The 57671-nt window shown below is 44.6% G+C and carries 58 protein-coding genes (2 of these 58 cut by a window edge); 20 read left to right on the forward strand and 38 right to left on the reverse strand.

The window, feature by feature from the left end:
- On the forward strand, positions 1-488 hold the final stretch of the coding sequence (gene ilvC, locus KO501_RS09145) for a ketol-acid reductoisomerase (protein WP_216029347.1). It extends 994 nt beyond the left edge of the window; the window shows 488 of its 1482 coding nt (coding positions 995-1482); the start codon falls outside the window, past its left edge; it ends in the stop codon at positions 486-488.
- A 162-nt stretch (positions 489-650) separates the two neighbouring features.
- Here ilvC and KO501_RS09150 read toward each other — a convergent pair whose 3' ends face one another.
- The gene (locus KO501_RS09150) at positions 651-1880 is read right to left on the reverse strand and encodes a multidrug effflux MFS transporter (RefSeq protein WP_216029348.1); all 1230 of its coding nucleotides are present in this window, start codon (positions 1878-1880) and stop codon (positions 651-653) included.
- Between the two features lie 264 nt (positions 1881-2144).
- On the opposite strand from KO501_RS09150, the gene KO501_RS09155 reads away from it, so the two are divergent.
- Positions 2145-3902, forward strand: a complete 1758-nt coding sequence (locus KO501_RS09155) for an autotransporter assembly complex family protein (protein ID WP_216029349.1) — start codon at positions 2145-2147, stop codon at positions 3900-3902.
- Positions 3899-7618, forward strand: a complete 3720-nt coding sequence (locus tag KO501_RS09160) for a translocation/assembly module TamB domain-containing protein (protein WP_216029350.1) — start codon at positions 3899-3901, stop codon at positions 7616-7618. The genes KO501_RS09155 and KO501_RS09160 overlap by 4 nt, the downstream gene beginning before the upstream one ends.
- Positions 7619-7660: 42 nt before the next feature.
- On the opposite strand, the gene KO501_RS09165 is transcribed toward KO501_RS09160, so the two are convergent.
- The 4 genes from KO501_RS09165 to proB form a co-directional block, all read right to left on the reverse strand.
- On the reverse strand, positions 7661-9547 hold the full coding sequence (locus tag KO501_RS09165) for a hypothetical protein (RefSeq protein WP_216029351.1): 1887 nt from the start codon (positions 9545-9547) through the stop codon (positions 7661-7663).
- A 117-nt stretch (positions 9548-9664) separates the two neighbouring features.
- Complete coding sequence (locus tag KO501_RS09170) at positions 9665-10594, reverse strand: D-2-hydroxyacid dehydrogenase (protein ID WP_216029352.1); 930 nt, start codon at positions 10592-10594, stop codon at positions 9665-9667.
- Positions 10594-11031, reverse strand: a complete 438-nt coding sequence (locus KO501_RS09175) for a thioesterase family protein (RefSeq protein ID WP_216029353.1) — start codon at positions 11029-11031, stop codon at positions 10594-10596. Before KO501_RS09175 ends, KO501_RS09170 begins: the two co-directional genes overlap by 1 nt.
- 113 nt (positions 11032-11144) lie before the next feature.
- The gene (gene proB, locus KO501_RS09180) at positions 11145-12257 is read right to left on the reverse strand and encodes a glutamate 5-kinase (RefSeq protein ID WP_216029354.1); all 1113 of its coding nucleotides are present in this window, start codon (positions 12255-12257) and stop codon (positions 11145-11147) included.
- Between the two features lie 201 nt (positions 12258-12458).
- On the opposite strand from proB, the gene KO501_RS09185 reads away from it, so the two are divergent.
- The 3 genes from KO501_RS09185 (at position 12459) to KO501_RS09195 (ending at position 15780) form a co-directional block, all read left to right on the forward strand.
- On the forward strand, positions 12459-14915 hold the full coding sequence (locus KO501_RS09185) for a M1 family aminopeptidase (protein WP_216029355.1): 2457 nt from the start codon (positions 12459-12461) through the stop codon (positions 14913-14915).
- A complete protein-coding gene (locus KO501_RS09190) occupies positions 14905-15423 on the forward strand; it encodes a DUF6702 family protein (protein ID WP_216029356.1) in 519 nt (172 codons plus the stop codon). The genes KO501_RS09185 and KO501_RS09190 overlap by 11 nt, the downstream gene beginning before the upstream one ends.
- Before the next feature lie 78 nt (positions 15424-15501).
- Positions 15502-15780: a hypothetical protein gene (locus KO501_RS09195; RefSeq protein WP_216029357.1), complete on the forward strand. Its 279-nt coding sequence runs from the start codon at positions 15502-15504 to the stop codon at positions 15778-15780.
- Between the two features lie 15 nt (positions 15781-15795).
- Here the strand turns inward: KO501_RS09195 and KO501_RS09200 are convergent, their stop codons facing one another.
- Positions 15796-16104 (reverse strand): DUF6482 family protein, encoded by a 309-nt coding sequence (locus KO501_RS09200; RefSeq protein WP_216029358.1) that lies wholly within the window; start codon positions 16102-16104, stop codon positions 15796-15798.
- 279 nt (positions 16105-16383) lie between these two features.
- Here KO501_RS09200 and KO501_RS09205 point away from each other — a divergent pair, with 279 nt between their 5' ends.
- The 4 genes from KO501_RS09205 (at position 16384) to KO501_RS09220 (ending at position 19045) form a co-directional block, all read left to right on the forward strand.
- Positions 16384-17232 carry a DUF3014 domain-containing protein gene (locus KO501_RS09205; protein ID WP_216029359.1) on the forward strand — a complete coding sequence of 283 codons (849 nt, stop codon included), beginning with the start codon at positions 16384-16386 and terminating at the stop codon, positions 17230-17232.
- Positions 17222-17797 (forward strand): DUF1285 domain-containing protein, encoded by a 576-nt coding sequence (locus KO501_RS09210; RefSeq protein WP_216029360.1) that lies wholly within the window; start codon positions 17222-17224, stop codon positions 17795-17797. The genes KO501_RS09205 and KO501_RS09210 overlap by 11 nt, the downstream gene beginning before the upstream one ends.
- A 115-nt stretch (positions 17798-17912) precedes the next feature.
- Positions 17913-18497, forward strand: coding sequence for a VTT domain-containing protein (locus tag KO501_RS09215; protein ID WP_216029361.1), 585 nt, complete (start codon positions 17913-17915; stop codon positions 18495-18497).
- An 89-nt stretch (positions 18498-18586) separates the two neighbouring features.
- Positions 18587-19045, forward strand: a complete 459-nt coding sequence (locus tag KO501_RS09220; RefSeq protein WP_216029362.1) for a hypothetical protein — start codon at positions 18587-18589, stop codon at positions 19043-19045.
- Positions 19046-19070: 25 nt separating this feature from the next.
- Here the strand turns inward: KO501_RS09220 and tusA are convergent, their stop codons facing one another.
- The 4 genes from tusA to KO501_RS09240 all read right to left on the reverse strand — a co-directional run bounded on the left by tusA (position 19071) and on the right by KO501_RS09240 (position 22762).
- Positions 19071-19307, reverse strand: coding sequence for a sulfurtransferase TusA (gene tusA / locus KO501_RS09225; protein WP_216029363.1), 237 nt, complete (start codon positions 19305-19307; stop codon positions 19071-19073).
- A gap of 19 nt (positions 19308-19326) precedes the next feature.
- Entirely contained in the window at positions 19327-19968 is a 642-nt protein-coding gene (pyrE, locus tag KO501_RS09230; RefSeq protein ID WP_216029364.1) for an orotate phosphoribosyltransferase, read from the reverse strand.
- Positions 19969-19977: 9 nt separating this feature from the next.
- Positions 19978-20691, reverse strand: a complete 714-nt coding sequence (gene rph, locus KO501_RS09235; RefSeq protein WP_216029365.1) for a ribonuclease PH — start codon at positions 20689-20691, stop codon at positions 19978-19980.
- Positions 20692-20821: 130 nt separating this feature from the next.
- Positions 20822-22762: an alpha/beta fold hydrolase gene (locus KO501_RS09240; protein WP_216029366.1), complete on the reverse strand. Its 1941-nt coding sequence runs from the start codon at positions 22760-22762 to the stop codon at positions 20822-20824.
- A 265-nt stretch (positions 22763-23027) separates the two neighbouring features.
- Here KO501_RS09240 and KO501_RS09245 point away from each other — a divergent pair, with 265 nt between their 5' ends.
- The 3 genes from KO501_RS09245 (at position 23028) to KO501_RS09255 (ending at position 26239) form a co-directional block, all read left to right on the forward strand.
- Complete coding sequence (locus tag KO501_RS09245) at positions 23028-23891, forward strand: YicC/YloC family endoribonuclease (RefSeq protein ID WP_216029367.1); 864 nt, start codon at positions 23028-23030, stop codon at positions 23889-23891.
- Positions 23892-24058: 167 nt separating this feature from the next.
- The gene (locus KO501_RS09250; RefSeq protein ID WP_216029368.1) at positions 24059-25015 is read left to right on the forward strand and encodes a hypothetical protein; all 957 of its coding nucleotides are present in this window, start codon (positions 24059-24061) and stop codon (positions 25013-25015) included.
- 81 nt (positions 25016-25096) lie between these two features.
- Positions 25097-26239: an ADP-ribosylglycohydrolase family protein gene (locus KO501_RS09255; protein WP_216029369.1), complete on the forward strand. Its 1143-nt coding sequence runs from the start codon at positions 25097-25099 to the stop codon at positions 26237-26239.
- A 31-nt stretch (positions 26240-26270) separates the two neighbouring features.
- Here KO501_RS09255 and KO501_RS09260 read toward each other — a convergent pair whose 3' ends face one another.
- Complete coding sequence (locus tag KO501_RS09260) at positions 26271-27197, reverse strand: LysR substrate-binding domain-containing protein (protein ID WP_216029370.1); 927 nt, start codon at positions 27195-27197, stop codon at positions 26271-26273.
- 100 nt (positions 27198-27297) lie between these two features.
- Here KO501_RS09260 and KO501_RS09265 point away from each other — a divergent pair, with 100 nt between their 5' ends.
- Positions 27298-28437 carry an MFS transporter gene (locus tag KO501_RS09265; RefSeq protein WP_216029371.1) on the forward strand — a complete coding sequence of 380 codons (1140 nt, stop codon included), beginning with the start codon at positions 27298-27300 and terminating at the stop codon, positions 28435-28437.
- A 44-nt stretch (positions 28438-28481) separates the two neighbouring features.
- Positions 28482-28955, forward strand: a complete 474-nt coding sequence (locus KO501_RS09270) for a nuclear transport factor 2 family protein (RefSeq protein ID WP_216029372.1) — start codon at positions 28482-28484, stop codon at positions 28953-28955.
- 4 nt (positions 28956-28959) lie between these two features.
- Here the strand turns inward: KO501_RS09270 and KO501_RS09275 are convergent, their stop codons facing one another.
- The 3 genes from KO501_RS09275 to KO501_RS09285 form a co-directional block, all read right to left on the reverse strand.
- Positions 28960-29610 carry an OmpA family protein gene (locus KO501_RS09275; RefSeq protein ID WP_216029373.1) on the reverse strand — a complete coding sequence of 217 codons (651 nt, stop codon included), beginning with the start codon at positions 29608-29610 and terminating at the stop codon, positions 28960-28962.
- A gap of 198 nt (positions 29611-29808) precedes the next feature.
- Positions 29809-31011, reverse strand: coding sequence for an HD-GYP domain-containing protein (locus KO501_RS09280; RefSeq protein WP_216029374.1), 1203 nt, complete (start codon positions 31009-31011; stop codon positions 29809-29811).
- A gap of 114 nt (positions 31012-31125) precedes the next feature.
- A complete protein-coding gene (locus tag KO501_RS09285; protein ID WP_354667818.1) occupies positions 31126-31434 on the reverse strand; it encodes an MGMT family protein in 309 nt (102 codons plus the stop codon).
- A 65-nt stretch (positions 31435-31499) separates the two neighbouring features.
- Between KO501_RS09285 and KO501_RS09290 the strand changes: the two genes are divergently transcribed.
- Entirely contained in the window at positions 31500-32072 is a 573-nt protein-coding gene (locus KO501_RS09290) for a tRNA-uridine aminocarboxypropyltransferase (protein WP_216029376.1), read from the forward strand.
- A 43-nt stretch (positions 32073-32115) separates the two neighbouring features.
- On the opposite strand, the gene KO501_RS09295 is transcribed toward KO501_RS09290, so the two are convergent.
- The 24 genes from KO501_RS09295 to rpmH form a co-directional block, all read right to left on the reverse strand.
- Positions 32116-33078, reverse strand: a complete 963-nt coding sequence (locus tag KO501_RS09295) for a hypothetical protein (protein ID WP_216029377.1) — start codon at positions 33076-33078, stop codon at positions 32116-32118.
- A gap of 161 nt (positions 33079-33239) precedes the next feature.
- Complete coding sequence (locus tag KO501_RS09300; protein WP_252728275.1) at positions 33240-33629, reverse strand: VOC family protein; 390 nt, start codon at positions 33627-33629, stop codon at positions 33240-33242.
- Between the two features lie 92 nt (positions 33630-33721).
- Entirely contained in the window at positions 33722-34138 is a 417-nt protein-coding gene (locus tag KO501_RS09305; protein WP_216029378.1) for a F0F1 ATP synthase subunit epsilon, read from the reverse strand.
- Between the two features lie 65 nt (positions 34139-34203).
- Positions 34204-35586 carry a F0F1 ATP synthase subunit beta gene (gene atpD / locus KO501_RS09310; protein ID WP_216029379.1) on the reverse strand — a complete coding sequence of 461 codons (1383 nt, stop codon included), beginning with the start codon at positions 35584-35586 and terminating at the stop codon, positions 34204-34206.
- A gap of 32 nt (positions 35587-35618) precedes the next feature.
- Complete coding sequence (atpG, locus tag KO501_RS09315; RefSeq protein ID WP_216029380.1) at positions 35619-36479, reverse strand: F0F1 ATP synthase subunit gamma; 861 nt, start codon at positions 36477-36479, stop codon at positions 35619-35621.
- A 66-nt stretch (positions 36480-36545) separates the two neighbouring features.
- Positions 36546-38087, reverse strand: coding sequence for a F0F1 ATP synthase subunit alpha (gene atpA / locus KO501_RS09320; protein WP_216029381.1), 1542 nt, complete (start codon positions 38085-38087; stop codon positions 36546-36548).
- A 13-nt stretch (positions 38088-38100) separates the two neighbouring features.
- Positions 38101-38634 (reverse strand): F0F1 ATP synthase subunit delta, encoded by a 534-nt coding sequence (gene atpH, locus KO501_RS09325; protein WP_216029382.1) that lies wholly within the window; start codon positions 38632-38634, stop codon positions 38101-38103.
- Positions 38635-38647: 13 nt separating this feature from the next.
- Positions 38648-39118, reverse strand: coding sequence for a F0F1 ATP synthase subunit B (gene atpF / locus KO501_RS09330; protein WP_216029383.1), 471 nt, complete (start codon positions 39116-39118; stop codon positions 38648-38650).
- A gap of 48 nt (positions 39119-39166) precedes the next feature.
- Entirely contained in the window at positions 39167-39388 is a 222-nt protein-coding gene (gene atpE / locus KO501_RS09335) for a F0F1 ATP synthase subunit C (protein WP_216029384.1), read from the reverse strand.
- Between the two features lie 103 nt (positions 39389-39491).
- A complete protein-coding gene (gene atpB / locus KO501_RS09340; protein WP_216029385.1) occupies positions 39492-40352 on the reverse strand; it encodes a F0F1 ATP synthase subunit A in 861 nt (286 codons plus the stop codon).
- A gap of 94 nt (positions 40353-40446) precedes the next feature.
- On the reverse strand, positions 40447-40827 hold the full coding sequence (locus KO501_RS09345) for an ATP synthase subunit I (protein WP_216029386.1): 381 nt from the start codon (positions 40825-40827) through the stop codon (positions 40447-40449).
- Between the two features lie 196 nt (positions 40828-41023).
- Positions 41024-41905, reverse strand: coding sequence for a ParB/RepB/Spo0J family partition protein (locus tag KO501_RS09350; protein WP_216029387.1), 882 nt, complete (start codon positions 41903-41905; stop codon positions 41024-41026).
- Between the two features lie 56 nt (positions 41906-41961).
- On the reverse strand, positions 41962-42753 hold the full coding sequence (locus tag KO501_RS09355) for a ParA family protein (protein ID WP_216029388.1): 792 nt from the start codon (positions 42751-42753) through the stop codon (positions 41962-41964).
- Between the two features lie 10 nt (positions 42754-42763).
- Entirely contained in the window at positions 42764-43405 is a 642-nt protein-coding gene (gene rsmG, locus KO501_RS09360) for a 16S rRNA (guanine(527)-N(7))-methyltransferase RsmG (protein WP_354667819.1), read from the reverse strand.
- Entirely contained in the window at positions 43402-45303 is a 1902-nt protein-coding gene (gene mnmG, locus KO501_RS09365) for a tRNA uridine-5-carboxymethylaminomethyl(34) synthesis enzyme MnmG (protein ID WP_216029389.1), read from the reverse strand. The genes rsmG and mnmG overlap by 4 nt, the downstream gene beginning before the upstream one ends.
- Positions 45304-45980: 677 nt before the next feature.
- Positions 45981-46796, reverse strand: a complete 816-nt coding sequence (locus KO501_RS09370) for an ATP-binding protein (protein ID WP_216029390.1) — start codon at positions 46794-46796, stop codon at positions 45981-45983.
- A 5-nt stretch (positions 46797-46801) separates the two neighbouring features.
- Positions 46802-47464 carry a DnaT-like ssDNA-binding domain-containing protein gene (locus KO501_RS09375; RefSeq protein WP_252728276.1) on the reverse strand — a complete coding sequence of 221 codons (663 nt, stop codon included), beginning with the start codon at positions 47462-47464 and terminating at the stop codon, positions 46802-46804.
- Between the two features lie 4 nt (positions 47465-47468).
- Positions 47469-47903 carry a flavodoxin domain-containing protein gene (locus KO501_RS09380; protein ID WP_216029391.1) on the reverse strand — a complete coding sequence of 145 codons (435 nt, stop codon included), beginning with the start codon at positions 47901-47903 and terminating at the stop codon, positions 47469-47471.
- 1 nt (position 47904) lies between these two features.
- Positions 47905-49293 carry a tRNA uridine-5-carboxymethylaminomethyl(34) synthesis GTPase MnmE gene (gene mnmE / locus KO501_RS09385; protein WP_216029392.1) on the reverse strand — a complete coding sequence of 463 codons (1389 nt, stop codon included), beginning with the start codon at positions 49291-49293 and terminating at the stop codon, positions 47905-47907.
- A 1-nt stretch (position 49294) separates the two neighbouring features.
- Positions 49295-49777 (reverse strand): YajQ family cyclic di-GMP-binding protein, encoded by a 483-nt coding sequence (locus tag KO501_RS09390; protein ID WP_216029393.1) that lies wholly within the window; start codon positions 49775-49777, stop codon positions 49295-49297.
- A 60-nt stretch (positions 49778-49837) separates the two neighbouring features.
- Positions 49838-51517 (reverse strand): membrane protein insertase YidC, encoded by a 1680-nt coding sequence (yidC, locus tag KO501_RS09395; RefSeq protein ID WP_216029394.1) that lies wholly within the window; start codon positions 51515-51517, stop codon positions 49838-49840.
- A 10-nt stretch (positions 51518-51527) separates the two neighbouring features.
- Entirely contained in the window at positions 51528-51776 is a 249-nt protein-coding gene (gene yidD / locus KO501_RS09400; RefSeq protein WP_216029450.1) for a membrane protein insertion efficiency factor YidD, read from the reverse strand.
- Entirely contained in the window at positions 51764-52120 is a 357-nt protein-coding gene (gene rnpA / locus KO501_RS09405) for a ribonuclease P protein component (protein ID WP_216029395.1), read from the reverse strand. Before rnpA ends, yidD begins: the two co-directional genes overlap by 13 nt.
- Before the next feature lie 16 nt (positions 52121-52136).
- On the reverse strand, positions 52137-52271 hold the full coding sequence (gene rpmH / locus KO501_RS09410; RefSeq protein ID WP_216029396.1) for a 50S ribosomal protein L34: 135 nt from the start codon (positions 52269-52271) through the stop codon (positions 52137-52139).
- A gap of 619 nt (positions 52272-52890) precedes the next feature.
- Here rpmH and dnaA point away from each other — a divergent pair.
- The 4 genes from dnaA to gyrB all read left to right on the forward strand — a co-directional run.
- Positions 52891-54456: a chromosomal replication initiator protein DnaA gene (gene dnaA, locus KO501_RS09415; protein ID WP_216029397.1), complete on the forward strand. Its 1566-nt coding sequence runs from the start codon at positions 52891-52893 to the stop codon at positions 54454-54456.
- A 31-nt stretch (positions 54457-54487) separates the two neighbouring features.
- Complete coding sequence (gene dnaN, locus KO501_RS09420) at positions 54488-55591, forward strand: DNA polymerase III subunit beta (protein ID WP_216029398.1); 1104 nt, start codon at positions 54488-54490, stop codon at positions 55589-55591.
- A 92-nt stretch (positions 55592-55683) separates the two neighbouring features.
- On the forward strand, positions 55684-56772 hold the full coding sequence (recF, locus tag KO501_RS09425; RefSeq protein WP_216029399.1) for a DNA replication/repair protein RecF: 1089 nt from the start codon (positions 55684-55686) through the stop codon (positions 56770-56772).
- Between the two features lie 10 nt (positions 56773-56782).
- Positions 56783-57671, forward strand: the 5' end (the start) of a protein-coding gene (gyrB, locus tag KO501_RS09430) for a DNA topoisomerase (ATP-hydrolyzing) subunit B (protein ID WP_216029400.1). The gene runs 1538 nt beyond the window's last position; 889 of the gene's 2427 nt are visible here — the first part of the coding sequence; the start codon lies at positions 56783-56785; the stop codon falls past the right edge of the window.

The following is a 57671-nucleotide window of genomic DNA, read 5'->3' on the forward strand; positions in this document are numbered from 1 at the left end:
AAGAGACCGGTGAATCTGGTTTTGAAAATGCCCCTCAGTATGATGGCAAAATCACTGAGCAAGAATTTTTTGATAATGGCATCTTATTAGTGGCCATGATCAAGTGCGGTGTAGAAGTTGCCTTCGACGTAATGGTTGAAGCAGGCATTTTGCCTGAGTCGGCTTACTATGAATCACTGCATGAAACACCATTGATTTCTAACACGATTGCGCGTAAGCGTCTGTATGAAATGAACGTGGTTATCTCCGATACAGCGGAGTACGGTAACTATTTGTTCGCCAATGCAGCGGTACCGCTATTGCGTGAGAAGTTCATGCCAAAACTGGATACCAGTGTTATCGGAAAAGGCCTGAAAGAAACATCCAATCAGGTTGATAACCGCCGTCTGGTAGAAGTTAATGAAGCCATCCGTAATCACGGCGTTGAAAGCGTCGGTAAAGAATTACGCGGCTACATGACGGACATGAAAGCCATCATTGGTGCGTAACAATTTCTGTCGTTAGGTGCTTAACTAAGCCCTCTTGCCCGACCATTTTGGTCGGGCTTTTTTATGCCCGCTTGTCGCCCTACCAAGGTCGATTACTCTCTTATTTATCCTGATGATAAGTGCAACCCCGTAGGTATTGCATCGTCTGCCATCGTTGTCTTTTTATCCCTTAAAGTGTACTGATCGTTCAGCAAGCTTTACGCTGACAAAGGCCAGGGTAAAAAAGGTAAAAAAGCCAATGCCAATAGGATAAAGCGTACCGTTAAGAAAGCTGTCGATAAACAACGCAATTGGCACAGAAAACATGCTAGATAATGAGCCTATAATGGCCGCGCCAAGACCCGCCATCTCACCTAAGGGCTGCATCGCCATTGCGTTCAAATTGCCAAATAATATCCCCATAAAGAAAAACCCGACAAACATAACCAATACCACCACCCATAAAGGCGGCAGGCCGTTGTAGTAGATAATTAACGATAAATACACAATGGCAAACCCCACGGCACCTATTAATGCCACGTTAACAAGCTTGCTCATGCCAAAACGCATAACCAGTTTGCCGTTTAAAAACGACGCTAAGCCAATGGAAAAAGCAAGAAAAGCAAAAATAAAAGGGAACAGGTTTCCCGTATTATAATATTCTTGGAAAATGGTTTGCGACGCACTGAGGTAACTTAAAAAGCCGCCGAAGATAAACCCCATGGCGCAGGTATACCCCATTATGCTGCCGTGGGTAAGAATGTATTTAGAGGATTTAAAAAAACGGGACCACGCGAAGTTTTCCCGTTTGATGGCGGGCAAGGTTTCCGGTTGCCGACTAACAAACCAAACGCCGGTGAGCACCGCAACAACTAAAAATAGCGTAAAAATATGCTGCCATTGAAAGAATATAAGCACCGCTTGGCCAACCATGGGAGCGATCATAGGCACAAGAATAAACACCATCATAATAAAAGACATTACACGGGCCATGGCATCGCCTACATACAGATCTCGAATGATGGCCATGGCAGCAATCCGTGGACCAGAGACCCCGAATGCTTGAACTAAGCGGCCGATTAACATGGTGCTCATATCGTCGGCGGTCATACAGATGACTGTACCTACAATAAAAACCGCCAGCCCCAGTAAAATTGTCTCTCTGCGCCCCCTTGCATCAGAATACGGACCAAAGAATAATTGACCGATTGCCATGCCAGCAAAGAAAATAGACACAATAAGGTGGGCTTCATGGGCGTCTTGTGCATTTAGCGCTTCACCTATTTGCATAAGTGCCGGTAACATGGCATCAATACTTAACGCCACAAGAGAAGTCATAAGTGCCATAAGCGCCACAAACTCAGCTAATCCTAACGTTGGCTTACTAGAGGTATTTAATTGGGGCTGATGCATGAGTACGACATTTTCCGGTTACAATACGAAGGGCGCATAGTATACCCCATTCATGTAATGGAATTAGCAAGACTTTGTGACTTTCACGGCTTAACATCACATCATAAGAGACCGTTAAAACTGATCGTTTTATCTGATGAATACGAATACCATTAGTACGGCATTAATTGTTTACGTTTTTCACTGTTCGTTATTGTTGTTTTAATGCCTGTATTACACCACGAGGTATTCCATGCCCATTGCTAACCGGAACTGCTGTATTCGATGAACTATTCTTCCGTCTTTTCTTACTATTGGTTAGCAATTTGCGCCATACTTTTTCATGCCACAGCTTGGTCTATCGAAGCCGATGTTGAGGGGGTAGAACAATCAGAAATAGAAGAAAACATTCGCCTTCACCTAAACAACTTAGATGTGGAAACCAACGCCCTTACCGATCCTTACTGGCAAGAGGAAATTAATCGTACTGTCGCCACCGCGGTGGAACCCTTTGGTTACTATAATAGCCAAGCTAAGGTAGAAATTGACGATGACACGGTGATCGTTCATGTTAATTTAGATACCCCGTTAATTGTGGCTAACGTAACCCGAGAAATCATTGGTCCTGGGCGCGCCGATGAAGCTTTTCATAAACAATTTAACAACTTTCCGTTACAACAAGGCGACGTGCTGCATCAGCCTGAATATGAAAGCTTTAAAACGTCCATGTTCAACTACGCCCTCTCTCATGGCTATTTCGATTTTAGTTGGCAAGCCACCCGCTTAGACTTAGTCAGAGAAGACCGTGAAGCCAATATTCTACTGATTGCCCAAAGCGGCCCTCAATATCAATTTGGCCAATTAAAACTGGTGGGAGAAGATAAATCTGAAGCCATTTTGGAGCGCCTTAAACCCTTTACCGAAGGGGAGCCATATTCTTCAATCACCCTCACTAACTATAATCGGCGGTTAAATCAATCGGGTTATTTCTCTCGGGTCATCGCCCGGCCGGTGGTCAGTGAGGCAGAAAACCTGAAAGTGCCCGTAGAGATCACCCTTGTACACAAACCCAAGGACAGTTTTAACGTAGGCTTAGGGGCAGCCACAGACACTGGCCCCCGATTACGTTTGCGTTGGGAGCGTCCATGGGTCAACAGCCGTGGACACTCTATTAGCTCAGAGCTGTTTATCTCGTCTCCAGAACAATCTTTGACGGTGGATTACCGTATTCCCATGCAGGATATCACCCGCGATTATCTAAGTATTGAAGCGGGTTATCAGTTTATTGAATACAGTAATTCGGATACTGAAGCAGAAACGTTCTCGGTGGCGGCACACCGCTACTGGCAAGAAAGTGATTCACCTTGGCAGCGTGACGGCTCGTTAACCTATTTAAAAGAAACCTATATTCAGGGTAGCGACGACGAGCAAACTACTCAGCTTATTATGCCCGGTTATGCGCTGCGCTATCTTGACCGGGATGACAGACTTAATGTGACCAAAGGCACGTATTTTCAGGTGTTCTCCCAGGTTGGCCAAGAAGGACTAGGATCGGATATCGACATTGTCAAAGCAGTCATCGAGGGCGGCATTATCCGCACCTATAAAAAGCACTGGCTAATGATGCGAGCCGAAGCCGGGGCCATCAAAACCAATGATTTTGATAGCGTACCGGCTTCACTGCGATTCTTTGCCGGGGGTGATCAAAGCATTCGAGGCTTTGCTTATCGGGATATCTCACCTAAAGATACGGTCACTAACCTGGAAACCGGCGAAGAAGAAAGTGATGTCTCTGTTGGCGGCAAATACCTCGCCACTGCCGGCATCGAATATGCCTATCGCGTAGCGGAAAATTGGCGCGCCGCTTTATTTATGGATGCCGGTACCGCAACCAATGATTTTGATCAGGATATTGCTTATGGTTTTGGTACGGGTTTTCATTGGCTCTCGCCCATAGGCCCTGTGCGTGTGTATGCCGCAAGAGGGATTTCAGACTATGAAAATAGTTGGCGAATACATTTCATGATAGGGCCAGCATTATGAAGTTACGCCGTATATTTGTTTGGTTGCTGGTACCTGTATTGGTTTTATTTCTGTTGTTAGGGCTACTTATCAGTCCCTTGGGTACTCCCGTATTACGGTACACCGCTGAAACCTTGGTTGATGGGTTATCCATTGAAGATATCAATGGCACCATCTTGAGTGATTTTTCTGTGAGCGGTTTGTCATGGCAAAATTCCCAGTGGCAGGTTAACGCTAAGTACATAGAAATTAACGCCGTGTTGCGCTGTTTTATTGCCGAAAAGATATGCATTGATCATCTTGAGCTAAATCACATTGAGGTAACACAAAAATTTGCCAGTGACGCCACTGAGCAAAGCGACGATTCCGTTGCCGACATCAACTTGCCCATTCCTGTTATCTTAAATGCGCTTTCCGTTACCGACTTCTCGTTGACCTTACCCGAACAAACTATTTCCATTTCTTCACTGTCGGTACAAGGCAGTGCAGATACCAAAATACATCTAGATCCGTTAACAGTAAACGGGTTAACGGTGCACCTAGCGGCGGCGGCAACCACACCCGAACCGTCTGCATCCTCCACCAGTTATGCCATGGATTATCAGGCACCCGAACTGCCGGTTATTCGCCTACCCATTCCCGTAAGCATCAACAATTTTAGCGTATCCCCCGTTACCATTATTCAAGGCGACAATGCCCCCATCGATATTGCTAGGGTTGAATGGGACAAGCTCGATTTTGTCGAGAGTCAGTTAAATTGGCGAAAGCTTCACGTGGAACACAGCCAGCTGCAGCTTGATACGACCGGGGGCATTGTGTTTGCAGAGCGCTATCCACTGGATGTGGCGGCCCAATTAGCGGTGACCCAAGGGGAGATACAGGAAGATATTTCACTAAACGCTGAGGGTGCTTTAGATGATATGACCTTTAACGTTGAAACCCAAGGCACCTACACCGTGTTGGCACAAGGACAAGGTAATGTGCTTACCGACCGCTTGCCGCTGGACTTTAAAATGACCTGGCCTGAGCAAGATATTCCACAAATTGAAGGCGGCACCCTGTGGAAGGGTGCATTGAGTTTTCAAGGAGAGATGGGGCAGTACCATCTTACCGGAGAAGCGGGAGCCAACCTGCCTGATATTGGGCCAATACCGGTCTCCGCCGATGTGGTGCTAAAACGGGAAAACATCAGTGTTAATGCCCTAACCATTGCTATTCTTGAAGGCCAAATCACCAATACAGGCACCTTGTTTTTAGATGAAACCATGAGCTGGTCAGGCCAAACCACCGTTGCCGGCATTTCTACCCAGTCTCTTTCTCAAATGGGGCCAGAGAATATCAATGGTGGGTTTACCAGCCTCATGCAACTGACCAAGGAAGGCGCAGAAATGAGCATTACCGATCTGTCAGTGACCGGGCAACGGGACGGTTCACCCATCAACGTAGACGGTGCGCTAGTCTATTCCCAGCGCAGCGATCTTCTGGTCTCAAACTTGAATGTGGCACAGCAGGAAAATCAAATTAGTATCGCCGCGCAGATTATAAATCAACGCTATTTAAATGCTGATATTCATTTAGATGTGGATGACATAGAACAGCTTTACCCCAATGTTACAGGCGCGGTCAACGGCAGGATAAGGGCCTCTGGGGAATGGACTAACCCTACTGCTAATGGGGCAATAAAGGTGAGTAACGTGCAGGTATCGCCCGCGTTAAATCCCACGTTAGCTGAACAAGGAGCCGCCAATGGCGTAATGGAAATCACCGGCTCTCTTGATAATCATCAATTACAGATAAAGATGGCCACGCCAGAAAACGCGATTCAACTGGCCTTGTCCGGAGGCTGGCAAAACGGCCAATACAACGGCCAAATCAGTGATACCGAACTCGGGCTACTGACTACCCGCTGGCAACTGATCGCCCCCTTCGGATTTACATATACCGCCGATCCCGCGGAAGTGACAGTGAACGAAAATTGCTGGCAGACAAGGGAGCAGGGCAAGCTTTGCCTTGAGCAAACCCTTTATCAGAATAACCTTGTTCAGTGGGCAGTAAATGGCCAGACATTACCCTTGGGTATTTGGGCCCACGAATTTTTGGCTAACACCATTACCGCGCCCTCTGATGCCACGTTGTCATTTACCTCAACGGGGAAAGTAGGTGCAGATGCTCCCCTTAGCGCCACCTTTGACATGACAGTATCGCCCTCAACCTGGACCCTTGGCCCGCAACAGCAACTGGCCCTCACCACTGATAATTTTTCGGTAAAAGGTGATTATACCGGTAATGATTTAGTGGCGGATCTATCACTAAGCAGTGAACAACTGGGACAAGTTTCGGCACACGTAAATGCCACTCCCACCGATGTTAACGCACCAATCAGCGGTAATCTGCAGTTAACGGATATCAGCATTGCGCCCTTTAAACCTATGTCTGCGTCTATAAGAACCTTATCAGGGGTACTTAACGGACAATTAGCTCTAAGCGGCTCTCTCGATTCCGTGCAACTAAACGGTGATATTGCCCTAGCCCAAGGCAATATTGATGTAGAGAGCATGCCGGTAAAAATAAATGACTGGGAACAGCAAATACACCTAACAGGGCAAAGTGGCGCCTTCGATGGCAGTTTTCTACTAGGAGACGGAGCAGGCACCATCAACGGTGACTTTCGCTGGCACGACGGTCTTGAGGCCAATATTCATTTAGATGGCGAGCGCTTTGAGATCCAGCAACCGGATATTCGCATGCAGGTTTCCCCTAATTTAACGGCCAATATCCAGCCAAACAAGGTCACGGTGAACGGCAGCGTGAATATACCCTGGGCGCGGATCCTAGTAGAAAACTTACCGGCAAATGCGGTTTCCCCCTCTAAAGATGTCCATCTTCGCGGTGAGCCTCCCACCGAAGATCCCTTAGACATTGTTGATGCGAACGTCATGGTGAATATCGACAAAGCAGAATCCGGTGAAGTGAAACTGGACGCTTTTGGGCTAACAGCCAATCTGTATGGCGGGATTGAAGTAAGAACGCAACCAGCCCTAGTGGGCTATGGTGATCTACAAATTCTTGATGGCCGCTACCAAGCCTACGGTCAAGATTTGATTATCGAAACTGGGGAAGTACAGTTTAACGGACCTTTAGACCAACCCATGTTATTGGTTGAAGCCATTCGTGATCCGGATCAAACCGAAGATAATGTGGTGGCCGGTGTGCGTATTGAGGGGGCGGCCGACAACCCTAATATTAATTTATTCTCTGAGCCATCCATGAATCAGAGTAACAGTCTTTCCTATCTTCTTACTGGTAGTGGGCCAGGATCCAGTTCTAGCGAGCCTGATTACAATGCCCTGTTGTTGGGCTTCGGTCTGTCGAGCACAGAAAAACTACAAGGCCAATTAGGTGATGCCTTAGGCATTGATGACTTTAGTGTTGGTACCACCTCAAGTGTTGGCAGCAGTTCCACAAAGCTTTCAATTAATGGCAAAATTAATGACCGTTTAACCGTACAATACAATCTTGATGTAGGGTTAAGTAGCAATGACTCCTCAACCAGCACATTGCGTCAGCGACAAGAGCCCCCCGACGTGTCCTTACGGTATCGATTACTACCAAAACTCTTCGTAGAAGCGGTGCAAACCACCATTGATGAACAAACCGAATTTGCCCTCGACTTTTACTATGAGTTTTTCTTAGGTGAGCCGGCGCCAAGCCGTGTAGAGGAAAACCAAGATAACTAAGTTATGGCTCTGCGGGTAAGCACTCGCAGAGCCATAGGCTGGTTAGGATTCAGCCGGTGGGGTTTCGTTATTGCGTATGTAACCTGCGGCTTCTTCATCTTCTTTCAGGGTAATTTTATCCTGCGCGGCCTCAGGAGAGTGAGCGCGGGTTTGTTGGTTTACCTGATGAATGACGCTGGCACTTTGCAAATCCGCTTCATTGGTAATTGAGGCAATGGATTCCCGTTTTTGCAAGAACGCTTTGATTTCAGCAATGATTGACGCCAACTCGTTATCATTTTTGGTTAGTCCCATAATATAACGAGGGGTTTCTAGATTGCTGGCTCCGCTTGTGGCAAAAATGGAGCTTTTAATTGTACTGGTAATGATCCAAGGAGTGATGGAGCTTCTTACCAACACATTTTCTGAACGGGTAGAGTCGTGAATCGACATGCCAGTGGAGAATTTTGACTCATTAAAGGTACCCTCTGTTTTCAGGTACATCATCATGGATTCAAATTTCAATTCACCCCAAAAAAGATGAGAAGCATTGTTCAGCATTTTTCCCGCTGCGCTCAACGCCATCCAAGCAAAAAATAGCACCAATGTATGACTTACTTGGTCAAACAAACCCATCATTTCACTTTCGCTTACGCTTCCTCCTGAGAAATTATTGGTAGCTTCTCTTAGCAGGCTGACGCCATCGGCCACGCTTAAGGCAAATAAGCTTAATAGTAAGAAACTGATGAGCACACAGATCTGCCCTAACAGGGTGGGCAGCAGCTTTTGTTTAGCGCTAATTTCGTTGTTTTGATCCTGAGCAAGACGAGGTTGAGTTTCGATGAGCAGCTCACCATCAAAACTGCCTTTACCGTCGGCTTGTTCTTTTAATTTTGGATCTAATTCACGGTATATTCGGTTAGGAATTTCTTTGTAGCGGCGGTTGGCCAGCACGATATTTTCAAGATTGATAAATATCTCGTTTGGATGCACCGACTCTTGCAAGTTTTCTCGGTATTCACTAACTTCAGTTTGGGGCGAGACGCCACGCATACGGGTTAATAAACCAGGCAAGATGCCAGCGATGACCACCGCCATGGTAAGCCCCAATATGGCTAAGTTTAACCACGCACTGAAGACATGGTACTTGTCCATCCACGCGGCCAGTTCAGCGGTAGAGACATCGACCACCGCATCTAAACCAAACCCCACCACAACAGGCACTAAAATAGACATACCAATGAGCATAGAAACCGATAACCCCGATGCTTTATGCAACTGAGTATTGCGACGGTTATGAATGGCTGAGGCGGCGCTAAACCAAAGGCGCAGTAAATACACCAGCAGAATTAGCGAAAGAATCGGCATGGCGAGTAACTGTGCTTTTTCGCCTGCTAAGCCGGTGGAGACCACAAAGGCAACGATTAGAAACGAGACGAATGCGGCGATAAAACTAATAGCCAGGCTACCTAATTCCTGTGCCAAATTGCGCAAAGGATGAGGTAAAAAGGTCAGGTTAGGGAAGAGCGAATGTAATAATCGCGCCACCCAACCCTGCGGCTCCAAAAACGTGGTGTTTTTGCGCCCCATCATCATGGCATGTAGTTGATTATCATCGTAAAGCACGGTTTTTTGCTCCGATTGAGCAATATCCTGCTCGGAGCGAGAACGATTATATGCCAATGAGGTAGGCACGGAGCGGCCAACAAAATAACGAAACAACTGAAATAAGCCAATGCCGAGATGGCGGGACCCGGCGGCTAATAACACAAACCCAAGTATGGCATAAGTGTAAGCGAACACGGGGGTTTCTTTTAGCGCACCTGCCACCATAAGCAGAGGAACAACCCCACCGGCGATTAAAATGGCACCGGTCACGGCCCGAAATTTCCCTTCAGTTTTAAACGGATTTTTTATACCTAGCGTTTGTGAACCAAAATCATACGCCATTCTTCTTTCCTTGTAACAACTTCAAACCAGACAACTCTTGGGTATTTTTAGCATCAAAAACACTCAAGAAAATATTTTATTCTTCAATTATTGATAACAAAAGCTCTCTTAGGCTTCTTAAGACTGCAAAAAATCAGATAAATGGGTTGCTGCAATGCCGAGCAAACGCTGACGAGCTTCTTTTGCCAGCCAAGCAGAATGGGGAGTGATCAGCAAATTTTTAAGGCCACTATTTAGTAACGGATGATCTTCATCCGGTGGCTCCACTGATAACCCATCAAGTCCGGCCCCGGCTATGTCACCGTTTTTCAGTGCAGCCAGCAAGGCGTGTTCGTCAATAAGTGCGCCCCGTGCGGTATTAATTAATAAGGCGGATGACTTCATCAGCTTTAGTCTCGCCCCATTAATAAGATGATGAGAGTCCTCGGTGAGCAAACAATGCAAAGAAACCACATCAGCCTGTGGTAATAAACTGTCTAAAGAAGGTCGCAGATCGTCGGGGTTGCCCGGCCTAGCTGCCACGGTTACCTTCATGCCTAATGCCACCGCCAATTCAGCAAAACGCTTGCCCAGCTCTCCGTAACCCACAATAACCAGATGCTTGCCCGCTAACTCAAAAACGGGGTGATCCAGTAGACAAAAATGGGGATTTCGCGACCATACGCCACTTTCCACATCTCGATTATATGGCACAAAAGAGGTGGCCAAATTCAACATTAACATTAGCGCGTGCTGAGCAACTGCATTGGTACCGTAACCGGCGACATTGGTTACCTTAATGTCTTTTTGTGCACAATAAGCTTTGTCTATGTTGTTGGTCCCCGTGGCCAACACGCCGATATATTTGAGCTTTTTCCCCTGGCTAAGGGCGCTTTCATCTAAAACCACTTTATTAGTAAGCACTATATCTGCATCGTGGATACGCTGGCCAACGGTGTCTTTGGTTGTATTGCCATACAAGGTTAAAGACACGGGTAAATCCGTTAGACAGGTAAGATCGAGTTCTTCCGTTTTAAAGGTATCTGCATCCAGCAAAACCGCTTTCATCAAAACTCCTCCATCTTTGAACCTAGCGCCTCTTTTACATCCGCAGGAATGGGAACCGCATTGTCGGTGGTTTTATCTACATAAACATGCACAAATTGGCCGTGGGCGACCCGTCTTTGGGATTCTCCGGCATAAACCGATAAGCCATAGGTCACCGAACTTCTGCCTATCTTGACCACCCGAACTCCCACAAAAATGGCTTCTGGATACGCAGCGGGAGAAATGTACTGACACTGGGAACTGACCACATAGGTGGTGATCTTGGACAGTTGAGCACTATTAGGACAATGGGCTTTTAAAAAGCGGCTCACTGCGGTGTCAAAAAAACTGTAAAATGTTACATTGTTAATGTACCCATTCTCATCGTTATCTTCTAAACGAGAGGTCAACGCTACCTGATAAGGATAATCGTTGAGAGAGGGGGCAAAATCCGTCATAAAGCGCTCCTACAAAAGCAAAGACGTTATCAGCATACCCCCATGAATTTATCAGATCCATTGTCGATACCGGATAATATCTTTGCTTTACAATTGTGTTGTACTAATCCCTTTTATCCGTGAGGCTTGTCTAGCAGCACCATATCGTCACGGTGGATCACCACTTCGCTGCCCGCAAAACCAAGTAAGGTGGCAATCTGCTGGCTTTTCTGCCCTTTAATTTTGTGTAAATCCTTTGCATCGTATAGCACCAAGCCCTTGGCTATGGTTTGTGTGCCACTTTTAATCTCAACCGCATCGCCGGCGCAGAACTTACCGTTCACATGGGTAATACCTGAAGGCAGCAGCGATGCGCCTTTGCACACAATGGCCCGCGTCGCCCCTGCATCTACCTGGATGCTGCCTTTAGATGCTAGCGTATGAGTCAGCCAAAGAGCGCGGGCTTTCTGACTGGATTGCTGAGCAGAAAACAAAGTACCCGGGTTGTTTCCTTTTAGTAAGCGGTCAAATACCTCACCGTTGCGGCCATTTACGATAAGGGTTTGGATACCACTTTGGGTACATTTGTCTGCAGCTTCAATTTTTGTGCGCATACCACCAGTGCCCATGGCCGTACCTGCACCGCCTGCCAAGGCATAGATGGCTGGGGAGATGGAGTCGACGTTAGGGATCAAGGTGGCCGATGGGTCCTGACGAGGATCGGCGGTAAATAAGCCATCAATATCAGAACAAATAATTAAAGTATCCGCTTGGGCAACCAACGCGGTGTATGCCCCTAAATTATCGTTATCGCCAACTTTTAGTTCTGCCACCGCTACCGTGTCGTTCTCATTTACAATGGGTAATGCTTGGTGATTTAAGAGTTCTCGCAGGGTATTTTTGATATTCACGTAGCGGGTACGGTCACGTAAATCACCGGCGGTGAGCAACACTTGTGCACATGGACAGTCGAAAAACCGTTGCCAGTTTGACATCATCTGGGTTTGCCCAATGGCCGCCATAGCCTGTTTTTCCGCAATGGAGGCGGTATGATTTACCGCAACCCGACCTCGTCCTGCCGCCACACTTCCCGAAGACACAACAATCACTTCTTTACCGGCAGCACGACTTTCGGTGATAAACCGCGCAATGGGTAGTAAATATTTGGCACTGACTTGTAGACCATCGGGGGCAATTAATGCGCTCCCAACCTTAATCACAGCGCGCTTCCAGGTAAAATCACTCATGAGGCTGACAACTTAACAAAGAGACAGTGAGAATACTGCAAACATACACAGAAAAAAAAGGCATTTTACTGTGTTTTTTTTAACAAGCGGAAATCTATATTTGCGGTGAGCGAAAAAGTATCTACGGTCAAACACTAGCGGCTTGACCAATAGCGTTATAATATAACGCTGGGGTATAAGTATTTCTATATAGGATAATAAATGAGCATTCGAAAAAACCGTCTGCTGTGGTTAGCGTCAGTACTAACTGTGTTAGTGCAGGCTCCAACTGCAAGTGCAGCGATAAAACAAACAAAGGGCGACTTCGAAGATAAATTCAGGCAACTCGATGAAGTTCTTCCTACACCTAACGTATACAGAAACGCCGCTGGCGAAGCCGGTCATCAGTACTGGCAACAACAGGTCGATTACGTCATCAACGCAAAATTAGACGAAGAAAAACGTCGTATTGATGCAGAAGAAGAAATCACCTATCACAATAATTCACCCGATACCCTGAAATACTTGTGGATTCAGTTAGATCAAAATAAATTTCGTGACGATTCCATGTCAGCCCTTACCACCACCTTTGGTGGCATTGGCAACCGTGGTCCAGCAACGCAAGCAGCCAACGGCAGTACGCCCGCTAAGTTGAGCATGGGGGCATTACGTCGCCAACAATTTGTTGATGATCATGAATTGGGTTATCAGATTAACGCTGTAGAAGACAGCCGTGGCAACGATCTTCATTACGTTGTTGTCGGCACTTTAATGCGGGTGGATTTAAACAGCCCTCTTAAACCCGGCGCAAAAACCGAATTTTCCATCAACTACGGCTTCAACATCGTAGAAGAAGATGCCGTTTCTGCCCGTTCAGGTTACGAGCACTTCCCAGATGATGAGCGTGAAGGTGGCAACGACATTTTCCTTTTAGCTCAATGGTTTCCTCGTTTAGCGGCTTATACCGATTACGAAGCCTGGACCAACAAAGAATTTATTGGTCGCGGTGAATTTACCCTCGAATTCGGTAACTATGATGTCAACCTCACTGTACCTGCTGACCATGTGGTGTCGTCTACGGGTGTTCTGCAAAACCCAAGTGACGTGCTCACCAGCACCCAACGTAAGCGCTTAAAAGAAGCCAAAACGGCGGATCGTACGGTATTTATCGTCACCGCAGAAGAAGCGCTGGAAAATGAAAAAGCCGGCACCAGCAAAACAAAAACTTGGCATTTCAAAGCCGATAACGTTAGAGATTTTGCATGGGCTTCTTCACGTAAATTTATGTGGGATGCTCGCGGTTTTGAACAAGAGGGCGACGTAGACCATGTAATGGCCATGTCTTTCTACCCCAAAGAAGGTGGCGATTTATGGAAGAAATATTCCACTGAATCCATTGTCCACACCCTTGCTGTGTATAACCGCTTTACCTTTAATTATCCGTATCCTGTAGCACAGTCAGTTAATGGCCCTGTTGGCGGCATGGAATATCCCATGATCACCTTCAATGGTCCTCGTACTGAGTTACAAGACGACGGTAGCCGCACTTATTCACTGTCTGAAAAGCGCTTTCTTATCGGCGTGGTTATTCACGAAATTGGCCACACTTACTTCCCAATGGTGGTTAACTCTGACGAACGTCAGTGGACTTGGATGGATGAAGGTTTAAACAGTTTCTTAGACGGTGTGGCAGGGCGTGAATGGGATCCAAGCATTCCATGGGGCGTTGAACCCCGTGATGTGACAGGTTACATGAAGTCATCTTCTCAGGTGCCTATTATGACCCAATCAGACTCGGTATTGCACCTTGGCCCTAACGCTTACACCAAGCCAGCAGCTGCGTTGAACATTTTACGCGAAACCATTTTAGGCCGTGAATTGTTCGATTTTGCTTTTAAAGAATATGCCCAACGCTGGATGTTTAAACGTCCTACTCCAGCCGACTTTTTCCGCACCATGGAAGAAGCCTCAGGTGTGGATCTAGACTGGTTCTGGCGTGGCTGGTTCTACACCACCGATCACGTCGACATTTCTGTTGATCGCGTGTACAAGTTACGTTTGGATACTAAAGATCCTGATATCGACTTAAACCGTCAGCGTGAAACCGAACTAGATAAGCCGGTATCACTCACGGTAGAACGTAACGAGCAAGAAGGCCGCACATTGTGGGTAGATCGCTTCGAAGACATCAGTGACTTTTATGATGAAAACGATCAATACACCGCGACGAATAAAGATCGCAACAAGTATCGTGAATTCCTAGACAAATTAGAGCCTTGGGAACGCGCCACTTTCGATCGAGCAATAAAAGAAGACAAAAATTACTATGTAATGGAGTTTTCTAACCTTGGTGGCTTGGTAATGCCTATTATTCTAGAAATGGAATATGCAGATGGCAGCAAAGAGATGATGCGCATACCAGCAGAGATTTGGCGTCGCACTCCTAAAGCCGTATCTAAATTAGTGGTAACTGATAAAGACAAAGAACTGGTTAGCGTCACTGTTGACCCTCGCTGGGAAACCGCCGACGTGGACGTAGAAAACAACTACTATCCTCGCCGCATTATTCCATCGCGCATCGAAGCTTATAAATCTAAGAAGAGCACAAGTCGTGTTTCTATGGATTTAATGCAAGATGCTAAGACAGAACTGAAAACCGAGGACGAAGATGACAATTAAGTCACTTCGCACAGCTCAGTGGGGCCTGCTGGCCCTGCTATTATTCAGCACCGCGACCTCAGCCCATCAAATTAAGGCTGCCATCACCACGGTGCTGTTTAATCCTCGTACTGAGAATATCGAAATTATGCATCGCTTTAATTTGCATGATGCCGAACACGCAGTAAAAGCGCTTTTTGATAAAAAGGCCGATATTCTCGACGATGAAGCCACACAAAAAGAGTTTGCTGAGTATATTGAAGCGCGTTTTGCGCTGCTAGATATAAATAAGCAACCTCTGGCACTCAATACTGTTGGTTACGAAGTAGATGGTAAGTTTTTCTGGGTTTATCAGGAAACGGCTCAACCACCGGCATTAGAGGGCTTGACCATTCGTCACGACGCTTTACGCGACTTGTGGCCAGATCAGATTAATACACTGAACGTAGAAGGCCAGGGTGATGTGAAAACCCTGACGTTCCGCGATAACGTGGAATTACTGAGTGTGGAATTTCAACGTCACCACTAAAGTCTTAGATAACCACATTGACCCACTCGCCTGACATAACGCATAGTAACAAGCTAAACGCGTAAACAGGCGAGTGTTATGTCTCAATCATCCCATCAAAATAGTTTTACCGATAAAAAGAACATAATGTGGGTGCTACTTTCCGGCGCCATGGCCATATTATTCGTAATTCTGCTGTTTGTACCCGGCGGTAGCCAAAACGATAGCTTGTTTTCCGTTTATAGCGCTATGATTTGGTGTGGGTTATTTGGTGGCGCTTTATTTCGTTACCTTGATAAGAATGGCTGGGTTGGCTTTGCCATCGGCAGCGTAGCTGGTATGTGCATTCAAATTTTTTCTCAAATCGCCATGGTCTAGCACAACCTAAAAGGTCTAATAAGGCATTGTCATGGAAAACGGTAACACCATGGAGTGGGAAGCTTTAGGCGGGTTTCCTATCATTTCATCGTAAGGTGAGTCGTGTTTCATAACGGCAACCGTGACCGAACAAGAAGCAAAAGCTTCTCGAATCTGGTTCACGTTATAAAAACGTTTAAGATCGCCATTGATGTTATATAACAGCCCCTTCTGTTTCCCAATGCACAGATAAACCAAATAGACATTCATTTCATAGGATTGCACTTCCAAGTAGTCGATAGTGATGGGTTTTTCGTCGATGTCTGTGAACAGAATTTTTTTCATCGTTTACACTCCCCTATATTCATTGATAGTTTAAAACCTGTAATGGGTTCTACCAGAAACGAAGGATGGTTTTGCATTAAGCTTATGTAATGTAAATGCAAAGACATAAACTTATTGTGGCGATTAAACGATCAAAATCTGTTTTTTTTATGTAGAAAACTGTTAGAAAAGAGGAATTTGCTTTTCAAACGGAACAAATTGATCCATTGATTCTCATAATAGAGGACACATCTCTGGTAGTATGAACAGCCAGAGGGATAAACACAGGGTGGAAAGATAATGACTGATGAATCAGAGAAAAAAACACTGGCCCCGCATATTTTAATTATTGCGGTGATTGTTGTGGTAATTATTGCTGTGCTGTTGTGGCCTTCTAAAGAAGAGCCCGCACCGGTTATACCGAAGACGCCCGTGGAAGAAACCCCGGTGATCCCCGATGAGCCTGACGACTTTACACCTGCGCCAGCGCCAGAACCGGTTAATATTGAGCCCACCGAAGAGGTTGAGCCTTTACCTGAACCCACAGAGCCCGATCCCGAACCATTAGATGTTTCTGATGCCGGCGTAGAAGAAGCGCTAAAAGGAATATCCGATACGCCTGAAATTGACACCTTGTTAGTGAAAGAAGGCATGATTCAGCGTTTCGTGGTAACTGTGACCAATTTGGCCAATGACGAAATGGTCCCGGCACAACAGCTCCCCGTCACCGCGCCCGAGCAATCTTTTCGCGTTTACCGTCAGGCTGACAAAGAATGGATCGACGCTGCAAGCTACAAGCGTTATACCCCGTATGTCTCGATGATCGAATCTTTTGATAACGACGCTTTACTTGAACTATTTAAGCGTTATAAAGGCGAAATTCAGACAAAATATGATGAAATTGGTGAACCTGGGCAACCTTTTGAGTCGGTGATGGTAGATGCCATTGACCAACTTTTAGATACTCCTGAAGTGCCTGTTCCAGTTGAAGTATATTCAGACTCGGTGGCTTACAAATATGCTGATAGCAAGCTGGAAAATCTGAGCAATCCGCAAAAACAACTATTGCGCACTGGCCCCGATAACATGCGAAGAATAAAAGCGAAGTTACGAGAGCTTAAATCCCTGCTTGTAGACAATGGATTTTAAGCATTTACAAGATAGCATCACGGCGTGTTCCCAAGTAAAAGAGCACGCCATCCCACCGGTAGAACAGTGGGATCCCCCCTTTTGCGGCAAGATTAACCTTCGTATTTCTCTCAAAGGTGAGTGGTTTTACGAAGGTTCACCTATTTTGCGCCCTGGGTTAGTAACGCTTTTTTCGTCGGTATTAAAAAAAGAGGCTAATCAGTACTTTTTAGTTACGCCTGTGGAAAAAGTGGGGATAGAAGTGGAAGATGTCCCCTTTATTATTACCACCTGGCATAAAGAAGATAATGGTCTCCTATTTACCACCCAAGCCGGTGACGTCTTTCCCGTCAATGAAGCTCATCCTGTAGAGTTAAGCACACCACCGCCTAATTTGGGGCTAACAACATCCCCAATCCCCTATGTGAAGGTATGCCGAAATTTATGGGCAAGATTACATCAAAATGTACTGTATCAATTGATCAATGATGCTGAAATAATTTCACAAGACGATGGTAAACAACGGGCAATCGTCAAGAGCAAAGACTACCCCCTTGTTCTTGGTGAGATTGACGAACAAGGTTAATAACTGATCCAAATCACGGTCTTATCACCGTATAAAGTCTATCTGCTATCACACCGGACGATGGGTTTACTTGTTCGCCACTCCCGCTGTTCAATGGAATTTTTGCCGGGACACTATGCAAATTACTGACAAGCTTAAACGTTCAACGAAAAAAATAGTCGATTCGAAGCACATGTTAAAAGGGATCACGTTTGCATCTTTTCTTGAATCGACGGTGGTGCCCATTCCCTTAGAAGCCATTTTGATCCCTCTTATGCAAGCGCGAAAGGAGAAACTTTGGCTAATTGCCACTATGGCCACGTTAGGGTGTGTTATTGGTGCAGTATTCGGCTACGCCCTCGGCTACTACCTGTTTGATTTGGTGGGGGAATGGGTTATCAATACGTTTTTCAGCCCAGAACAATTTGAAACCGTAAAACAAAAAATGCAAAACCAAGGGTTCTGGTTTGTCATGACTTTAGGCATTGCACCTATCCCTTTTCAAGTGGCCATGTTAGCCGCTGGCGCGACTAAATATGCTTTAGGCCTGTTCTTACTGGCCACCGTCATTGCACGCTCTATTCGCTACTTTGGCCTTGCTGTGGTGGTATACATCGCCGGAGATAGGGCAGAATCATTAATACGTCGATATAAAACAAAAGCCATCATCGGCCTTACGCTACTGGTACTTGTGCTGTGGTATCTCTCTACGTTGCTATGATAGATCTTGAACCACACAGACCCGTTACTCAAACTTTTAGTTGATAACTATTCTCATTTGACCTACCTTAAGCGAAGGAGGTGTCATTAATGAAAACCGAATATTTGTGTACTGAGTACTGGCAATGGCTGCAAATGAATCCGGCGAAAGCCCGTATACATCGTCATCAACAAGACGAAACGGCTAGACAACTGGCGCGAGCGGGTTGTACTGAAAAGGCGCTGGTAGCAAGCGGAGAAGCCTTTGAAATAGCCCAGGCCATTATGTTGTCGCTACATCAACACGACACCGACATGCTAGAAACTAAACAAGATATGGTTGCCTTTGTTACCCTGGCGTCAGGATTGGCTAAAAAGCTGGCTTTGGTGAACACGCATTTTAAAGCAGCAAAAAGCTTAAAAGTAGCACGAGAACAATTGCGGGTATTAGCTCCGTTATTTGCCTGTCATTTTGATATATTGATGTTAATGCGTCAGTTAGAAATGTCGTTAAATGAAGGCGAAGCCTATTATGAACGGCAAACATTTAGCCAACGGGAATTGCATTAACCCATGTTTGCCAGCCAATTAACGACTACTGAGCTACGCCTTTTCGAATAAGATACTGATAGGGTAACGCGTCGGTTTGCGACTCGACGAGTGTGTGCTGCATAAACCGGCAGAAACTTGGAATATCACGGGCAGTTGACGGATCATCAGCAGTTACCAGCAAGGTTTCACCGTCTTTCATTTTTCTTACCTGCAAACGCACCATCATTACAGGCTCGGGGCATCTCAGCCCCACTGCATCTAACTGTTTGTCTGCCTTCATTAGGCTTCCATCGCCACGACTAGATACCATACTGCTCACGGTAGCGTTGAATGTCGGCCAAATGTTTTTCGTGTTCACCACCTTCTTGTAAGTAAGTGATTACATCGGCTAAAGATACTATAGAAACAACCTCTGTATCGAAATCACGTTCTACTTCTTGAATCGCTGATAACTCACCCTTGCCCTTTTCTTGTCGATCAAGCGCAATTAGCACACCTGCTAGCGTGGCGTTATTTTGGGCGATTAATGTCATAGATTCGCGAATAGCTGTTCCGGCAGTGATCACATCGTCCACCAGCATGATACGCCCTTCTAAAGGGTTACCAACAAGGTTGCCGCCTTCGCCATGATCTTTTGCTTCTTTACGATTAAAGCAATAAGGAATATCCATAGCATGGTGATCTGCTAAGGCCACTGCTGTGGTCGTCGCAATGGGAATACCTTTATATGCTGGGCCAAAGAGGACATCAAAAGTAATACCCGAATCGGTTAATGCTGCCGCATAATAGCGCCCCAATTTGGCAAGATCACCACCGCGATTAAATAGCCCTGCATTAAAAAAATAAGGGCTGGTGCGACCAGATTTTAAGGTAAACTCGCCAAATTTAAGCACGCCACGGGCAATAGCAAATTCAATAAATTCCCGTTTAAATGATTTCATTGGTTTCCCTTAGGCTAACGCAGCTTTTTGAATATCAAATAACTCTCTTAATCCGTGTTTAGCAATATCCAGCATCTCATTCATTTCATCAAAGGAGAAGGGTTCGCCCTCAGCAGTTCCCTGAATTTCAATGAGCTTACCGGTTTCTGTCATCACCACATTCATATCGGTTTCGGCAGTGGAATCTTCGGTATATTCTAAATCGGCAATAGGTGTCCCTTCGTAAATGCCCACAGACAATGCCGCTACCATAAATTTCAACGGATTGGTTTTAATGGTGCCTTTGCTACGCATAAGCGTTAATGCATCTACCATCGCCACGCAAGCACCGGTGATTGACGCGGTGCGCGTACCGCCATCGGCTTGAATGACATCGCAATCTAAGGTAATGGTGTTTTCACCCAAAAGCTTTAAATCTACCGCTGCACGTAACGAACGGGCAATCAAACGTTGGATTTCTAAGGTACGGCCACCTTGTTTGCCTCTGGCGGCTTCACGTTGGCTTCGAGTATGTGTTGCACGGGGTAACATGCTGTATTCCGCCGTGATCCATCCTTTTCCTTGCCCCTTCATAAAACGAGGAACCCCTTCATCTACCGTCGCGTTACACAACACTTTGGTATTACCAAACTCAACCAATACTGAGCCTTCAGCGTGACAAGTAAAATTACGGGTGATAGTAACTGGGCGAATTTGACTGGCGGTTCTGCCGCTTGGACGCATAGGTGTCTCCTAAAAGGGTAAATGGTGCATCGGTGCAATTCGCGCAAGTATACCGTAAACCGGGGGAAGAAATGAATGTTCGGTTACAGAGAATTAGACGGGGTGCGCCGCCAATGGCGACGCAGGTCGATTATTTAAGAGATTTAGCGAGGAAATCCACTACTTTTTGATAATAACGAGCGCGGTTGTTTTCGTCATAAAAACCGTGGGTTTCTGTGCTTTCAACAAACCATTCATAGGGTTTTTGGGCCTTATCCATAGCCGCTTTTAAACGCTCGGCATGCTCAAAAGGAACCCGACGATCTTTCTCGCCATGAGAAATCAATACCGGGCCTGCCAGCTTACTCACGTGATTTACAGGCGAAAAGGCGGCTAACTGAGCCTCATCATTACCGATGGCTTTATTTAAATATTTTTTCCCCCACAACAACTCTGGGATATCCCCTTCGCTGTACATCAGGTTTAAATCATAAACACCAGCGGTTGCCACGGCACACTTGAATAAATCCGGTGCTAGCTCTGCCGACATCACCGCTGAATAGCCACCAAAACTGGAGCCCATGATACATACCTTGCTAGGGTCGGTTTTACCTTGCTTGAGGATATAGCGGGTGCCATCAATAATGTCTTGTTGAATGGTATCGCCCCAATGCTTATAACCTGCCTTCTGATAGCTGTTGCCATAACCGCCTGAGCCACGATAATTCACTTGTAGCACGGCATAACCTTGGTTAGCCAGTAACTGCACTTCCCGATCAAAAGACCAATAATCCCGTACACCGTGGGGGCCGCCGTGAACCAAGGTAACCAGCGGTACTTTTTCATCCGCTTTTTGACCTACCGGATAAGTAATAAACCCGTGAATTGTCATGCCTTCTGACGCTGCAAAAGAAATAGGAACAGATTCAGAAAAGGCGTTGATGTCAATGTGATCCATATTGGCAAACAATTGACTGATTTTATTTTTCTTCTTATCAAAAAGGTAATAGGTACCAGCATCAATGTCATTACTGGCGTAGATAACCCACAAACCGCCGTCTTCAGAACGGCTTACCAATGACACGCTATAACCAGGTAGGGTACTGAGTAAACTTTTAAATATTTTCGCTTCTTCGCCGGCGCTATCGAAAACAAGATAGGCAGGACGTCCGTTATCAACACGAATGGCATACGCAGAAGACTTGTCGGTGGTCACATTCACCTGAGTCAGAGAGACCACTTCATCGGTATAAATTTCTTTGCGTTCTCCGGTGGCGATATTCATTTTAAATAACCCAATTTTATCTTGGTTATAGTCATCAAAATAAATGGCCTGAGTGGCATCTTCGTTCATCGCTATGGGATGGAAGTTCTCGCCAAACTTCTCTGACACTTCTACCCAGTCGTCGGCCTGACGACGATAAATAAGGGTATCGCCGTTATTGTTAGTGCCCGTAGCCATCACTAGGTCACCGGCTTTATCAGTAAAGAAAGAGGCTTGTTGCGCCGGCGCGCGGGTAATTTGTCTGCGTAGGGTACCGCTGTAGATATCCAGTTTGTGTACAGAGGCAAACCGGTCGCCCCCTTTAGATTGGGGTTCAGAAGAAATCAGTATTTCTCGATCATTATCAGGTAACAAACTAATAATATGGGCCCAGCCCTTAGTTTGTTTTTTGCGCTGAATTTTTGTGCCCTTTTTCTCTGCAATGCTAACGCCATAGATAACCTCACCCAAGGATCCATCGTAGTTCACTGCATATAATTCGCCGTAAAAGGACGATTCAGCCTGCCAAGGGGCCCCTCGCCATATTTCAAAGACGATGCGCTCGTTATTACCCCAATAAAAATTCCCCACTTCACCATGGGCGCCTAAATTCAAGCCGCCTAACGTAGAGAAATCGTCCATGCTTAATACAAGTAAGCCCCGGCTACCGTCAACGAATACACCCATCGCCAACTTTGTGCCATCGGGTGACAGCTTTAAACCTTGGTAGGTAGAACTTTTTGCAATATCTTGGGAAGTAAACGAAGCAAAAGAGAAACATGAAAAGAATAAAAAGACACTAAGTGCCATCCATTGCCTTAATAACATAAGATTCATCCTGAATATTTTGTAGAAAATCTATACAAACAATTAATTAAGTAAAACAAGCGTTCATTATTTTTTTCGCCATATTAATTGGTCAGAATCACTTTTTCAAACTTTACTCATTTTTTACGATATTGTGGTTCTAAAAGACGGTGCCCCTTTGTTGTAGCAACGCATTCAGCCTAACTTACATGAATAAGCACTGACATTAGGCAAGGAACTGCGTAAACTAGAAACCATATTTGCGACAAAAAAATTGGCTTTGATTATGATTTTTAGCATGACAGCATTCGCTCGTAGCGAAGTAAAAAAAGAATGGGGCACGGCAGTATGGGAAGTGCGCTCGGTTAACCAGCGTTTTTTAGAAACCTACTTTCGTTTACCCGAGCAGTTTCGCTCTTTAGAACCTGTGCTACGAGAACGCTTCCGAAAAAAACTGCAACGGGGAAAGGTAGAGTGCGCGCTACGCTTTAGCGCTAACGACGCTGCGGTAACCAAGCTAAATTTAAATGAAGCATTAGCAAAAGAAGTGATGCATGCTGCCGACTGGGTGCAATCTCATGGCCAATCAACCGGTGTAAACCCGTTAGATGTGCTTCGCTGGCCAGGCGTTATTGCCGCTGAAGAAGCCGATATGGATACCATTCAAGGGGATATACTAGGTGCTTTTGACGACACCTTACGCCAATTTATTGAGGCAAGAGCCACCGAGGGTGATGCATTAAAATCGATGATTGAGCAACGCCTTGATGGCATCGAAAAAGAAGTCGCTTTTGTAATTGAAAAAATGCCAACCATTATGGAGTGGCAACGGGAAAAAATACAAACACGCTTTGAAGAAGCCAAGGTTGAACTCGATGCAGGCCGGTTTGAGCAAGAAATGGTAATGCTGGCTCAAAAAATTGATGTGGCCGAAGAACTAGATCGCCTTAAAGCCCATGTAAAAGAAACCCGAAATATCCTGAAAAAAGGCGGCGCTTGTGGCCGTCGACTAGACTTTATGATGCAGGAATTTAACCGCGAGTCGAATACCTTAGGCTCAAAATCTATTAACAGTGAAATTACCCAATCGGCGGTTGAACTGAAGGTATTGATAGAGCAGATGAGAGAGCAGATCCAGAATATTGAGTAAAATTTCACCGTCATCATTTAAAAGCGACCGGCCCTATTAAATAGAGCCGGTAGCAATCTAATACTCTTATCCTCTTTCGCTCCCATACCATCAACCTCACCTATATCGTTCTTTCTTTTCCATTCTATTACCAACAAAAAACTTCAAGAGGTACTGAAAAACTGCTCATGACTAAAACCCAGCAAAAGATACTTGAAGCCGTGGGTGTTTTAAGTAGAAACCGACTTCGTTTTTCATCGTTTTCCAAAAAGCATACGCTTGATATCAACAAACATGTGGATGAAATAAAAGTACCCGGCTTTGTGTGTGCTAAAGACAAGGGTTGCCTGGTTTTAGCAGAATCTTGGTTCCGAGAGAGGGGGATATATATTTCTTGGGGCACACTGGGTGGCACTGTACTTTCCGGCTTTTTTTTGTACCTAACACTGGTAATGCCTTGGTTGTCTGATGCTCCAATTAATATTGGGGGCGTTGTTGCCCTGTGTTTTACGGCATGTATTGGCTTTTTGTTAGTTTACCCCCTGTTATTTGCAGCCAAGAACGAACTTAAGTTACAAGGCTTGCAGTATACTGTTTTTAATTCTATCTCTAAGAACGTCCACTTTGTTAGCGACGTCGACTTCCAACCCAAAACCTGCCGCTGGGATGAGTGTACATTCTGTCTCGCCTATTCGGCTGGCGGTGTCGAGGGCTTTTATTACGAGTTAAAAGGCTACCTGTTTAACGAAGATGGTAGTGTTAAAGACAGCTTCTCCTTTGATGACTATCACTATATGGCCACGAATAGTAATAGTTCACGGCAATGGATGATTAACGATCTTTCTGCTAGGTTCGAATATGTACGCCGCTTTATGGAAGAGGGTGCCGACTCGGTAGAACCTGTCACTGAGTTACTTGATTTGACGCCAAGCCTTTCTGAAACAGCACATCGGTTTCAGCCCAAGTCTAAGGCATCAGACGGTAAGAAGTTCCACCTTATCTATTCAATAGTACGCACCATATTTCTGATCCCATTTAGCGTACAAGTCGTGGGGCACTATATCTTTTGTCGCTACTGCCACCTACCGCAGTGGCCACAAGGTGTGATCGATGAGTGTGGTGAAGAAGTTTTTCCCAAGCGGTAATCTTTACCCTTAATTTTATACATTGGGCTTTTATCAAAAACGCCCTCTTGTGGTATTCAATTATTTTCGGTTCGTGAATATATGCAAAAACCTAATCAACTTCTGTCTTCTCAATATAAAAAAACACCACGTTCAACAATACAAGACAACTTCATAGGCTGCTTAATCGGCGGGGCTATTGGTGATGCCTTTGGTGCACCCGTGGAGTTTATGTCACGAGAAAATATCCTTTCGAAACACGGTCACAAAGGCGTTACCGAGTTTTTACCGGCCTATGGCAAAACCGGTGCTATCACCGACGATACACAAATGACCCTTTTTACCGCCGAAGGCTTACTACGGGCCCATGTTTGCAACTCACAAAAAGGCAGTACCACTTGGTTAGGCTGCATTGGACACGCCTATCAGCGCTGGTTGCAAACCCAGTCCCATCCATCACCGGAATATTTAACCGTAAGTAACGATGGCCTACTTTGGCAAATCCACGATCTGCACGAACAACGTGCGCCAGGCAATACCTGTTTAAATGCTCTTAGCATGGCTGGGCAATTTGAAGAATTTGCCTTAAACGACAGTAAAGGCTGTGGCGGCGTGATGCGGGTTGCCCCCATTGGCCTTTTTTGCTGGCGAGGGCAAGAGCAATTTAGTCTTGAAGAGTGCTTCAACCTTGCTAGTGATGCTGCTCAGCTTACCCACGGCCATCCCACAGGCTATTTGTCCGCCGGGGCTTTTGCCGCCATTATTTATCAAATTTTACAGGGCGACACACTCAAAGAGGCCATTCATTGTGCCTTGTCTTTGTTGCAACAAAAACCCGATGCCGATGAAACCATTAGCGCTATACAAATGGCCTTGGCCCTATCGACAACAAAGAGTGAACATGCACTCGCCATTGCTGAGCTCGGGGAAGGCTGGGTGGCGGAAGAAGCGCTGGCCATTTCTCTTTACTGCACATTGGTTGCCAAGGATTTTAACCAGTTGATGAACATCTCGGTCACCCACGATGGTGATTCTGACTCTACCGGTGCCATATCAGGAAATTTATGGGGCGCAATTCATGGCGTAGAAGGCATTGATAAATCACTAATAGAGCAAGTTGAACTTGGTGACACCATCTCCGACATGGCCAACGATTTGTTCGACTTTCCCACATGGAATAGTGATCTCCAATCGTCGAAGGAAGAATTCAGCAGGTATATTGAGAAAAAATATCCTGGCCATTAAGGCCATGAACGCCGTCACTTGGCATAAAAGATTAGCGATGCGCAGAAAACCCAGCGGCATTCATTAGTGTACTAAGTTGTTCTGTTTGGTTATCACACCACTGTAACCAAGTATCTGCCGTCGAACTCGGCTGTTTAAGCCAGTGCATTTCTAATGACACATAAAGTGGCGTGGCCAACGGTATAAATGTGCAATGGGTGGTTTGTAAATTGCGTACACAACCAGGCACCAAGGCTACGCTATTCCCACTTGCGACATGAGTTAATAACGCCTGCATAGATATGGGCTCATCGTGTAAATCAGGTTCGATATTTTGTTTATAAAAAGCATTAGTTAAGGTATCAAAAAGGCTAGGCGCATGTGCTCTGGCAAATAGGGCTAACGGGAAAGAAGCGATATCATCAAGGGCTAAATGGGCATGCTGCGCAAGGGGGTGTTCTTGTGCGACCACAGCGTAAATAGGATCGTCACACAGGTGCTTTCTTTCCACCCGCCCATCATAGCCGCCGACTACTGGTCGAGAAAAACCAATATCCAACATATTGTCGCTAAAGGCATTTAGTTGCTCGGCGGCAGTTAGCTCGTAAATTTTAATATCGATATTTGGTTCATCTTGCCGAAAATGCCTTAACAGTTGCGGCAGAAAATGGGCACAGGCTGAACTGACATAACCAATACGTAACACGCCTTTTTTTCCTGCTGCTATTAACTGGGTGTCAGTCTTAGCCGTCTCACAATGAGAGATAATGGCTTTTGCATGGTTAAAAAAGGCCTCACCTGCCGCCGTTAATTTCACATTACGGGTGTTACGCTCAAATAAGCAAACGTCCAACTCCCTTTCTAAGGTGGTGATGTGTCGGCTAACGGCACTTTGAACCGTGTGTAATTTTGCTGCCGCAACAGAAAAATTCCCGCAGCGCGCTACCGTGATAAATGTTTTTAAATGCTTAAAATTCACATCTATGCCATTTAAAGATTAATTGAAGCTATTTATATCATTTAAAGTATGAATTGCACACCCGTAGTATATGCACACATTCATTTTCAATAAGCATCTAATGACACTATCTAAAACCGGAGAAATCACCTTATTTTTGGCTGCAACCCTTACCATTATGGTGGGAACAGCTGTCGCACCAGGTCTTAGTAATATTGCTGAGGCTTTAGGCGTCACCGCCTACGCACCGTTACTAATCACGTTGCCTGCACTAGGTGCTATTCTTTTCGCGCCTATATTCGGAAAATGTATTGATGGTTTAGGTCCTCGCAAAACTTTGCTCATATGTTTATTTGGGTATTTTATTATGGGTGCAGGTGGCGCATTGCTATATGGTCCATTTCCCATCGCGTTAGATCGCATTTTATTGGGTGGGTTTGCGGCTGGTATTATGGCGGCAGGCACGGCAGAAATTTCTTGTTGGTACACAGGCAAAGCCCGCCTAAACATGATTGCAAAACAAGGAATGGCAATTGAGTTAGGCGGTGTTATTTTTCTTTTTATCAGTGGCCTGTTAAGTGAACTTGCCTGGCATGGTCCATTTATGCTTTATTTTTTAGGGCTTATCTGCGCGATTATGTGTTTGCTGTTTATTCCCTCCAACAACATAAAACAACCCCAATCAAAGACAAAACCCCAGATACCTAAAAACACCATGGGGCCCATTATGATGTGTACGTTTTTCGCGATGATCCTGTTTTTTAGTATCATCATTAGCTTACCTGGTCATTTGACAACCCTCGGTTTTAGCAGCTCGCAGATTGGAAATTTACTGGCGTTTATTTCATTAATTGCGGTATTTGCCGCCATGTTTATGCCCCGCCTTGTAGCGAAAACCTCTGAAGGCACGGCCATTAAATTAGCATTTATTAGTTACGGTATTGGCCACCTGCTGTTTGCGAGCAGCACCCTCACAATGTCACTGATTGCAGGGGCTGTATTTGCGGGTATTGGATTCGGTTTCTCACTACCTTTGCTTAACCACAAAACAGTGGAAATTAGCTCAGAAGCAAACAGAGGCCATAATTTATCTCGGTTTGCCATAGCCGCTTTTTCTGGTCAGTTTGCCACTTCTGCGTTAGAAGTGATTCATCTACCTAAAAGTACTATCTTCTATGTTTGTGCGTTTATTTCAGTACTCTGTATACTCATTTTGGTTGTCAACCAACGTGTATTAGCAACAACCACCAACGCCCAATAAAATAACAAGGCGAGTTACACACAAAATCTGCAGGGAGAATAAAAATGAGGTTAGCAATTTTAACAGGGCTGTGTTGGTGCATATTTCACCTAACTCCTGCCAATGCATCACCTGAAACCGTATTAGATCAGCTCCATCAGGCTGCTGCTGATGCAAATTATGAACAGTATTTTGATACCTTCGCGTCCAATGGCGTGTTCATTGGCACAGATGCATCGGAAGTTTGGACGGTAGAGGCATTTAAAAACTACGCCAAACCCATTTTTGCTGCCGGAAAAGGGTGGGTTTATCATCCTAAAAAACGCCATGTTTATTATTCATCCACCGGCGATATCGCTTGGTTCGATGAACTATTAGACAGCGAAAGTTATGGACAATCCCGCGGTACAGGGGTGTTGGAAAAGCAAAATGGTAAATGGAAAATTGTTCAATACCATCTTACTTTTCCTATACCTAACCCCATCGCTAAAAAGCTAACTGACGAAATAAAAGCCTTTCAACAGCAACCAAGCCAATAATGGCTTAATACCCAGTATTAGACTGGGTTAGCGGTTGAATTTTTAGCTCAACACGTCGGTTTATTTGTCGATTACCCGCTGACGTGTTGGGAACTTTAGGTTGATATTCGCCAAGCCCGACGGTAGTGATCCGCGTTGAATTAACGCCAAAAGAAATCATCAGGTTTTCTACCGACTGCGCCCGCTGTTCAGACAGCGTTTGGTTATAGGCTGCCGATCCAGTATCGTCAGTATGTCCTTCAATAAGCAGTACGGTTTTTTCGTACTGGTTCACTACCGTAGCCACATCTTGTAATACGGGATTAAAGTTCGGACTAATAGCCGCGCTGTTTGTAGCAAAGGTGATATCTCCGGGCATGATCAATCGTAGGTTATCTCCTTCTCTGACAACCTGAACACCCGTATCGGCTAATTGCTCTCGCAGGTCTTCTTCCTGCCTATCCATATAGTTGCCAATGGCTCCACCAGCTATAGCCCCCACAGCGGCGCCCCATGCGTAACGACTTTTATCGTTATCACCTGTGGCTTTACCTAACAATGCACCTACCACAGCACCAATGGCAGCGCCTTTTTGCGTATTTGATGGATCAGTTGCGCATCCAGCCGTGGTTAGTGCCACTGCTAAAGCGCCTACGGTAAATAATTTTTTCATCATCGCCTCATAGCATAATTACAATTTAACTAACGTAAACAGCAATTCTTGTTCCACCGTTTTAACTAGGGTAATAAGGTATTAAAACCCCGATGAATATAAGCTGAATACAATAATGGAAGTAAATTGAGTGAAAAACATAAACGATAAATAGTGCATCAAGGGTGTAAGTTTTTCTCGATGTATCAGTATTGCGACATATCAGGTAGAAATGCTTTGTTTGAAGAATTGATTAAAATCGATTTTATAATCACTGGCCTTAACCGCTTTTTCGATTTTTATACGACTGTCTTGCGCCAAATTGATATCTTTTGGTGGCAGGTAATGATTACCAGTTAATGAATAAAACACTTTCACAATGGGTGATAAGGGCGAATCGGTATGAGTAACCACCATGGCTAACCGTTCATTGGATAATTTAACCAAGCTGCCTACCGGATAAACCCCCATACACTTAATAAATTGTTGTACTAATGCTTTATCTAGCTTGTGGGGTGATTCATTAATGAGTATGGAAAAAGCGCGTTGGCTTGGCATACCGGCTTTGTAGCATCGATCTGCGGTTAACGCATCATACATATCTGCAATGGCAAGCATACGGCCCGCTTTGCTTATATCTTTGCCTTTGGTGCCTGCTGGATAGCCTAAACCGTCTAAACGTTCATGGTGCTCGCTGACGGTTCTAATAAGCTCTGGGTTAAGTTCTACCTCTTCTAAAGCTTCAACCCCATATTCCACATGCTTTTTCATCACAGCCATTTCGTTTTCGTCTAAACGGCCAGGTTTATGCAGTATTTCGTCAGGAATGCGAATTTTGCCTAAATCGTGTAAAAAACCAGCGATGGCTAAGGCTTGCACATCATCTTCATCCATGCCGATAGCCCGGGCAAAGTTGGCTGAAATAATAGCGACGTTTAAGGAATGCTCTAAAAGATAATCATCCTTTTCCCGTATACGGGTAAGACAGAGCAGGGCATCAGGGTTTCTATCCACAGATTCCACTAAGCTATGTGAAAACTGTTTCGGGATCCGATCATCAAATGGTAAGCCTTGTTCTACCGCTTTAAGCAACTCACCTTGGATTTTCTTGCCTTGATGGTACAAGGTTTCAGCGCGATCTAGTTCGATACTAAAACTGACCTTGGGCTTCTTAGTTTTGTTTTTTCCGCTTTCATTTTCAGGCAACGTTACCTTGTCTTTGCCCGTATCTGGATCAAACTGTTTGGATAAATCGATAACCACTTTAAGCACACCTCGCTTTCGCAATGCGGCTACGATGGATTGGCTAGTCACTCTTCCTTGCGACTTTATTTTTATTTTACCCGACTGATGGGCAATTTGATTTACATACATACCGGGCTTTAAATCGCGGATCGATATGATTTTTAAATCGCTTTCTGCCACTACCTTTGTCCCTACTGATACCTATTCCTTACCATAAATAATTATACGTGATTAAGAAATGGATTAGGTATAACTTATGTACGTTAATTATAGTTTCTTAACTAAAAAAACCACTTAGTATTTTAAACGATGCAATATATCGTGAAGTTCTGGTTGCCACTGGTAAATTTTTAGCCTAATACGGAAACCTTCCACACCGACCCCCTCACTGATTAACCGTTGCCGTTGCTCTTGGGCTTGTTCAGATCCCGCCGGAAACGCTATCTTTCCATCAGCACGAACAATACGGTGCCAAGGGATGGCAATTTCTTCGTTAGACGATCTTAATGCTTTACTGACTAACCGTGCCCGACCAGGTAGGCCGGCTAAATCTGCGACCTGACCATAAGTAGCCACTCGCCCTTCAGGTATAATCAAGGCCACGGAAAGAATCTTTGATATGCTATCAGGTAATGTCATACAGGTGTATTACTAAGGTGATAAAGTTCATGCGGCAATACTGCAAACACTGTCATTTCCCCGCTAAAACATGTTTATGTAGCGCAGTTAAAAGGGTTCATTCCACCGTCAAAGTGGTGGTAATACAACATCCTAAAGAAGTGCACCATGCTAAAAATACAGTGCGGTTACTTAAGCTTTCGCTGCAAAACTTTACCGTACTTGTAGAAGATGAAAAAGACTTTCGAACACAGCTTATCAACTGCCTCTCGTTGGCAGCTCACCCTGCCGTAATCTATCCGTCACCTTCCAGCCAACCGTTGGAACAAATAAACCGGGCTAGCAACCATGATTTATTCATTCTACTCGATGGTAGCTGGAAGCAGGCGTACGGCATGTGGTGTAGAAATGCTCAACTCCACCACCTACCTCAATATCATTTTGCCACACCACCGGATAGTACGTATAGCATACGCCATACACAACGTGCGAAGAGTTTATCAACACTAGAGGCCGTAGCTTATACGCTGTCGGTGTCTGATAGTTGTGATGTCACTCCCCTCCACAATTTGCAAAATGCCATGCAGGTTCATTGGCAAGGGCCATCAGAACATCAACGTTAGTCGGTATAACTTGAATGGCCCAGTAGTAATTCAATACTTGGGTTTAATGCAAAACCAATAGCCCTAACTGGCGGATCAACAACCATGATGCCGGCACAATCAAGGTCACGCCCATCACTTTACTAAACTGAAACGACCCCCAATAGGTTGTCGTTACCGCTTCTACCGCTTCTATTTCCCGCTCCACTTCGACAATAGCCTGCCTATTGTTAGGCGTAGTGTGCTTCGACGACGCATACATAGATCGCAACGATGAAATAAGACCATTAAGAATGTCATGTTTTTGGGCGCGCATTATTTTGCTTATTTTAAAGGCAGGGAGGGCAAGGTAAATGAGCATAACGCTGGAAAAAAACGTCAATACACAGGCATCGATAGCAGGAACGGCTTTGTTAAACCAAAAAATAGGGGTAATTGTCATCGCGGTTATGGCAAACAAGGTATTTTCTGTCGCTATCACCACCACCCGCTTGATGGCCACGAGATCTTGGCTACTGGTGGCAGGTTTAGCCACAAAGTTACCGATAAGATAATGAGTCGACGACAAAGACTGAAACATAAACAGCCAGAAGAAAAACCAAAAGGGAAAAGCCATAACGTACAAGGCCATAGTACGAAAGGTAAAGATGCCCAACAGGTCTTCGCTAATGATGTAAACCAAGGTAACGAAAATTGACGCTATTGCCGCAATGTAGGTATGTGTAATCAGTTTTTGTGCTAAACGTTCTCTATGTAATGAAAAATGACTTAAAGCGTTATTTTCCAAAAGATAGCGCATAACGATACTAGCAACATGCTGTTGTTGAACTCTAATGGTGATCCAAAAGAAAGTGGTAAGTAGAGGGATGCCAATTGCCGTGTTAAATGCGCGCTGGGATCTTTCATCACTGATTGCTTCATAATCTAACGTGCCGGTAAAGAAATTAATCAAGAAGCAAACAGACAAGTACAGTAAAGGAACGCCAAAAAAAGGGGAAGAATGAGTGGTTGGATAACGAAAAGTCATAGTGCCTTAATCCAGCATCGAGCAAAATCCTTCTTATCTTGATAGTTAAAGAATACCGTTAATCCATTTATTAGTATTATTTTATGTTCAGTTTAATGCGAATTACTCACATTACAATAGCCCTGATACAATTTAATAATTGTATTATAAAGCAACAACTTTCATTCTAAATGGCAATCTGACCATACAGCAAACTCACTGCCTCCAGGTTCTTTGAAATGAAAACGATGGCCACCGGGAAAAGCAAAGATTCCCTGACTAATTACGCCTCCAGCCTGTTCGATTTCTTCGCGTATTTCATTTAACTTGTCACTGTAAAATACCGTTAAAGCACCGCCTTTGTGGGGGTCATTTACCGTATCACTTAAATAAAAACCCCCATCCACATTCTCAAGTGAAAATGCCGTGTATTGATCACCATAATCAGTAAAAGACCATCCAAACACCTGGGAAAAGAAGGCTTTTGTTAATGGCAATGAACGTGACGGATATTCTAAATAACTCAGGCTTTTTGGTTTCAATTTAATGTGCCCTTGTTGCAAAACAACCAAGCGAGAACCAACGTACACTTTTTATTCAGAATTTGCCAAATAATAGATACAAAAAAACCGGCTTTAAGCCGGTTTTTTTCATTGCTGATTGATTACTTACGCAATTTTTGAATAAGCCGCAACTGGGCGATGGCTTCTGCCAACTCTTGTGCTGCTTCTGCATAATTAAAATCAGCGCCTGGATTGGCGATGTGCTCTTCAGCACGACGTTTCGCTTCAACTGCTGATTGTTCGTCCAAATCTTCGGCTCGAACAGCCGTGTCAGCAAGAACAGTGACTGTACCAGGTTGGACTTCTAACACCCCACCGGCCACATAAATCATCTCTTCTTCACCGTGCTGCTTAACCAAACGCACCATACCAGGTTTAATTGCAGTGATCAGTGGTGCGTGGCCTGGGTGGATACCCAGCTCACCTTCACTTCCTGTTACCTGTAATGTTTCAACCAGACCAGAGAAAATCTCTTTTTCTGCGCTTACCACATCCAGATGAACTGTCATAGCTGCCATTTAAACCTCCTCAGTAAGGAACGTGAACAAGGTGCAGGCAGAGCGTACTCTGCCCAACCCTATTCTTATTTCTTGGCTTTTTCCAACGCTTCGTCGATAGAACCAACCATGTAGAAAGCCTGTTCTGGCAGGTGATCATACTCACCGTCCAAAATGCCTTTAAAGCCACTAATCGTGTCTTTCAGAGAAACATATTTACCCGGCGAACCAGTAAATACTTCTGCTACGAAGAATGGTTGAGACAAGAAACGCTGAATCTTACGAGCACGTGAAACGACTTGCTTGTCTTCTTCAGACAGCTCGTCCATACCCAGGATTGCGATAATGTCTTTCAGTTCTTTATAACGCTGAAGAACCGTTTGTACACCACGTGCAACATCATAATGCTCTTGGCCAATAACCAATGGATCCAACTGACGAGAGGTGGAATCCAGTGGATCAACAGCAGGGTAGATACCCAAAGATGCAATGTCACGAGACAATACAACTGTTGCGTCCAAGTGAGCAAAGGTTGTTGCCGGAGAAGGGTCAGTCAAGTCATCGGCGGGTACATATACCGCTTGAATTGACGTGATTGAACCCGTCTTCGTTGAGGTGATACGTTCCTGTAGAACACCCATCTCTTCAGCTAGTGTAGGCTGGTAACCTACCGCTGAAGGCATACGACCTAACAGAGCAGATACCTCAGTACCGGCCAAGGTGTAACGATAAATGTTATCTACGAAGAACAGTACATCACGGCCTTCATCACGGAATTTTTCCGCCATGGTCAAACCGGTTAACGCCACGCGCAAACGGTTTCCAGGAGGCTCATTCATCTGACCGTAAACCAACGATACTTTATCAAGTACGTTAGAATCGTTCATTTCGTGGTAGAAGTCGTTACCTTCACGAGTACGCTCACCAACACCGGCGAATACAGAGAAACCACTGTGTTCGATAGCGATGTTACGGATAAGCTCCATCATGTTTACGGTTTTACCAACACCGGCACCACCGAACAGACCAACTTTACCACCTTTAGCGAATGGGCAAACCAAATCGATAACTTTGATACCCGTTTCCAGCAATTCAACAGAGCTGGATTGGTCTTCATAGCTAGGCGCTTGACGGTGAATAGACATACGCTCTTCTTCACCGATAGGACCCGCTTCATCAATTGGGTTACCCAGCACGTCCATGATACGACCCAGTGTAGATGTACCCACTGGCACCATGATAGGCGCGCCTGTATTTTCTGCTGCAGTATTACGACGCAATCCGTCTGTGGTACCCAGCGCGATGGCACGAACAACGCCGCCACCTAATTGTTGTTGCACTTCTAGGGTTAACCCAGATAAGTCACCTTCGGTCACTTTCAGTGCGTCATATACTCTTGGTACCGCATCTTGTGGAAACTCAATGTCCACAACGGCGCCAATGATTTGGACGACCTTACCTTGACTCATAATTTGTCCTCGTTATCTCTTCTAAACCTTTGCTACACCGCTGCGGCACCGCTAACAATCTCGCTGATTTCTTGCGTGATTGCAGCCTGACGCGCTTTGTTGTACACCAATTGCAGTTCATCGATAAGGTTGCCGGCATTATCTGTGGCCGCTTTCATTGCAACCATTCGTGCTGCTTGCTCAGATGCTACGTTTTCAACAACACCTTGGTATACCTGAGACTCTATATAACGCACCATTAATGATTCCAAAATTTCTCTTGGATCTGGTTCGTATATGTAGTCCCAACGATGCTTTAATGTCTCATCTTCTGACTTAGGCAAAGGCAATAATTGATTCATCACAGGCGTTTGCGACATGGTGTTAACGAAGTTGTTATAAACCAAATAAATTCGATCCAACTGACCTTCGTCGTAGGCGCGCAACATCACGCGAACTACACCCACTACGTCACTAACTGAAGGCGCATCCCCTAACCCTGTTTCGGCAGCAAGTATATTGCCCCCAAACCGGTTAAAGAATCCACAGGCCTTCGAGCCTAATGCTGCAAAATCTACTTCCACACCCTGATCGCTTAACTCTTTCGCTTTCTGGGTAACCAGTTTGAACTCATTAGTGTTCAAACCACCGCATAAACCGCGGTCGGTAGATATCACAATAAAGCCAACTCGTTTTACGTCGCGCTCTTCTAGATACGGATGACGATATTCCAAGTTGCCGTTAGCAATGTGACCAATCACTTTTAGCATGCTTTGCGCGTATGGACGGCCAAAGGCCATACGTTCCTGCGCCTTTTTCATTTTCGACGCAGCAACCATTTCCATCGCATTGGTAATCTTTTGAGTATTTTTGATACTCCCAATTTTACCTTTAATCTCTTTACCGCTGGCCATGATTATCTCTCCGATTACTCAACGAAATGTGCTGACATCTACAAGCGTATCTGTCAGCACCATTGATTACCAAGTTTGGGTCGCTTTGAACTTCGTTAAAGCGTCTTTCAACTGAGAATCAATGTCGTCGTTGTAGTTGCCGGTTTCATTGATAGACTTCATCAGTTCAGCGTGATCGCTGTTCATGTAAGCGTGTAGTGCTGCTTCAAAATCTAAGATTTTGTTCATTTCTACATCTTTTAAGAAGCCTTTCTCAACGGCGTACAGAGACACACCCATATCCGCGATGGACAGAGGCGTATATTGCTTCTGCTTCATCAATTCAGTTACGCGCTCACCGTGTTCCAGTTGTTCTCTTGTGGCATCGTCAAGGTCAGAAGCGAACTGAGAGAACGCTGCCAATTCACGATACTGTGCCAAGGCCAAACGAATACCACCACCTAATTTCTTGATGATTTTAGTTTGTGCGGCACCACCAACACGAGATACTGAAATACCGGCGTTAACAGCAGGACGAATACCCGCGTTAAACAAGTCAGTTTCTAAGAAGATCTGACCGTCGGTAATTGAGATAACGTTAGTAGGTACGAATGCTGATACGTCACCAGCTTGGGTTTCAATGATAGGCAATGCTGTCAAAGAACCCGTTTTGCCTTTCACTTCACCGTTTGTATAGGTTTCAACGTACTTATCGTTTACACGAGCGGCACGTTCAAGCAAGCGGGAGTGAAGATAGAAAACGTCACCAGGATAAGCTTCACGACCAGGAGGACGCTTCAGCAACAATGAAATTTGACGATAAGCAACAGCTTGCTTAGACAAATCATCGTATACGATCAGCGCATCTTCACCGCGGTCACGGAAAAACTCACCCATAGTACAACCAGAATATGGCGCTAGGTATTGCAGTGCAGCAGATTCAGAAGCCGATGCAGCCACAACAATTGTATGAGCCATTGCACCGTGTTCTTCCAGCTTACGTACCACGTTAGCGATAGTAGAGGCTTTCTGACCTACAGCCACATACACACATTTGATGCCTGTATTTTTCTGGTTGATGATGGCATCAACAGCCATAGCTGTTTTACCACACTGACGGTCACCGATGATCAACTCACGCTGACCACGACCGATTGGAATCATTGAATCAACAGACTTATAGCCTGTTTGCACAGGTTGATCCACCGATTGACGTTCAATTACACCAGGTGCAATTTTTTCAACGGGTTCAAAACCTTCTGCTTCAATCGCACCTTTACCATCAATTGGCTCACCAAGGGTATTTACTACACGCCCTAACAGTGTGCGGCCAACTGGTACTTCTAGGATACGACCGGTTGATTGTACTTTTGTACCTTCCTGCAGGTCCGCATAAGGACCCATCACTACCGCACCTACTGAGTCACGCTCAAGGTTCAGTGCGATGGCATAGCGACTGCCTGGAAGCTCTATCATTTCACCTTGCATTACATCGGCAAGGCCGTGAATGCGGATAATACCATCGGTTACAGCGACGATAGTCCCTTCGGTGCGTGCTTCACTGGTAACATTAAACTGTTCAATTCTTTTCTTGATCAGTTCTGCAATTTCAGTGGAATTAAGTTGCATGCTCTTATCCCCGTTATGCTTGCAACGCGTCTGCGAGACGGTTCAATTTCGACTTGACGGAACCATCAATAACTGTATCACCGGCTTTTACTACAAATCCGGCGACCAGGGCAGGGTCCACGTTACAATTAAGCTTCACTTTACGTGCCAAACGTTTTTCTAACGATGCGCTAATATCTGCCTGTTGTGCTTCAGATAACGCTGATGCAGAAGTTAAATCCACTTCCACCTCTTTGTCATAATCGGCTTTCAGTTCATTAAAGAGTACTGAAATATCCGGCAGGGCAACCAAACGTTTATTTTCTGCCAAAACTTTAATGAAGTTTTGACCATGTTCATCGAGCTGTTCACCACATACGTTGATGAATATCTCAGCGAGTTGCTCGGCGGCAACGGCACCGGTAAGTAACTGGTGCACGTCTTCGTTTTTCGCAACTTCACTGGCAAACATCAGCATATCTTGCCAATTGGCAATGGCGTTATGCTCGACAGCAAAATCGAAAGCGGCTTTGGCGTAAGGGCGAGCGACAGTTGTCAATTCAGACATGGCTCATTTCCCCTTATAGCTCAGCGACAAGTTTTTCAACAATGTCGTTTTGTGCGTTTGCATCGATTTCACGTTGAAGAATTTGCTCTGCACCTGCAACAGCTAATGCTGCTACCTGGGCACGTAATTCTTCCTTGGCACGATTGCGTTCAGCTTCAATTTCGGTATAACCTTGAGCGATAATTTTCTCGCGCTCGGCTTGGCCTTTCTGCGTTTCATCTTCAACAAGTTGATTAGCACGCTTCTTGGCTTGCTCGATAATTTCAGCTGCTTGCGCCTTCGCATCTTTCAACTGCTCAGTGGCTTTTTCCTGAGCCAGTTCCAGGTCTTTTTCCGCCCGTACAGAAGCTTCTAAGCCATCGGCAATCTTCTTCTGACGGTCTTCAATCGCAGCCAATAATGGTGGCCATACGTACTTCATGCAGAACCACACAAAGACGATAAACGCGATTAATTGACCTAATAGAGTGGCGTTAATGTTCACGACCGCTCCTCCTCATCATGTTCGCTAAAGAATAGGTTTTTAAAAAAATTAAGCACCAACAGCGAACAGAAGGTATAGCGCGATACCAACACCGATCATTGCGATGGCGTCAATAAGACCCGCTACGATAAACATCTTAACTTGCAGTTGAGGAGCCAGTTCTGGTTGACGAGCAGCAGATTCTAGGAATTTACCACCCAGCAGACCGAAACCAATAGCGGTACCTAAGGCACCAAGACCGATCAGTATTGCAACAGCGATGTATAACATGTACGTCTCCGATTTAAGTTAAATTTAAAGTTAAAGTGTAAAAGTAAAACAGTTTGAATCACACGCTTTGTGGCAAGCCCCTAGGCATGTGATCCGGACTACATTAATGGTCTTCGTGAGCCAGGCTTAAATAAACAATGGTTAGCATCATAAAGATGAACGCCTGAAGCACGATAACGAGAATATGGAATACAGCCCAAGGGAAGTGCAGCGGTAACTGCCAAACACCTAGGGTAGCGATAAGAATGAAAATCAACTCACCCGCGTAAAGGTTACCGAATAACCGCAAGGCCAGAGAGAATGGACGGGCCAGCAAGGTAACGGTTTCTAAGATGAAGTTCACGGGAATAAATGCCCAGTGATTAAATGGCTGGAAAGTCAGTTCTTTCAAAAAGCCACCTACACCTTTTATTTTTATGGAGTAGAAGATAATTAGAATGAAAACGCCCAAGGCTAGAGCCAGCGTCAGGTTAATGTCTGTGGTTGGTACCACTTTCATATACACATTGTGTGGATCAACACCTGTGGCTGCATGGGCAATCTGACCTGCCGCTGTAGGTAAGAAGTCCACTGGCACAAGGTCCATCAGGTTCATCAAGAACACCCACACGAAGATGGTCAATGCTAACGGCGCAATGAGATTGTTTTTCCCATGGAAAGAATCACGGACGTTGTTGTTTACAAAATCCACGAGAATTTCAACAAATGCCTGGGTTTTGGTAGGTACGCCGGAAGTCGCAGACTTTGCTACTTTGCGGAAAAACCACAAAAATAGAATACCCAGTCCGATAGACCAAGCCATCGTATCAATATTCCATACCCAAAAGCCGGCTTCTGCACAAATATTGGATGCGTTATGTAATTCTTCACCGTGACTAAATTTCAGACCATCGTCTGTGCTACACATGGTGGCATTGGTCAAGTGGTGGAGAATATACTCTTGTGTTGTTATCTCTGATGCCATGTTTCAACCTAAAAATTAAAGTGTAAAAACTTTTCAGCGTTTCGTCTGTAATACCCTAGTCTTGCTACAAAGGTATTGGCATTTTTAGTTATCGTTATTTTTGACGAAACATTGCCAGCCAATAGCTGACGGATGTTACTGCGAAGGCGCTAAATACCACTTCAGGTATTGCATTAAAGCCTTTAAACGCAATAACAAATAAAATTACTGCCACCACTAAGCGTAACTTGGCTCCCTGGCTAAAACTCCGTACTACCAATTCGTTCTTACTGGCACCGGCATAGCGAAAAGCAAATAACGCGAAAATGAAATTGGGGACAATACTGATACAACCTCCTATGGCAGCAGAAACTGCGGCCTTAGACGATATTGTCAATGCGACGACAACCACTAACAGGAACACTACAAGCAGCTGAATCTGTAACGCTTGCCTGGCAAGTTTTTTTCCACCACTTGCCAAATCTGTTTTTATCATCGTTTCGGTTATTTCGAGCCCAATCAAAAAGCGTCAGAAGTATACTGTTTTATCGATTATTTTCAACCATACATCGCGTTTTGAAAGTTATTCTGAAAATTTTCTTTGTGTATAACGAGACTTGGCGCATTGTACGTGAAAAATAAGACGATAACGACCACGGCAAACAAAAAATTTACACGGCGGTCATCAATCGTTAATGAATTTTAGATAGGATACCATCAAGCTGTTCTAAATCATTGAAGTTAATGGTTATTTTACCTTTACCTTTGGTGTTGTGATCGATAGAAACCTGGGTACCAAGATTATCTGACAGTCGAGTCATTAAATTTTGCACGTCAGGATCGATCTTTTTCTCAGGTTTTGGTTTGGTAGGTTCAAGACATTTTCGCACTAACCTTTCAGTGTCCCTTACAGTTAATCCTTTGCCAGAAACCACTTGAGCCACTTCAGTTTGCTGTTCACCGTCTAATGCTAACAATGCTCGGGCATGACCCATTTCGATATCACCATGCTCAAGGAGCAGCTTAACATCGTCATTTAAGTTGTTTAGACGCAATAAATTGGTCACTGTGGCTCTGGATTTTCCCACCGCTTCTGCAGTTTGTGCATGGGTGAGTTCAAATTCGTTCATCAGCCGTTCTAACGCCTGGGCTTCTTCCATGGCATTTAAATCTTCGCGCTGAATATTTTCGATTAGTGCAATGGCAACAGCAGCTTCGTCAGGTACATTTTTTATCAGACAAGGCACCACATCCAACTTTGCCAGCTGGGCCGCACGCCACCGCCGTTCACCGGCAATAATTTCGTATTTGTTATCGCTTAAGGTACGCACCACAATCGGTTGGATCACGCCTTGAGACCGAATGGAAGATGCCAATTCGTCTAGCGCTTCTGGAGACATGTCTTTACGCGGCTGGTATTTGCCAGGAGTTAAAAACTCGATAGGCAGCTTACGTAGCTCGCTTTGGCTTACTGATGATTGTTCAGTTTGACCTTCTTGACGGGCAGATGAAGACTGGCTGGTAGCAAGTAGTGCATCCAGACCGCGTCCAAGTCCTCGTTTCTTTGCAGACATAATTTCCTCAATGACTCGCGATATAGACCAATAATTTAGATGGGTAGTTTATCAAATTAACTGGCTTTTGCGGGGGGATTTGCCTTTTCCCGCCGACGAAGTATTTCGCCAGCCAACGCAAGATAAGCCTTCGCACCGGCAGACGATTTATCATAATACATGGCAGGCATACTAAAACTCGGGGCTTCAGCCAACCTCACATTACGAGGTATGACAGTACGATACACTTGCTCACCAAAATGCCGTTTAAGTTGTTCAGATACGTCGTTAGCTAACCGGTTGCGAGGATCGTACATGGTACGTAACACCCCTTCAATTTTAAGCGCGGGGTTCACCACCGAAGCCAATTTTTGGATGGTATCCATTAACGCAGTTAGCCCTTCTAAAGCGTAATATTCGCACTGCATGGGCACCAATACAGAATCGGCCGCGGCCAAAGCGTTTACCGTCAATTGATTTAGCGAAGGTGGGCAGTCAATAAAAACGAAATCGTAGTAATCGGATACCGAGGATAGGGCGTTTCGTAAACGCACTTCTCGGGCAAACATTTCCATCAGTTTAATTTCGGCAGCGGTGACATCACCATTAGCCGCTATTAGGTCGTACTTACCCGACGTTTCTTTGATAATCACGTCATCGATGGGCTTTTCTTCAATTAGCAATTCAAAACACGTTGCTTCGGCTTCGTATTTATCCACGCCGCTGGCCATGGTGGCGTTACCTTGAGGATCCAAATCAATGAGCAATACTTTACGTTTGGTGGCTGCCATAGACGCTGCAACATTCACTGCAGTCGTTGTTTTACCCACACCACCTTTTTGATTCGCAATCGCGATTACCTTCGCCACTATGTACCCGTTAGACTTTTCGAATGGTTACCAAATGTCGCTCTCCGATCAGATCAGGCACCTTCAATTCTGATACCGATTCGATCTGAAAGTGATCGCTTACTTCGTCTATTTCACTTTGAGGGAATTGCCCTTTAAGTGCAAGGAAGACTCCTGATGAATCTACCAGATGCTGACACCAGTGCAACATATCTTTTAAAGACGCAAATGCACGGCTTAACACGATGTCGTAAGGACATTCAGGAATGTGTTCTTCAACCCGGCTATGGATAGGATCCACATTTGGTAGACCCAGTTCATAGGCACATTGTTTCATAAATCGGACTCTTTTGCCCAAACTATCTAACAAGGTAAATGAGACAGTCGGATGCATGATGGCAAGGGGAATACCCGGTAAACCTGGTCCTGTACCCACGTCTATGACTTTGTTAGCGGTAATCGCTGTGGTTACCGCTAACGAATCTAAAATATGCTTAACCATCATTTGCTCGGGCGCTCGTACCGACGTCAAATTATAGGCTTTATTCCATTTGTGCATATTTAAAACGTAATTAACAAGCTGTTGCGCCTGGGTTGGTGACACCGTCAGTTGTAATTTTTCACAACCATTGAGCAAAATGTCATTAAGCTTTTCTGTCTCTACACTACTCACGCTGATTTTAATTCCTGCTTTCTAAGCAATCCATGTTTCTTCAAATACACCAACAACAATGAGATAGCTGCGGGAGTTATTCCTGAAATACGAGAAGCTTTACCAATGGTTTCAGGTCGGGCATCGGTAAGCTTCGCGACAACCTCATTGGATAAACCGGATATTTTGCTGTAATCAAAATCGGCCGGCAGCAGGGTATTTTCATGACGCTGTGCTTTGGCAATTTCATCAAGCTGACGGGCAATGTATCCGGCATACTTAATTTGAATTTCCACTTGTTCAGCCGCAATGGGATCTTCCACGCCAGGACCAATCCCTTCAATAGCCATCAATGCGTTATAGGTCATTTCAGGTCGTCTAATTAGCTCTTCTAACGAATGCTCTCTGCTTACTGGATTTTTAAGATACTCGTTCAATGCTGGCGTTGCAGTATGATCAGGATGGATCCACTGTCCCCGCAGCCGTTGCAGTTCTTTTTCCACGGTATCCATTTTAACATTAAACGCAGCCCAACGAGCTTCATCCACTAGGCCTAATTCATGACCTAATGCCGTCAAACGGCTATCGGCGTTGTCTTCTCGTAGTAATAATCTGTATTCAGCACGGCTGGTAAACATGCGATAGGGTTCTTTTGTCCCCATGGTGGCAAGATCATCAATGAGCACGCCCATATAAGCTTGATCTCGTCTTAGTACCAATGGATCCTTTTGCTGTACCTGCAGAGCAGCATTGGCTCCGGCAATTAACCCTTGCGCACCGGCTTCTTCATAGCCTGTGGTACCGTTTATCTGGCCGGCGAAAAACAAGCCCTGGATAAATTTGGTTTCTAAGGTTTGTTTGAGATCCCGTGGATCAAAGAAATCGTATTCAATCGCATAGCCGGGGCGAATAATATGCGCGTTTTCAAACCCGCGAATGGAATGCACCAAAGCTTGTTGAATATCGAAAGGCAAACTGGTTGAAATCCCGTTCGGATAAACCTCAACACTGGTAAGGCCTTCAGGCTCTACAAATATTTGGTGTGAGTCCTTGTCAGCAAAACGGGTAATTTTATCCTCAATACTTGGACAATAGCGAGGCCCAACCCCTTCGATCACGCCGGTAAACATGGGCGAGCGATCCAGACCACTACGAATGATCTCGTGGGTTTTCTCATTGGTATGGGTGATGTAGCAATTGATTTGTTCTGGATGCATCTCACGGTTGCCCATAAATGAAAATACAGGGGTTGGAGAATCTCCTGGTTGCGCTTGCATCACGCTAAAATCTAGACTTCTAGCATCCAAACGGGCTGGCGTACCGGTTTTTAAGCGATCAACACGGAAAGGCAGAGCACGTAAACGTTCGGCTAAGGCAATGGACGGCGGATCGCCGGCTCGACCACCACGGTAGTTTTCAAGTCCAATGTGAATGGTTCCACCAAGGAAGGTACCTACCGTTAAAACCACGGTCTTGGCGCTAAATTTTAGCCCCATTTGAGTCACCACCCCGGTGATCTGATCGTTTTCTACGATCACATCATCACAACTTTGTTGGAACACTGAAAGGTTGGGCTGATTTTCAACCATGTTACGAATCGCTTGGCGGTATAAAACCCGATCCGCTTGAGCTCGCGTGGCTCTCACCGCCGGTCCCTTGCTGGAATTTAAGGTTCTAAACTGGATCCCGCCTTGATCGATAGCCAGTGCCATGGCGCCACCTAAGGCATCGATCTCTTTTACAAGATGCCCTTTGCCGATCCCGCCAATAGCTGGATTACATGACATCTGCCCGATAGTTTCAACATTGTGAGTCAGCAATAAGGTTTTTACACCCATTCGTGCAGCAGCTAACGCAGCTTCGGTTCCTGCGTGTCCGCCGCCAACAACGATGACATCAAAGGCATCTTGGTAAAACATGTTGAACCTCACAATATTCGGGGATTAGAAGTATTTTTTCTTTAACAAGCTTATTAACTCGTTTCAGAAAAAGGGCGCGTATTTTAGCTGACTTATTCACTAATGGAAATGGTTAAATTTTCTGCAAAACTGTGTTGCTGTTCGCTTTAGCTTTTTGCTTATAGATTTAAAGATCCCTTTTAAGATCTTTATATTTATATTTATTAGGATCGCCAAGATCTGTTAGTAACCGATAAATGTTAATTGAGATCATGATCTTACGGCAATGATAAGTCTGGTATACACGGGATCATAACCCACTTAGATCTTGTGTATAACCCCCTATGTTATCCACAGTTGCATTTTTGCGAAAAGTTATGCCATCAGTGATCAGAGCTTATACACAGTGGTTTAGGGGATCCTGTCCACAGGGGTGATCAAATTGTGATCGTGTTGGGGATAACTTGTCGAAAAGATCTTGTTGTGATCCTACGATCCCATTCATTTTAGTATCTACAGGTGGGATCTGCCTGTGATTAGATCTTTTCCACAATGATCCTATTAAACCGATAAAAATAATTTTTATCCGTGACTGGTTTGTGGTTAAAAAGGGTAAAAAAACAAAAATGCCATCGAAAAAAATCTCTTCGATGGCATTTTTAGGCAATAGCGATAGGGTAAATTTGTATAAAAATGTCTTAGCGCAACTGATTTGGTTGATAACGAGGGGGCGTTTCGTTCGAATTTTCATCCGGTGTAAGACCATCTCGACGGCTTGGGCCAGAAAAACGCACCTTGTAAGTGTCGTATTCTTTGATCGATTCGAAACAGTACTTCCCTAGCGCTAGGGCAAGCTCACTGAGGTTATGATTGGTGATCAGTATACAATTCTTCTTATTCACCAAACGTTGTCTTAGAAGGTTTCCTAGCCAGCTTTGTTGGTTCTTCTTCAATATGGTTTCGTTTACGCAGACTTCATCGAGAATAAGCAGATCCACCTCTAATAATTCTTGATGGGTTTCTCTAAAGCGTTGGCCAATATTATCTTGTGAACCAAAATCAAAGGAAAAATGACGCATCTCCATGAGTGTTGAGAGCTGTCGGTATAACACAGTGATTTCATATTGGTCGATAAGCTCATGGGCGATAGCACCAGCAATGTGGGATTTACCACGGCCGTAGTCACCATAGAACAACATCATATGAGAACCGGCCTGACGCCACTCTCTATCGCTGTGAGCAGCAATAAACGAATGGGCAATGCTCACCGCTTCAATAACATCGTCACTGTCTTCAACAAGATTAGCGAACGTCCAGCGAGGATTTAGATCTGACCGACCATGGATATCTGTAATGCGCTGTTTCTTGCTGTCTTGCTGAAGTTGGCGGACTTCTTCATTGGCTTTACGTTCGTATTCTTTTCGTAAAGTCTCGTAGTCTGTAAAGCCGTCCTCAACGGGGGGTTTACCCATTGCTTTAGCCAGCGCGTTAAGTTTGTCTGTTAGTGATTGCATAGCTGTCAGCCTTTTTTATTGGAAGCATATTTTTCAACCAATTTTTTTGCATTATCGTCTGCTTCGATGCCAGGTGCAACGGGAACACTTTGGCTGCCTACTCTTTTCGATGTTGTGTGACTGCCTGTCACCCGTTTTCGTTTAAGGGTATTGGCAAATTTTTGGGTCCATTGAAAGTGACTAAAAACCGCATCTGGACGGCTTAACCAATAGGCCACAAATTCACCGATATCTTCATCTGAAAATTCTCGATCGATTAAACCAATGAGATTTGCCATTTCTTCAAACAGGGTTGGGTCGGGTCGCCAGCGCCCATCTATGGCGGTATAGGTGCGATGTAGGTGAGTAAAAGTATTGTCTTCTACACGACATAAAGGCAGTAAAAGGCGTTTACCACTTAGCGATGAAGATAATGATAAGTCATCGTTTAGGGTGACTAATCCGGCCTGTGATAATTCGCCTAACAGGTGATTAATTTGCTGCCCGCGTGTAAAAGCGTCTTCAGACTTATTCGCCCCATTAAGTAGCTGGATAAGAAATTTATAATTTAGTGGTTCTGAAAGTTGGGAGTTAATGTCGGTACCAGGACGCAAGCCAATGGTATATAGCACCCGGCTTTCATTGGTGAGGGGACGAGTTAGGGCGTTATATTCCGCTTCAGTAAACATAGTTTTAATTGTTTAACTGGTCTTCGAACCAAGCTACCGCCACATCTTCGGGGATAGGGTGGTTTAGTACATCAATATGTAAAGGCTTACCTAAGAGGGTAGCGCCGGCGTTTTTTAAACGTGACTCCATATCAATAGCACCGTAGCAAAAGGTGTCATAACTGCTATCGCCAAGTCCTACAATATAAGCTTGCACGCCGGTAAGGGAAGTTTCAGTAATGGCTTTGGCAAAGGCTTGTATATTTTCTGGTAATTCTCCAGCCCCATGGGTAGAAGTGCAGATAACCCAGATATGATCAGGGTTAATTTCTGCAAAATTCGGACTAAAATGCACTTCGGTTTGGTAACCTGCTTGTTGTGCAATTTGTTCGAGTGCTTCAGCGACATATTCTGAGGCACCTAATACCGAACCAACAATTATAGATAGATTTTTTGACATGCTACTTCCCGATACAAAACGAAGAAAAGATGCGTCCAAGCAAGTCATCTGATGTGAATTCGCCGGTAATTTCCGTTAACGATAAATGGGCTAAGCGTAATTCCTCTGCCAACAATTCACCAGCAAGATTATTAAGTAACTGCTGTTGGCCATTATCAACATGTTGAGCGGCTTTTTCCAGTGCATCTAAATGACGACGTCGAGCTATGAACTGACCTTCCGTAGTGGTATCTAACCCCATAGTAGCGGCTAAGTGTTCTCTTAAGGTGTCAACGCCTTGGCCAGTACTGGCCGATAGTGCAATCACGTCAATTTTGCCGTGCTGGGTATCGATACCTTGCTCGCCTGGTACTTCACCGGAAATGTCCGCTTTATTACGGATCACCGTGGTGGGAATATTGGCCGGTAATTTAGCCATAAATTGCGGCCATATTTCGTAAGGGTCGATGGTGTTTGTTTCTGTACTATCGACCACAAAGAGTACCCGGTCTGCTTCTTCAATGGCTTTCCAAGCGCGTTCAATGCCGATCTTCTCAACGGTATCAGGGCTTTCCCTTAAGCCGGCAGTATCAATAATATGAACCGGCATACCGTTAATATCGATGTGTTCGCGCAGCACATCACGGGTGGTACCTGCAATGTCGGTCACAATGGCGCTATCTTTTCCTGCTAAGGCGTTTAATAAACTGGATTTACCGGCATTGGGACGACCAGCAATGACCACTTGCATGCCTTCACGTAGCAATGCACCTTGTTTGGCTTTTTGTTTTACTTCAGCCAAAGCCCTTACAATTGCTGCTAAATCACCGGCGACTTTACCGTCAGATAAAAAATCGATTTCTTCATCGGGAAAATCAATGGCTGCTTCTACGTACATCCGTAGATGTATGATTTGTTCAGAAAGGGCAGTAATGGTATTTGAAAACTCACCTTGTAGCGAGCGTACTGCACTGCGAGCTGCTTGCTTTGAGCTGGCATCGATGAGATCTGCAATGGCCTCAGCTTGAGCAAGATCGAGTTTGTCATTTAAGAATGCTTGTTCGCTAAATTCGCCAGGTCGCGCTAGACGAACCCCTGAACAGGCTAAAATAGCGTCAATAAGCATGTCCATGACGATTTGGCCGCCATGACCTTGTAGTTCAAGAACATCTTCACCGGTAAATGAGTTAGGCCCTTTGAAAAAGAGTGCAATACCCTGGTCTATAATGCGTTTATCTGGGGCCAAAAAGGAGGTATATACCGCTGAACGAGGAGGCAGAGAAACGGGAATGAGTTGCTCTGCCACGGCAAGCGCTTCTGGCCCTGATACGCGTACAATACCTACACCACCGCGACCAGGCGCCGTAGCCTGTGCAACGATAGTATCCTGTGAAGATGCAATTAAGTTCATGCTAGTTTTTCATATTCTTAAATTGAAAGGGTTGGCCAAGTTCTGCACTTCTTACCAAGGCAATGACGTCTTGTAATTCATCGCGTTTCTTCCCGGTTACGCGCAATTGGTCACCTTGAATGGCAGTTTGTACTTTAATTTTGGCGTCTTTCACCAGCTTAACAATTTTCTTTGCTGTAGGCTGATCGATCCCTTCTTTAAAGGCGATGGTCTGGGTACAGATTTTACCATGTTGATCGTAGTCTTTTACATCCAGAATACTGGTGTCTAGGTTACGTTTAGCGCAGGCGTTTCTAAACATAGATTCAAGCTGCTGTAGCTGAAATTCACCTTCTGCTTTTAAGACGACTTTTTTGTCTTTAAATTCAATACTGGCTTCTACGCCTCGAAAATCAAACCGTGTGGCCAATTCACGCTGAGTGTTTTCAGCGGCGTTACGTACTTCTTCAACGTTTATTTCAGATACGATATCGAAAGATGGCATTGAGCACTCCTTCTTTGATGAATCAGCCCGCGAATGCGGGCTGATTTAAGGTGGTTAAGATTACTTGGATTTAAGCCCTTTCTTTTCCATTGCGGCGTAAATCAATTTTGCTTGTACTAAGGTGATGATATTACTGACCAACCAGTATAAGACTAAGCCTGCTGGGAACCATAGGAAGAATATACTCATTGCTACCGGCATAAATTGCATGATCTTTTGCTGCATGGGATCGGAAACCGTGGTGGGCTGAAGCTTTTGCAGCAACCACATACTTGCTCCCGTTAGCACAGGTAGTACGAAGTAGGGGTCTTTTACCGATAAATCCGTAATCCATAAGAAGAAGTCAGCGTGACGTAATTCTACGCTTTCCAACAATACCCAATATAAGGCAAGGAAAATGGGCATTTGCAGAATAATAGGTAGACAGCCACCCATGGGGTTCACTTTCTCTTTACGATAAAGCTCCATCATGGCTTGGGACATCTTCTGTTTGTCATCGCCAAAGCGGTCTTTTAATTGCTGCATTTTCGGCGCTAGATTGCGCATACGTGCCATAGACTCATACTGTTTTTTCGTTAGCGGATACATAGCGCCTTTAACGATAACGGTGATCAGTATGATTGCCACACCCCAATTGCCCACCATGCTGTGGATAAACTGTAGCAATGCAAATAGGGGCTGAGATAACCACCACAAAATACCGTAATCCACGGTTAAATCGAGACCATTTGCCAGTTTTGCGAGATTGTCTTGGTCTTTGGGACCTAAATACAATTCACTGCTGATTGTGGCAGTTTGTCCACTGCCAACGCTAACTGGATTGCCGGTAAATCCAATAATGGCATATTGGTTTTGAATCAGCTTGGTATATAGGGTATTGACTTGATCCTGCGGCGGGATCCATGCGGCAACAAAATAGTGTTCTAACATGCCTACCCACCCGGCTTGGGTGGTCATTTTCAGGCTTTTATCTTCAATATCGTCAAAGGTATATTTTTGATAGCGGTCTTCTTCACTACCAAATGCCGCTCCTCGGTAAGTAGGCATAAACATATTACCGCCATCAGGAACCTGAGTGGTTTGCTTAAGCTGTGCGTACTGCAGGAAACTGGTGTTATTACCTGAGCCATTTTCAATGGTGTAGGTTAATACAACATCGTGGCTACCTTTGGTGAAGTTAAAGGTTTTAGTAATTTTTAGGCCATCTGCGTTTTGCCATGTTAAAGGCACAGACAGGGTATCGCCTTCCATTACAAAATCTTGTTGAGCTGCATCATAGCGAGGTCTACCGGCACGGTTACCGTCAGGGCCATCTTGCCCTACTAAACCACTTTGAGCGATATAGAGGCCATCATTGGGACGCAACAAACTGTAGTTTTCTGATGATTCCAATGTTAATGGAAATTTCACTAGATTCGCTTTTACAACATCACCGCCAACAAGATCGATTTGTAAATCGAGGGTGTCGGTTAACACGTGAACAGTGCGATTACCATTAAGGTTAGCTGCACTATCGTTCATGTTAGGTGAAACGTTGGGTACATCAGCTTGAATATCAGACGGCACGTCTAGTGATTGTTGCTGTGTGGAAGGTACACCATTGTCAGTAGCATTGGCGGAAGCCTGCTCGCTAACGTTTGGTTGTACGGGTTGCGGTCCATAATCTTGTTGCCACTGTTGCCAGAGTAAAAAACTGACAAGGGCAAGGCCGATTAGCAGAAAACTACGTTGGGATTCCATAAAGGTCTCTTTATTCCGAGTGTTTATTATGTCGTGATTCCGGGACAGGGTCGTACCCGCCCGGATTGAAAGGGTGGCATTTTAATATGCGTTTAATGGATAACCAACCGCCTTTTACCAATCCGTGCGATTTTAATGCATCTATTGCATAAAAAGAACATGTAGGATGGAAGCGGCAGCGTTGCCCTAAAATTGGCGAAATAACCCACTGGTAGAGTTTAACCAGTAAAAGGGGAATTGCGATGGTTATTTTGCGCAGCGTTTGGCGAGTTTTTTCCATTGTTTTTCCAACAGTGAAAATACTTCGTCGTTTGTCAGTTTATCAGCGCCAGATTTACCAACGACAATAATATCAATGTTCGGCAAAGTATGTTTGCGGTGCCTGAAGCTTTCTCGAATCAGCCGTTTTAGACGATTTCTTTCATGAGCTTTCTTTATACGCTTTTTCGCAAGAGTAATACCCAATCTGGGATGAGATAGACTATTTTTGCGGGCTAATAAAGTAAAGGCAGGGGAAACAGCAGGAATTGCGTCGTCAAACACATAAGTAAAGTGGGAGGGAGTTAACAGACGTAACTCCCTGGAAAATTGATTTTCACCCACTTTAGGGATAGTTCTTTTAAGCAGAAAGGCTAGCGCGACCTTTAGCACGGCGAGCGGCTAGTATTTTACGACCATTTTTAGTCGCCATACGAGCACGAAAACCGTGAGAACGCTTGCGCTTTAAGTTGCTCGGTTGAAATGTTCTTTTCATGACCAAAGTCTCACTTTTAAAGTTTACATTAGACGTTCAAAGTAACCCGCTAAACCGCAAACTTCGAGAAGATTGCTTAAAGAGTGTTACGCCGCCCATCCAAAAAGGACGCTGAATTCTAGAGATCTCGGGGGTTGATGTCAATGTTTATCGGCTTTAAGTTGAAGTTTTTTTGTCCTTTTACGGTTAATTATTGTTCGGCGGCTTTTTTTAGCCCTATTTTGTTCAATGAGGCTGTGCATAATTATTCTGATTTCCTTTATTTATCCACAAGTCAAGGAAAAAATGATTAAGATCCGGTTAAAAGTAGGGCGGATCATAAAGGCTGATCGCCTGTACAGTAGTTCAGAAAATGGGATCTTAATTTTCATGAATAAATTAAATAGTACCTATAAAACAATTAGATATCATTTTGATCATAGTGATCAACTAAGATCAAGATTTACTTTGCTGTCATAAGATCAGATAATCCACAGCGATCAAAGAAAAAATTAAAAATATCGCTGTTACCCAGAGTTCTGTCACCGCTTTCTCTCCTTTAAAGAAGAAGGAACGGTTATTCTTCTTTGTCTTATCGCATCTGGCGTCTTCAGCATCCCTTTTGGAGCCAATAAAGATTATGTCTTTGTGGAATATGTGCCTCGAGCGCTTACGCCAGGAATTGCCTACGCAACAATTTAGTATGTGGATAAGACCACTAACAGCACAAGAAGAATCTGGTGTGCTGACATTATTTGCCCCCAATCGATTTGTACTTGATTGGGTTAGAGACAAATACCGAGATAAAATTACTGAATTGTTTGACGAATTTAGCAGTGGTAATTCGCCGCAATTGCATTTAGATGTGGCTACCCGTAGCGCGCGTCCGGTTAGTCGTGGCTCTGCGCCGGATCAACAAAGTGGGCATCAAGGCACAAGCGGTTATCCCGGTTCGTCAAAACAAAGATCTCCAGTTTCGTCTACCAATGAGGTCTCTCAGCGTTCAAGCGTACATCAACCAGTACGCAGTTCATCAAGTTCTGCACAAAATGGACATGATCATTCCCATGCATCCGCGGCGGTTTCTGCACTGCAACGGAACAAGAATGCCCGTCCTGCTGAATCGGTAGCAAAACCGGTTTCAGCGCCGCCTCCGGTAGTACCTATTCCGGAAGCGATGAAACATAAAAGTAATATCAATCCGACGTATCAGTTTGATAACTTCGTAGAGGGTAAGTCTAACCAACTAGCCAGAGCGGCAGCGACCCAAGTGGCCAATAATCCTGGTGGCTCGTATAACCCGCTATTTATATATGGTGGTACGGGTTTAGGTAAAACTCACTTATTACATGCGGTGGGAAATGGCATTATTGCCAATCGTCCCGGTGCCAAAATTGTTTATATGCATTCAGAACGTTTTGTGCAAGATATGGTTAAAGCTTTGCAAAACAATGCGATAGAAGATTTTAAACGTTTTTATCGGTCGGTAGATGCATTGCTTATTGATGACATCCAATTCTTTGCTAATAAAGAACGTTCGCAAGAAGAGTTTTTCCATACCTTCAATGCATTGCTTGAAGGTAATCAGCAAATTATCTTAACCTCAGATCGTTATCCGAAAGAAATTGATGGTGTTGAAGACCGATTAAAATCCCGTTTTGGTTGGGGATTAACCATCGCTATCGAGCCACCCGAACTTGAAACACGGGTAGCAATATTAATGCGTAAAGCGGCGGAAAATAAAATTCATCTACCTGATGAAGTGGCATTCTTTATTGCAAAACGTCTGCGTTCCAATGTACGAGAATTGGAAGGCGCATTAAATAGGGTCATTGCTAATGCTAATTTTACCGGCAGACCCATTACCATTGATTTTGTCAGGGAAGCATTACGGGATCTCTTAGCATTACAAGAAAAGCTTGTTACTGTAGATAACATTCAAAAAACGGTAGCGGATTACTATAAGATTAAAGTATCTGATATTCTGTCTAAAAGACGTAGTCGTAGTGTCGCTAGGCCGCGCCAAGTCGCCATGGCATTAGCGAAAGAACTCACTAACCACAGTCTTCCTGAATTAGGGAATGCATTTGGTGGTCGGGATCACACTACGGTTCTTCATGCATGCCGAAAAATAGAGCAGCTTAGAGAAGAAAGTCATGATATAAAAGAGGACTATAAAAACTTGATAAGAACCTTGTCCTCATAAAATTTTACAATCCAGGCGGGAAAGTAAATCAATGAAATTTACCATCAGTCGTGAAAAGTTTTTGCAGCCACTGCAACTTGTATCCGGAGCCGTAGAGCGACGCCATACATTACCTATTCTTTCGAATGTGCTTATTAAAGTCAGTGAAGACGCACTCTGGTTAACAGGTACAGATTTAGAAGTTGAATTGATAGCAAGTACGCCTTTAGAAGGTGAGTTTGAAGAGGGCGAAATTACTGTTCCCGCAAAAAAACTGTTCGATATTATTCGCGGTATTGCTGACGGTACAGACATAAACTTTTCACTGGACAGCACCAAGGCGCTAATTCGCGCGGGACGAGGTCGCTATACGCTTTCTACTTTGTCGGCTAACGATTATCCAAACTTGGAAGATTGGGAAGGGGAAGTTGAATTTGAAATTCCTGCTAGCGATTTAAAGCGTCTTATCAACAGTACGCACTTTTCTATGGCTCAACAGGACGTGCGGTATTATCTCAACGGGATGTCTCTAGAAACCGAAGATAATATCATCCGTACTGTAGCAACAGACGGCCATCGTTTAGCTTTATGTCGGCTAGCTTACGAAACTACCACGTTACCCTCGCGACAAGTGATTATTCCTCGCAAAGGTGTACTTGAAATCGCCCGCCTAATTGGTGATGAAGAGCGTTCAATAAAGGTACATGTGGGTGCCAATCATATTCGCATGTTTTCCTCTGACTTTATCTTTACCAGTAAATTAGTGGATGGCCGATTCCCCGATTACCGAAGAGTGTTGCCCCGGGATGGCGATAAAACCATCACCGCAAGTAAAGCAGTATTAAAAGATGCTTTTTCTCGGGCGGCCATTTTATCTAATGAAAAATTTCGAGGCGTTCGTCTTAACCTCTCAAATGGCGAGTTAAAAATAACTGCCAACAACCCAGAGCAAGAAGAAGCCGAAGAGATCGTAGATGTAAACTACGAAGGCAGTGATTTAGAGATTGGTTTTAATGTGGCCTATTTAATTGATGTATTAAATGCGCTGACCACCGAAGAAGTGCAGCTCATTCTATCTGATTCCAACGCCAGCGCATTGATTCAAAATGCAGGCGATGACTCAGCGCTGTACGTCATCATGCCAATGCGGTTATAGGTTAGCATCGCCATCTGTAATTTTTATCATATAGCGACGTTTAAGCGCTTTTTACTAGGTGGCAATGTTATCCCGTTTTTTCGAGTAATTTTATGAAACTGGACAAAGTCCAGCTGACCGATTTTCGAAATATCGCCAGTGCAACTCTTATCCCATCTCGCGCTCTAACGATTGTCAGCGGCAAGAACGGCAGTGGAAAATCGTCCATTATCGAATCGTTATATTATCTTGGATTCGGTCGGTCATTTCGCACGAACAAACATAGTTCGGTGATTCGGCACGACAGTCATCAATTTAGTATTTTCGCCCAGTGTGCTGAAACTGATCACACAGCATTTAAAGTGGGGCTTCAACGTTCAAGGGATGATCAGTTTACCTGTGCTATTAATGGTGAACATTCTAATCGGTTGGCAGATTTAGTCAGTTTAATACCGGTACAGCTTTTTACTCCTCAAAGTACCGATCTTATCATCGGCTCTCCAGGTGAGCGTAGAAAGTTCATCGACTGGGGGTTGTTCCACGTGGAACATGAATTCAATATTCTGTTCCAGACATACCAAAAATTACTTAAAACCCGAAATGTACTGCTTAAACAGCAGGCAAATTTAGATGCTCCCGAGAATGCCTATTGGGAGCAACAACTGGTAAAGTGTGGTATATCCCTTAGTGATAAGCGAAAAGCTTACGTATCGCGTCTACAGAAGCTATTTAATGCTATTTGTAGTGAATTTCTACCTGAGTTTTCCGTGGAAATTTCGTATTATAAGGGGTGGGAAAAAGACGCGTCTTTATCAGAAAGCCTTTTACGAAAACGAGACTATGATTTGCGAGTAGGTTATACAACCTCAGGGCCACATAAGTCGGATTTGAAATTTAAAGTAGATGGCTGTGTTGCCCAAGAGTTACTTTCTCGTGGGCAATTAAGAATGGCAGTAGCAGCGCTTCAATTAGCGCAAACAAAACTGTTTCAACAGGAAACTGAACGCAAAAGTATTTTTTTACTCGATGATGTTGGCGCTGAGCTCGATATAGAAAAACGAGAGCGATTCATCGATGGTTTGCTTGCAATGGATACTCAGGTTGTTGTTACAGCCATAGAGCGTGAGCAGTTAGAATTTATTCACAAATATAAAGATAAAAAAATGTTTCACGTGGAACATGGCCGCGTGAACGAGGAGTAAAGGTTAGTATATGTCAGAGCAAAATAGTTACGACTCGTCCAGTATTAAGGTACTCAAAGGTCTGGATGCTGTGCGTAAGCGTCCCGGTATGTATATCGGTGATACTGATGATGGAACGGGTTTGCATCATATGGTATTCGAGGTAGTCGATAACTCAATCGATGAAGCACTGGCGGGCTACTGCTCAGAAATCGTTATCCAGATTCATACCGATGGGTCTGTCTCTGTATCTGATAATGGTCGGGGTATCCCAACCTCCATTCACCCTGAAGAGGGGGTGTCTGCAGCTGAAGTTATTATGACAGTGCTTCACGCCGGCGGTAAGTTTGATGATAACTCTTATAAAGTATCAGGCGGACTGCACGGTGTGGGTGTTTCTGTTGTTAACGCGTTATCAAGTAAATTAAAGCTTAATATACGCCGCGAAGGTAAATTGCATGAGCAGGAATATCAACATGGTGTTCCTCAAGAGCCTTTAGCTGTAACAGGTGACACAGATAAAACAGGAACCACCGTTCGGTTCTGGCCCAGCACTGATACTTTCACCAATACCTTGTTTCACTATGAAATATTGGCCAAGCGCTTACGTGAATTGTCCTTCCTTAACTCTGGTGTTTCTATTCGGCTAAAAGATGAAAGAGATGGCAAAGAAGACCACTTCATGTACGAAGGGGGAATTCGGGCCTTTGTTGAATATCTCAATCAAAACAAAACACCGGTACATCAAAAAGTCTTTCACTTTACCTATGAGAGAGAAGACGGTATTTCCGTTGAAGTGGCGATGCAATGGAACGACGGCTTCCAAGAAAACATCTTCTGCTTTACCAATAACATTCCTCAGCGAGATGGCGGAACCCATTTGGCGGGCTTTAGAGGAGCGTTAACTCGTACTCTGAATA

This window comes from Alteromonas sp. C1M14 (genome assembly GCF_018860965.1).
GTDB lineage: Bacteria > Pseudomonadota > Gammaproteobacteria > Enterobacterales > Alteromonadaceae > Alteromonas.

What these genes read in the sequence shown, in the direction of transcription:
- KO501_RS09150 (WP_216029348.1), bottom strand. Translation starts at nt 1,880, where the DNA reads ATGCATCAGCCCCAATTAAATACCTCTAGTAAGCCAACGTTAGGATTA.
- KO501_RS09155 (WP_216029349.1), top strand. Translation starts at nt 2,145, where the DNA reads ATGAACTATTCTTCCGTCTTTTCTTACTATTGGTTAGCAATTTGCGCC.
- KO501_RS09160 (WP_216029350.1), top strand. Translation starts at nt 3,899, where the DNA reads ATGAAGTTACGCCGTATATTTGTTTGGTTGCTGGTACCTGTATTGGTT.
- KO501_RS09165 (WP_216029351.1), bottom strand. Translation starts at nt 9,547, where the DNA reads ATGGCGTATGATTTTGGTTCACAAACGCTAGGTATAAAAAATCCGTTT.
- KO501_RS09170 (WP_216029352.1), bottom strand. Translation starts at nt 10,594, where the DNA reads ATGAAAGCGGTTTTGCTGGATGCAGATACCTTTAAAACGGAAGAACTC.
- KO501_RS09175 (WP_216029353.1), bottom strand. Translation starts at nt 11,031, where the DNA reads ATGACGGATTTTGCCCCCTCTCTCAACGATTATCCTTATCAGGTAGCG.
- proB (WP_216029354.1), bottom strand. Translation starts at nt 12,257, where the DNA reads ATGAGTGATTTTACCTGGAAGCGCGCTGTGATTAAGGTTGGGAGCGCA.
- KO501_RS09185 (WP_216029355.1), top strand. Translation starts at nt 12,459, where the DNA reads ATGAGCATTCGAAAAAACCGTCTGCTGTGGTTAGCGTCAGTACTAACT.
- KO501_RS09190 (WP_216029356.1), top strand. Translation starts at nt 14,905, where the DNA reads ATGACAATTAAGTCACTTCGCACAGCTCAGTGGGGCCTGCTGGCCCTG.
- KO501_RS09195 (WP_216029357.1), top strand. Translation starts at nt 15,502, where the DNA reads ATGTCTCAATCATCCCATCAAAATAGTTTTACCGATAAAAAGAACATA.
- KO501_RS09200 (WP_216029358.1), bottom strand. Translation starts at nt 16,104, where the DNA reads ATGAAAAAAATTCTGTTCACAGACATCGACGAAAAACCCATCACTATC.
- KO501_RS09205 (WP_216029359.1), top strand. Translation starts at nt 16,384, where the DNA reads ATGACTGATGAATCAGAGAAAAAAACACTGGCCCCGCATATTTTAATT.
- KO501_RS09210 (WP_216029360.1), top strand. Translation starts at nt 17,222, where the DNA reads ATGGATTTTAAGCATTTACAAGATAGCATCACGGCGTGTTCCCAAGTA.
- KO501_RS09215 (WP_216029361.1), top strand. Translation starts at nt 17,913, where the DNA reads ATGCAAATTACTGACAAGCTTAAACGTTCAACGAAAAAAATAGTCGAT.
- KO501_RS09220 (WP_216029362.1), top strand. Translation starts at nt 18,587, where the DNA reads ATGAAAACCGAATATTTGTGTACTGAGTACTGGCAATGGCTGCAAATG.
- tusA (WP_216029363.1), bottom strand. Translation starts at nt 19,307, where the DNA reads ATGAAGGCAGACAAACAGTTAGATGCAGTGGGGCTGAGATGCCCCGAG.
- pyrE (WP_216029364.1), bottom strand. Translation starts at nt 19,968, where the DNA reads ATGAAATCATTTAAACGGGAATTTATTGAATTTGCTATTGCCCGTGGC.
- rph (WP_216029365.1), bottom strand. Translation starts at nt 20,691, where the DNA reads ATGCGTCCAAGCGGCAGAACCGCCAGTCAAATTCGCCCAGTTACTATC.
- KO501_RS09240 (WP_216029366.1), bottom strand. Translation starts at nt 22,762, where the DNA reads ATGTTATTAAGGCAATGGATGGCACTTAGTGTCTTTTTATTCTTTTCA.
- KO501_RS09245 (WP_216029367.1), top strand. Translation starts at nt 23,028, where the DNA reads ATGATTTTTAGCATGACAGCATTCGCTCGTAGCGAAGTAAAAAAAGAA.
- KO501_RS09250 (WP_216029368.1), top strand. Translation starts at nt 24,059, where the DNA reads ATGACTAAAACCCAGCAAAAGATACTTGAAGCCGTGGGTGTTTTAAGT.
- KO501_RS09255 (WP_216029369.1), top strand. Translation starts at nt 25,097, where the DNA reads ATGCAAAAACCTAATCAACTTCTGTCTTCTCAATATAAAAAAACACCA.
- KO501_RS09265 (WP_216029371.1), top strand. Translation starts at nt 27,298, where the DNA reads ATGACACTATCTAAAACCGGAGAAATCACCTTATTTTTGGCTGCAACC.
- KO501_RS09270 (WP_216029372.1), top strand. Translation starts at nt 28,482, where the DNA reads ATGAGGTTAGCAATTTTAACAGGGCTGTGTTGGTGCATATTTCACCTA.
- KO501_RS09275 (WP_216029373.1), bottom strand. Translation starts at nt 29,610, where the DNA reads ATGATGAAAAAATTATTTACCGTAGGCGCTTTAGCAGTGGCACTAACC.
- KO501_RS09290 (WP_216029376.1), top strand. Translation starts at nt 31,500, where the DNA reads ATGCGGCAATACTGCAAACACTGTCATTTCCCCGCTAAAACATGTTTA.
- KO501_RS09295 (WP_216029377.1), bottom strand. Translation starts at nt 33,078, where the DNA reads ATGACTTTTCGTTATCCAACCACTCATTCTTCCCCTTTTTTTGGCGTT.
- KO501_RS09305 (WP_216029378.1), bottom strand. Translation starts at nt 34,138, where the DNA reads ATGGCAGCTATGACAGTTCATCTGGATGTGGTAAGCGCAGAAAAAGAG.
- atpD (WP_216029379.1), bottom strand. Translation starts at nt 35,586, where the DNA reads ATGAGTCAAGGTAAGGTCGTCCAAATCATTGGCGCCGTTGTGGACATT.
- atpG (WP_216029380.1), bottom strand. Translation starts at nt 36,479, where the DNA reads ATGGCCAGCGGTAAAGAGATTAAAGGTAAAATTGGGAGTATCAAAAAT.
- atpA (WP_216029381.1), bottom strand. Translation starts at nt 38,087, where the DNA reads ATGCAACTTAATTCCACTGAAATTGCAGAACTGATCAAGAAAAGAATT.
- atpH (WP_216029382.1), bottom strand. Translation starts at nt 38,634, where the DNA reads ATGTCTGAATTGACAACTGTCGCTCGCCCTTACGCCAAAGCCGCTTTC.
- atpE (WP_216029384.1), bottom strand. Translation starts at nt 39,388, where the DNA reads ATGTTATACATCGCTGTTGCAATACTGATCGGTCTTGGTGCCTTAGGT.
- atpB (WP_216029385.1), bottom strand. Translation starts at nt 40,352, where the DNA reads ATGGCATCAGAGATAACAACACAAGAGTATATTCTCCACCACTTGACC.
- KO501_RS09345 (WP_216029386.1), bottom strand. Translation starts at nt 40,827, where the DNA reads ATGATAAAAACAGATTTGGCAAGTGGTGGAAAAAAACTTGCCAGGCAA.
- KO501_RS09350 (WP_216029387.1), bottom strand. Translation starts at nt 41,905, where the DNA reads ATGTCTGCAAAGAAACGAGGACTTGGACGCGGTCTGGATGCACTACTT.
- mnmG (WP_216029389.1), bottom strand. Translation starts at nt 45,303, where the DNA reads ATGTTTTACCAAGATGCCTTTGATGTCATCGTTGTTGGCGGCGGACAC.
- KO501_RS09370 (WP_216029390.1), bottom strand. Translation starts at nt 46,796, where the DNA reads ATGCAATCACTAACAGACAAACTTAACGCGCTGGCTAAAGCAATGGGT.
- KO501_RS09375 (WP_252728276.1), bottom strand. Translation starts at nt 47,464, where the DNA reads ATGTTTACTGAAGCGGAATATAACGCCCTAACTCGTCCCCTCACCAAT.
- KO501_RS09380 (WP_216029391.1), bottom strand. Translation starts at nt 47,903, where the DNA reads ATGTCAAAAAATCTATCTATAATTGTTGGTTCGGTATTAGGTGCCTCA.
- mnmE (WP_216029392.1), bottom strand. Translation starts at nt 49,293, where the DNA reads ATGAACTTAATTGCATCTTCACAGGATACTATCGTTGCACAGGCTACG.
- KO501_RS09390 (WP_216029393.1), bottom strand. Translation starts at nt 49,777, where the DNA reads ATGCCATCTTTCGATATCGTATCTGAAATAAACGTTGAAGAAGTACGT.
- yidC (WP_216029394.1), bottom strand. Translation starts at nt 51,517, where the DNA reads ATGGAATCCCAACGTAGTTTTCTGCTAATCGGCCTTGCCCTTGTCAGT.
- rpmH (WP_216029396.1), bottom strand. Translation starts at nt 52,271, where the DNA reads ATGAAAAGAACATTTCAACCGAGCAACTTAAAGCGCAAGCGTTCTCAC.
- dnaA (WP_216029397.1), top strand. Translation starts at nt 52,891, where the DNA reads ATGTCTTTGTGGAATATGTGCCTCGAGCGCTTACGCCAGGAATTGCCT.
- dnaN (WP_216029398.1), top strand. Translation starts at nt 54,488, where the DNA reads ATGAAATTTACCATCAGTCGTGAAAAGTTTTTGCAGCCACTGCAACTT.
- recF (WP_216029399.1), top strand. Translation starts at nt 55,684, where the DNA reads ATGAAACTGGACAAAGTCCAGCTGACCGATTTTCGAAATATCGCCAGT.